General features: G+C 71.6%; 38 protein-coding genes (1 of these 38 only partly in view). 10 read left to right on the top strand and 28 right to left on the bottom strand.

Going from position 1 to position 47,876, the window contains the following annotated elements; genetic code table 11:
• Window positions 1–110 precede the first annotated feature (110 nt).
• From ACH4K1_RS28120 to ACH4K1_RS28105, 4 genes are all read right to left on the bottom strand, one after another.
• Window positions 111–980 (bottom strand): alpha/beta fold hydrolase, encoded by an 870-nt coding sequence (locus ACH4K1_RS28120; protein ID WP_398092377.1) that lies wholly within the window; start codon window positions 978–980, stop codon window positions 111–113.
• Between the two features lie 93 nt (window positions 981–1,073).
• Window positions 1,074–2,318 carry a cytochrome P450 gene (locus ACH4K1_RS28115; RefSeq protein ID WP_398092376.1) on the bottom strand — a complete coding sequence of 415 codons (1,245 nt, stop codon included), beginning with the start codon at window positions 2,316–2,318 and terminating at the stop codon, window positions 1,074–1,076.
• 386 nt (window positions 2,319–2,704) lie between these two features.
• On the bottom strand, window positions 2,705–3,076 hold the full coding sequence (locus ACH4K1_RS28110) for a VOC family protein (protein WP_398092375.1): 372 nt from the start codon (window positions 3,074–3,076) through the stop codon (window positions 2,705–2,707).
• A 113-nt stretch (window positions 3,077–3,189) separates the two neighbouring features.
• A complete protein-coding gene (locus tag ACH4K1_RS28105; protein ID WP_398092374.1) occupies window positions 3,190–4,683 on the bottom strand; it encodes an MFS transporter in 1,494 nt (497 codons plus the stop codon).
• Window positions 4,684–5,224: 541 nt separating this feature from the next.
• Between ACH4K1_RS28105 and ACH4K1_RS28100 the strand changes: the two genes are divergently transcribed.
• Window positions 5,225–5,842 carry a TetR/AcrR family transcriptional regulator gene (locus ACH4K1_RS28100; protein ID WP_398092373.1) on the top strand — a complete coding sequence of 206 codons (618 nt, stop codon included), beginning with the start codon at window positions 5,225–5,227 and terminating at the stop codon, window positions 5,840–5,842.
• Between the two features lie 389 nt (window positions 5,843–6,231).
• The gene (locus ACH4K1_RS28095) at window positions 6,232–7,548 is read left to right on the top strand and encodes an FAD-binding protein (RefSeq protein ID WP_398092372.1); all 1,317 of its coding nucleotides are present in this window, start codon (window positions 6,232–6,234) and stop codon (window positions 7,546–7,548) included.
• A 64-nt stretch (window positions 7,549–7,612) separates the two neighbouring features.
• Here the strand turns inward: ACH4K1_RS28095 and ACH4K1_RS28090 are convergent, their stop codons facing one another.
• Complete coding sequence (locus tag ACH4K1_RS28090) at window positions 7,613–8,776, bottom strand: epoxide hydrolase family protein (RefSeq protein ID WP_398092371.1); 1,164 nt, start codon at window positions 8,774–8,776, stop codon at window positions 7,613–7,615.
• A 226-nt stretch (window positions 8,777–9,002) separates the two neighbouring features.
• On the opposite strand from ACH4K1_RS28090, the gene ACH4K1_RS28085 reads away from it, so the two are divergent.
• Window positions 9,003–10,331 carry an FAD-dependent oxidoreductase gene (locus ACH4K1_RS28085; RefSeq protein ID WP_398092370.1) on the top strand — a complete coding sequence of 443 codons (1,329 nt, stop codon included), beginning with the start codon at window positions 9,003–9,005 and terminating at the stop codon, window positions 10,329–10,331.
• A gap of 281 nt (window positions 10,332–10,612) precedes the next feature.
• Here ACH4K1_RS28085 and ACH4K1_RS28080 read toward each other — a convergent pair whose 3' ends face one another.
• From ACH4K1_RS28080 to ACH4K1_RS28070, 3 genes are all read right to left on the bottom strand, one after another.
• Complete coding sequence (locus ACH4K1_RS28080) at window positions 10,613–11,428, bottom strand: TIGR03084 family metal-binding protein (protein WP_398092369.1); 816 nt, start codon at window positions 11,426–11,428, stop codon at window positions 10,613–10,615.
• 133 nt (window positions 11,429–11,561) lie between these two features.
• Window positions 11,562–13,220 (bottom strand): FAD-dependent oxidoreductase, encoded by a 1,659-nt coding sequence (locus tag ACH4K1_RS28075; RefSeq protein ID WP_398092368.1) that lies wholly within the window; start codon window positions 13,218–13,220, stop codon window positions 11,562–11,564.
• Window positions 13,217–13,816, bottom strand: a complete 600-nt coding sequence (locus tag ACH4K1_RS28070) for a DUF5987 family protein (protein ID WP_398092367.1) — start codon at window positions 13,814–13,816, stop codon at window positions 13,217–13,219. Before ACH4K1_RS28070 ends, ACH4K1_RS28075 begins: the two co-directional genes overlap by 4 nt.
• A gap of 264 nt (window positions 13,817–14,080) precedes the next feature.
• On the opposite strand from ACH4K1_RS28070, the gene ACH4K1_RS28065 reads away from it, so the two are divergent.
• Both ACH4K1_RS28065 and ACH4K1_RS28060 read left to right on the top strand, forming a co-directional pair.
• Window positions 14,081–15,136, top strand: coding sequence for a ParB/RepB/Spo0J family partition protein (locus ACH4K1_RS28065; protein ID WP_398092366.1), 1,056 nt, complete (start codon window positions 14,081–14,083; stop codon window positions 15,134–15,136).
• A gap of 52 nt (window positions 15,137–15,188) precedes the next feature.
• Window positions 15,189–15,983 carry a helix-turn-helix domain-containing protein gene (locus tag ACH4K1_RS28060; protein ID WP_398092365.1) on the top strand — a complete coding sequence of 265 codons (795 nt, stop codon included), beginning with the start codon at window positions 15,189–15,191 and terminating at the stop codon, window positions 15,981–15,983.
• Between the two features lie 59 nt (window positions 15,984–16,042).
• On the opposite strand, the gene ACH4K1_RS28055 is transcribed toward ACH4K1_RS28060, so the two are convergent.
• From ACH4K1_RS28055 to ACH4K1_RS28010, 10 genes are all read right to left on the bottom strand, one after another.
• Window positions 16,043–17,398: a cytochrome P450 gene (locus ACH4K1_RS28055; RefSeq protein ID WP_398092364.1), complete on the bottom strand. Its 1,356-nt coding sequence runs from the start codon at window positions 17,396–17,398 to the stop codon at window positions 16,043–16,045.
• A complete protein-coding gene (locus ACH4K1_RS28050; protein ID WP_398092363.1) occupies window positions 17,395–17,940 on the bottom strand; it encodes a flavin reductase family protein in 546 nt (181 codons plus the stop codon). The genes ACH4K1_RS28055 and ACH4K1_RS28050 overlap by 4 nt, the downstream gene beginning before the upstream one ends.
• Window positions 17,937–18,395 carry an acyl-CoA thioesterase gene (locus ACH4K1_RS28045; RefSeq protein ID WP_398092362.1) on the bottom strand — a complete coding sequence of 153 codons (459 nt, stop codon included), beginning with the start codon at window positions 18,393–18,395 and terminating at the stop codon, window positions 17,937–17,939. The genes ACH4K1_RS28050 and ACH4K1_RS28045 overlap by 4 nt, the downstream gene beginning before the upstream one ends.
• On the bottom strand, window positions 18,385–24,477 hold the full coding sequence (locus ACH4K1_RS28040; protein ID WP_398092361.1) for an SDR family NAD(P)-dependent oxidoreductase: 6,093 nt from the start codon (window positions 24,475–24,477) through the stop codon (window positions 18,385–18,387). Before ACH4K1_RS28040 ends, ACH4K1_RS28045 begins: the two co-directional genes overlap by 11 nt.
• Window positions 24,474–25,556: an enediyne biosynthesis protein gene (locus ACH4K1_RS28035; RefSeq protein ID WP_398092360.1), complete on the bottom strand. Its 1,083-nt coding sequence runs from the start codon at window positions 25,554–25,556 to the stop codon at window positions 24,474–24,476. Before ACH4K1_RS28035 ends, ACH4K1_RS28040 begins: the two co-directional genes overlap by 4 nt.
• A gap of 2 nt (window positions 25,557–25,558) precedes the next feature.
• The gene (locus tag ACH4K1_RS28030) at window positions 25,559–27,409 is read right to left on the bottom strand and encodes a CRTAC1 family protein (protein WP_398092400.1); all 1,851 of its coding nucleotides are present in this window, start codon (window positions 27,407–27,409) and stop codon (window positions 25,559–25,561) included.
• Between the two features lie 56 nt (window positions 27,410–27,465).
• Window positions 27,466–28,452 carry a DUF1702 family protein gene (locus ACH4K1_RS28025; protein ID WP_398092359.1) on the bottom strand — a complete coding sequence of 329 codons (987 nt, stop codon included), beginning with the start codon at window positions 28,450–28,452 and terminating at the stop codon, window positions 27,466–27,468.
• An 83-nt stretch (window positions 28,453–28,535) separates the two neighbouring features.
• Window positions 28,536–29,516 carry a DUF1702 family protein gene (locus tag ACH4K1_RS28020; protein ID WP_398092358.1) on the bottom strand — a complete coding sequence of 327 codons (981 nt, stop codon included), beginning with the start codon at window positions 29,514–29,516 and terminating at the stop codon, window positions 28,536–28,538.
• A 336-nt stretch (window positions 29,517–29,852) separates the two neighbouring features.
• Entirely contained in the window at window positions 29,853–30,296 is a 444-nt protein-coding gene (locus ACH4K1_RS28015) for a winged helix-turn-helix transcriptional regulator (RefSeq protein WP_398092357.1), read from the bottom strand.
• A gap of 521 nt (window positions 30,297–30,817) precedes the next feature.
• Entirely contained in the window at window positions 30,818–31,999 is a 1,182-nt protein-coding gene (locus ACH4K1_RS28010; protein WP_398092356.1) for an IS701 family transposase, read from the bottom strand.
• A gap of 304 nt (window positions 32,000–32,303) precedes the next feature.
• Between ACH4K1_RS28010 and ACH4K1_RS28005 the strand changes: the two genes are divergently transcribed.
• The gene (locus ACH4K1_RS28005) at window positions 32,304–32,927 is read left to right on the top strand and encodes a TetR family transcriptional regulator (protein ID WP_398092355.1); all 624 of its coding nucleotides are present in this window, start codon (window positions 32,304–32,306) and stop codon (window positions 32,925–32,927) included.
• 2,181 nt (window positions 32,928–35,108) lie between these two features.
• Window positions 35,109–36,035, top strand: a complete 927-nt coding sequence (locus tag ACH4K1_RS28000) for a ScbA/BarX family gamma-butyrolactone biosynthesis protein (protein WP_398092354.1) — start codon at window positions 35,109–35,111, stop codon at window positions 36,033–36,035.
• Here ACH4K1_RS28000 and ACH4K1_RS27995 read toward each other — a convergent pair.
• Window positions 36,032–36,961 carry a transposase family protein gene (locus ACH4K1_RS27995; RefSeq protein WP_398092353.1) on the bottom strand — a complete coding sequence of 310 codons (930 nt, stop codon included), beginning with the start codon at window positions 36,959–36,961 and terminating at the stop codon, window positions 36,032–36,034. The genes ACH4K1_RS28000 and ACH4K1_RS27995 overlap by 4 nt on opposite strands.
• A 58-nt stretch (window positions 36,962–37,019) precedes the next feature.
• Between ACH4K1_RS27995 and ACH4K1_RS27990 the strand changes: the two genes are divergently transcribed.
• On the top strand, window positions 37,020–37,346 hold the full coding sequence (locus tag ACH4K1_RS27990) for a hypothetical protein (protein WP_398092352.1): 327 nt from the start codon (window positions 37,020–37,022) through the stop codon (window positions 37,344–37,346).
• Window positions 37,347–37,379: 33 nt separating this feature from the next.
• On the opposite strand, the gene ACH4K1_RS27985 is transcribed toward ACH4K1_RS27990, so the two are convergent.
• The 6 genes from ACH4K1_RS27985 to ACH4K1_RS27960 form a co-directional block, all read right to left on the bottom strand.
• A complete protein-coding gene (locus ACH4K1_RS27985) occupies window positions 37,380–37,589 on the bottom strand; it encodes a hypothetical protein (protein WP_398092399.1) in 210 nt (69 codons plus the stop codon).
• Window positions 37,590–38,109: 520 nt separating this feature from the next.
• Window positions 38,110–39,153, bottom strand: coding sequence for a hydroxyacid dehydrogenase (locus ACH4K1_RS27980; protein ID WP_398092351.1), 1,044 nt, complete (start codon window positions 39,151–39,153; stop codon window positions 38,110–38,112).
• 38 nt (window positions 39,154–39,191) lie between these two features.
• Entirely contained in the window at window positions 39,192–40,043 is an 852-nt protein-coding gene (locus ACH4K1_RS27975; RefSeq protein WP_228994452.1) for a carbohydrate ABC transporter permease, read from the bottom strand.
• Entirely contained in the window at window positions 40,040–40,984 is a 945-nt protein-coding gene (locus ACH4K1_RS27970) for a carbohydrate ABC transporter permease (RefSeq protein ID WP_398092350.1), read from the bottom strand. Before ACH4K1_RS27970 ends, ACH4K1_RS27975 begins: the two co-directional genes overlap by 4 nt.
• Window positions 40,981–42,321, bottom strand: coding sequence for an ABC transporter substrate-binding protein (locus ACH4K1_RS27965; RefSeq protein ID WP_398092349.1), 1,341 nt, complete (start codon window positions 42,319–42,321; stop codon window positions 40,981–40,983). The genes ACH4K1_RS27970 and ACH4K1_RS27965 overlap by 4 nt, the downstream gene beginning before the upstream one ends.
• Window positions 42,322–42,749: 428 nt before the next feature.
• Window positions 42,750–43,826, bottom strand: a complete 1,077-nt coding sequence (locus tag ACH4K1_RS27960; RefSeq protein ID WP_398092348.1) for a substrate-binding domain-containing protein — start codon at window positions 43,824–43,826, stop codon at window positions 42,750–42,752.
• A 277-nt stretch (window positions 43,827–44,103) separates the two neighbouring features.
• Here ACH4K1_RS27960 and ACH4K1_RS27955 point away from each other — a divergent pair, with 277 nt between their 5' ends.
• Window positions 44,104–45,159 carry a substrate-binding domain-containing protein gene (locus ACH4K1_RS27955; RefSeq protein WP_398092347.1) on the top strand — a complete coding sequence of 352 codons (1,056 nt, stop codon included), beginning with the start codon at window positions 44,104–44,106 and terminating at the stop codon, window positions 45,157–45,159.
• 315 nt (window positions 45,160–45,474) lie between these two features.
• Window positions 45,475–46,980, top strand: coding sequence for a right-handed parallel beta-helix repeat-containing protein (locus ACH4K1_RS27950; RefSeq protein WP_398092346.1), 1,506 nt, complete (start codon window positions 45,475–45,477; stop codon window positions 46,978–46,980).
• 107 nt (window positions 46,981–47,087) lie between these two features.
• Here ACH4K1_RS27950 and ACH4K1_RS27945 read toward each other — a convergent pair whose 3' ends face one another.
• The 3 genes in view from ACH4K1_RS27945 to ACH4K1_RS27935 are tightly spaced (at most 12 nt apart) and all read right to left on the bottom strand, a layout consistent with a single transcriptional unit that may run on beyond the window.
• On the bottom strand, window positions 47,088–47,417 hold the full coding sequence (locus ACH4K1_RS27945) for a hypothetical protein (protein WP_398092345.1): 330 nt from the start codon (window positions 47,415–47,417) through the stop codon (window positions 47,088–47,090).
• 12 nt (window positions 47,418–47,429) lie between these two features.
• Complete coding sequence (locus ACH4K1_RS27940; RefSeq protein ID WP_398092344.1) at window positions 47,430–47,567, bottom strand: hypothetical protein; 138 nt, start codon at window positions 47,565–47,567, stop codon at window positions 47,430–47,432.
• Window positions 47,564–47,876, bottom strand: partial view of a hypothetical protein gene (locus ACH4K1_RS27935; protein ID WP_398092343.1) — the 3' portion only. Its footprint extends 518 nt past the window's final position; 313 of the gene's 831 nt are visible here — the last part of the coding sequence; the start codon falls outside the window, past its right edge; the stop codon is at window positions 47,564–47,566. Before ACH4K1_RS27935 ends, ACH4K1_RS27940 begins: the two co-directional genes overlap by 4 nt.

Genomic DNA, 47,876 nt, shown 5'->3' with positions numbered 1-47,876 from the left:
CCCCCGGCGGGGGGGGGGGGGGGGCCCGCGGGGGGGGCCCCCCCCCCCCCCCCGCCCTTGGGGGGGCCCGGGGGGGGGGGGGGCGGGGGCCGGCCCCCGCCCCGGGGGTGTCACTTTCCGAAGAACTCCACCAGCAGCGGGGCGCCGGTCTGCTGGTTGAACAGGTGCCCTTCGCCTTCGATGCGCAGCAGACGGGCCCGGGGGATCTCCTCGGAGAGCGTCACGCACGCCTCCTGGATCCACGGGGCGCTCTCGGAGCCGCTGAGGACCAGCGTCTCGACGGCGATCTTCGGCAGCAGCTCGTGCGGGATGGAGCCGTACCGATCGTTGATGATCGCGTCGTAGACGCAGGAGGGCGCCATGGACTCGAACGCCTGCCAGGCGGGGTGCTGCTTGAACCGCTCCAGCGTCTCATCGGTCATGAACTTGACGATCTCCTTGCCGAAGAGGACCACCGCCTCCTCCCGGCGGTCCTCGGCCAGGAGCGCCTTCAGCCGCTCGACCTCGTCGCCCTGGAGCGGGGGCGAGGAGTACGGCGGTTCGTAGAGCCCCAGCTTCACCATGGGGACGCCGGCCGCCGCCGCGTGGATGGCGATCATGCCGCCGCTGCAGTTGGCGAAGACGTGAGCGGGCTCCCCGATGGCGTCGAGCACCGCGGCCAGGTCCTCGACCTCGCGGTCGATCGTGTACTGCTCCGGATCGCCGTACTCGCTGCCGCCGCGGCCGCGGCGGTCGTAGTTGAACACCGTGAAGTGCTGGGACAGGCTCTGGGCGAGCGGGGTGAACATGGCCTTGTCGTTGAGCCCGCCCCCGATGATGACGACGGGCGGGCCGCTTCCGGACTTCTCGTAGGCGATCGTGGTGCCGTCGGCCGACACCACGGTCTCCACCGGGAGGTCGCGCGGGCCCGCGTAGTCGTCGCCCAGGGGCAGCTCGCCCCCCACGACCCCGGCTGCGGCCGTTGCTGATGAATCCACCATGGACAGTCTCCTTCTACGGGTTCACGCCGCTGGGCGCGTGCGCGCTCCTTCGCGAACGGCGCGGCGGGCGGGGGCGGTCGGTCGGCGCGGGCCTCACCGGGCCAGGGCCGGCGCCCTGCCCTTCAGGTGGACCGGCAGGGCGGCGTGGCCGTTGACCACGAAGCTTCCCTGTCCCGCGAGTTCGTCGCGGCGGACGGCCAGCTGCATGTCGGGGAAGCGCTCGAACAGGGCGGGGATGCCGATCATCCAGGCGTGCTTCGCCAGCCGCGCGCCCAGGCAGTAGTGGACGCCGTGCCCGAAGGAGAGGTGCGTCTTGTCCGCCCGCAGGGCGTCGAACTCGTCGGGGGCCTCGCTGTGCACGGCCGGATCCCGGCCGATGCCCGCGAAGTCGACCAGGAGCGGGTCGCCCTTGGACATCCGCACGCCGCCGATCTCCACGTCCTGCGTCGCGTAGCGGAAGGGCAGGTGCGCCACGGGGGACTCCACCCGCAGCGTCTCCTCCCACACGTTCTCCCAGGGGATCTCGCCGGAGGTCACCTTCTCGCGCAGGCCGGCGTCGGCGAGCAGGGCCAGGGAGGAGTGGGCGAGGGCGTTCACCAGGGTCTCCGAGCCGGCGCCGAGCAGCAGGTGCAGCGTGCCGATCAGCTCGGAGTCGCTCAGCCGCGAACCCTCGTCCCTGGCCTCGATCAGCGCGCTGGTGAGGTCGTCGCCGGGGTGGTCGCGCTTGTACGCGACGAGGTCGGAGATGGCTTCCTGCCACTGTCCGAGGTTGGCTTCCGCCGCCTCGGAGGAGATCCGGGTGTCGATGTTCTTGTGGCCGCCGGCCAGCACCTCGGCGCGCCTGTCCTCCGGGACGCCGAAGAGGTCGCACATCAGCCGGGTGGGCAGTTCGGCGTGGAACATCTCCTTGATGTCCACGGTCTCGTCGTCGGCCTTGGCGGCCATGGCGTCGAGGAGCTCCTTGACCGTCTTCTCGATGTGCGGCCTCATGGATTCCACGCGGCGCTCGGTGAACGCCTTCAGCAGCAGCTTGCGCAGCCGGGCGTGGTCGGCGCCGTCCTGGGTGGCCATGGTGTCCATGGCCACCCAGGTGATCAGGGGCCAGCCGTTCGATATCTCCCCGTTGATGTAGGCGGGCCAGTTCTTGCGGGGGTTCTTGGAGAAGCGCTCGTCGGTCATGATCTGCTTGGCGAGCGCGTAGTCGTGCACCGACCACGCGAGCACGCCGTCCTGGAGTTCGACCCGTGCGATCGGGCCCTGCTCGCGCAGACGAGCGGTCTCCCCGTGAGTGTCGGCGCCCTCGGGGTCAAGACGGTAAGGGCACACAGCCTCGGTCATGGACACAACCTCCAGCAGAGTCTGTTGTAGCGGAACGGGCGTCAGGCGGCTTTCGGCGGCTGTCGACGCGGGGGGCCGCCGCCGGGCACGCGGCAGGCGCCGGTGCACGCCGGTGAGGGCGGCTCGATCGTTGTTCACGCTAGCCGCGCGGCCTCTGCGGGGCGTCTTCCTGGTTGCGGAGGGGCGGGCGGGTGTCCGCGGCCGTGCGGCCGGCCGTTCAGGAGGCGGTGGGGAGGCGGGGCGGAGGTCCGGCCGGGCGGGGGCCGTCGGCCGGGCCGGGTGCGGCGGGGTGCGCCGGGTGCGCCGGGGCGGGTCTGCGGCGGGGGTGGAAAAACGGCTGGGCCCCGCGCGGTGTCGCTTCGCGCGGGGCCCAGCCATGTGGGGGTTCAGGAGCTCATGACTCCGACGTTGTTGCCGTCGGGGTCGGTGAAGACGGCGATGCGGCCGGCGGGGGTGTCCTGCGGGGGCATCTTCACCGAGCCGCCGAGCTTCTCGGCCTGGGCGAGGGCCGCCTCCACATCAGCGACGGGGAAATAGGGAACGACGCCGACGTACGGGCTTTCGGGGCCGGCCTGACCGATTCCGCCGGAGGGCGGGCCCTCTCCGGAACTCACCATGGCGTAGGTGTCGTCCAGGGCATTGATCGTCCAGCCGAAGATTTCCTGGTAGAAAGCGCGCGTCCGGGAGGAATCGGGGGTGGAGATGTCGAACCAGCCGGGGACGGCGGGAAAAGTGGTCTTTTCGTTGTCGTTTGCCATGTCTACACCGTACACAGCCGGAGATCGGCCGGGCAACCCGAACGTGCCACAGTTGAGGTGAATTCGCGCATTTCCTCTCCTGTTCGCATTTCTGGGACTGGTGGGGGCCGGGGTCAGCGGGTCTGGGCGACGATTTCGGAGGTCGGGTCGCGCAGCGCGGGGTCCACGCGCTCGAAGAGCGCCAGGATGAGGAGGCCGCCGATGACCATCAGCGCCGCTCCCACCCGGAAGGCCAGGACGTAGCCCGAGGTCACCGCGGTCTCCACGGGGACGCCGGCCTGGATCTCGCCGGCGGTGTACCGGATGGCCAGGGGCACCAGGACGGCGAGGCCGAGGGCTCCTCCGATCTGCTGCATGGTGTTCTGGACGCCCGAGGCGAGGCTCGAGTTCTGGTCGGTGACCTGGTGCAGGGCGGCGCTGGTGGCGGCCGGCATGGTGGCGCCGGCGAACACGCCGAACACGACCATGCCCGGCAGGATCCCTCCGACGTAGTGGCTGTCGACGTCGACGGTGCTGGTCAGCAGGAGCCCGACGCCGGCGCCGATGAAGCCCATCGCCACGATCGCCCGCACTCCGATGCGGGGGGTCAGGGCGGTCCCGATGCCGATGCCGATGCCGATGCCGAATCCGAGCGGGAGGTAGGCCAGCCCGGTCTCGAGCGGCGAGTACTTCAGCACGTGCTGCTCGAACAGCGTCAGGAGGAAGGTGTAGGAGATGAACGCGGCCATGAAGAACAGCGAGGTCAGGTTGATGACCGACCTGGTCCGGTTGGCGAAGAAGTCCAGCGGGATGAGGGGGTTGTCCACCCGGCGCTCGATGATGATCATGGTGAGCAGCAGGGCGACGCCGGCGATGAGCGGCAGGACCACGGAGGCCGACTCCCAGGGGTGCTCGGCGGCCTGCAGCAGCCCGTAGACGATGGCCACGAGCCCGGCGGTCGAGGTGAGCGCCCCGGCGATGTCCAGGCCCCGCTCCCTCCCGCGCTCCATCCGGCTCTCGGTGACCATGCGCGGGATGATCAGCAGCACGGCCAGGGCCACGGGGAGGTTGATGTAGAAGATCCAGCGCCAGGACGTCAGGTCGGTCAGCACTCCCGAGACGATGTAGCCCAGGGTTCCGCCGAGCGCGACGAGTCCGCCCCAGATCCCCAGCGCCTTGTTGCGCTCCTTGGGGTCGGTGAAGAGCAGCGCGATCAGGCCGAGCGAGGCCGGGGCCGCGATGGCCTCGGCCGCGCCCTGGGCGAACCGGCCCACGACCATCATCCCGGGGACGACGGCGGCGCCGCACAGGGCCGAGGACGCGGCGAAGATGCCGACGCCGATCAGCAGCAGCCGGCGGCGGCCGAAGACGTCGGCCAGCCGGCCGCCGAGGATGAGCAGCCCTCCGGCCGCCAGCACGTAGCCGTTGACCACCCACGTCAGCCCCGCCTCGGAGAAGCCGAGGCCGTCCTGGACGAGCGGCAGCGCCACGTTCACGACGGTCATGTCCAGAAGGATCATGAACTGCAGGCCGGAGAGGAGGGCCAGCACCCACCAGCGCCGGGGGTCGGCCTCGGCCTTGGGGCCCTCGGCGCCGTCCGCGGCCACATCCGGGTTCACCGTGGTCACGCGCTTGTCTCCCTTGATCGTGGGTGCCGTGCGGGGGCCCGGCGCCGAGGGGCCGAGGAACGCCCGGGGCGCAGGGGCAGCCCCCGCCCCGCCGCCCGCTCTCCCCGCCTGGCCGACCACCTGATATACACTGTGCACATCGAATGTGTTCGCACCATATAGTCTTTTCGGACCGGGGGGAGCCCGAACGGCGAAATACCAGGTGAAGATTTACGGGCGGGGCGGCCGGCCGCACGTCGCACCGCGTCCGGGAACGCGTCCCCCCATGCTTCCGTACCGGGCGGATGTCGCCTTTCTTCCGGATTGCTCGATGAACAGACCTGTTCGGCGTTTGGTGCAGAACCGGCCGAACGCGTACACTGTCCACATCCATATCCATCGTGGCCGACATTCCAGAAGGGCCGCGGAACCGGGTACGACGATCCAGAAGGGGAAGGCGCCCCTGCGGGCAGGTCCGCAGTGCGCCCCGCCGACCGGGCCGGACCGTCCCCGCCGGAGTCGACTGTTCGACCGCACTGCGGCCGGGAGGCAGGGACACAGCATGACCCGTGACGCGCATCCCTACCACCGCCCGGGCCTGAAGGCCGCCCTCATCGAAGCCGGTCTCAGGCGCGCCCGGGAGGGCGGCGCCGAGGCGCTCGGGCTCCGGGAGATCACCCGGTCCGTGGGGGTCACGCCGAACGCCGCCTACCGGCACTTCGCCGACCGGCGCGAGCTTGTGCTCGCCGTCGCCGCCCGAGCCCAGGACCATCTGGCGCAGGCCATGGCCGACCGCATGCGGGACGCCGCGGACCAGGCGGACCCCACGGCCCAGGCGGTGCAGCGGCTGCGCGAAGTCGGCCTCGGCTACATCCACTTCGCGCTGTCCGAACCGGGCTGGTTCGAACTCGCGATCCTGCTCCAGGAAGAGCCCGGCGGCGACGTCGAGGCGCGGGTGCCTCCCCCCTACCAGCTCCTGCTCGACGCCCTCGACGGCATGGTCGAGGCCGGCGCGTTGACCCCCGAAAGACGGGTGGACGCCGAATGGGTCTGCTGGTCGGGGGTCCACGGCTTCGCCGATCTGGCGACCCGCGGCCCGCTGCGGCACCAGGAGCGCGCCGTCGTGGACAGGCTCGCCGCCCACGTCGTGAACACCGTCGTCAGCGAACTGGGGTCCTGAGAACCCCCGCACCCGGCCCGTCCGCACACGCCCCCCGGTGCCGCCCGCCCGGCGCCCGGCTCGCCGCCGGCGCCGGGCGGTCCACCCGGGCCGCCCGGGTCCGGCGCGGCGAAGGGCCCGGCGGCGCGGTGGGCCGAGCGGCGCACGCGGGAGTATGTACCGCTCGTCCCGCGGGCGCGAGCATGGAGCGGGCCCCTGGCGTGTACGGGCAAAGGGGTTTCGCACTCCTGCCCGCGGCGGTGGAGCTCCGGGGCCCCGGGTCGCACACGGACGTGCGCACCAGAGACCACCGGACCGCATGGAGTCGTCGTGGGCAAAGAACCCGCCGTGTTCCCAAAGGCCCCTCCCAGGGCCCCGCACCACCGCTCCCAGCCGCCAGGAGCCCTCTCGTGAGCGGCCTCCCCTCCCCCGCCGGGTCCTTCTCCCCGCCGGGCCTGCCGCCCCTGCGCGGCGTCCTCAGCACCCGCGGCGTCGACCTCGCCGCCGCGGCACGGGACTTCGGCAACCGCGTACGCCTGCGGCCGGTGGCCGTGCTGCGCCCGGCCGTCGCCCAGGACGTCGCGGCGATCGTGCGCTTCGGCCGGGACAACGGGCTGGCGGTGGTCCCCCGGGGCGCGGCCTGCTCGGTGGACGGTCAGGCGCAGGCGTCGGACGGGATCGTGGTCGACCTCTCCTCGCTCGCCGGCGTCGGCGCTCCAGCCCCCGGCTTCGTGCGCGTGGAGGGGGGCGCGCGGTGGGGGGCCGTCCTGGAGGCCACCCTGCCCCGCGGCCGTGTCCCCTTCGTGGTGCCCGACCATCTCGGGCTGTCCGTGGGCGGCACGCTGTCCGTCGGCGGGATCGGCGGTACGAGCCACCGGTACGGCAGCGTCGCCGACAACGTTCTCGAACTCGAGGTCGTCACCGCCGAGGGAGACCTCCTCACCTGTTCGCCCGAGCGGCGGCCCGAACTCTTCGACGCGGTCAGGGGGAGCCTGGGCCGGTACGGGATCATCACCGGCGCCACCCTCGCGCTCACCGGGGCGAAGACCTCGGCGCGCGTCTACCGGCTCGCCTACCGCGAGTGCGCCGCGCTCCTGGCCGATCAGCGGCGGCTGGTGCGCGAGGGGCGGTTCGCCCATGTGGAGGGGCACGCCCGCCACGGGGGGTCCTCGGGCTGGACGTTCGTCCTGGAGGCCATGCAGCCCTTCGACGCCCCGCACGCCCCCGACGACGCCGCGCTGCTCGACGGCCTGGCCCACCACCGGGTCCAGGAGGCCGAAACCGTGTCCTACCGCGATTTCCTGGGGCGGGTCGCCCCGTTGGAGGCCCGGTTGAGAGCGCTCGGCTCGTGGCAGCACCACCCGCATCCGCGGTGCAACGTGCTCCTGCCGGGCCGCGAGGCGGAAGGGTTCGTCGCACGCACTCTGGCCGCTCTCGCCGAGGAGGACATCGGGCCGGGAGGCAGCGTCCTGCTCTACCCCGTCCCCACCGCCCGTCTCGCCGCGCCGAACGTGCCCAAGGCGCGCGACGCCCTGAGCGTGGTCTTCGGGCTCCAGCGCACGGCGCCGGCCGACCGGCCCGAGCTGCTGGACCGCATGGTGCGCGACAACCTCCTCCTGCGGGCGGCGGCCCGCAGGGCGGGGGGCGCCGACTACGCCTACGCGGCCACGCACTGCCGGGCCCCCGGCGTCCCGGAGCTGTCCGGCCCCACGCCGCCGCCGCGCTGAGGAAGGGCGTGCCGATGCCCCGTACGCGGGTACGGGGCATCGGCAGGCGGGCGGGGGGGGCGGGTCAGGAGGCCCGCAGCGCGCGGGCGAAGGCCCGCAGGTCGGAGACGAACAGGCCGGGCTGCTCCAGGGCGGCGAAGTGGCCGCCGCGCTCGAGTTCCGCCCAGTGCACGATGTTGGGGAAGGCGCGTTCGGCGAACCGGCGTACGGGCTTGGCCGAATCGGCCGGGTAGACCGCGACGCCCAGCGGCGTGGGCAGCGGCGGCGCGGCGGGGGGCGGGGTGGGGGCCGTGGGCAGCACGTCGGAGATCTCGTAGTAGAAGTGGGCGCTCGACCCGGCGGTGGCGGTGAGCCAGTAGATCATGACGTTGGTCAGCAGCCGGTCGCGGTCCACGGCGTCCTCGGGCGCCTTGTCCGTCTCCGCCCACTCCATGAACTTCTCCACCACCCAGGCCAGTTGGCCCACGGGCGAGTCGGTCAGGCTGTAGGAAAGGGTCTGCGGGCGCGTCGACTGGATCTTCATGTAGCCGGAGCCGTCCGCGCCGAACTCGGCCAGCGCCTGCAGGCGTGCGAGGTCCTGCTCGCCGAGGCCCGCGAGGTCCGCCGGGTCGCCCGAGGGCGGGGTGATCAGGAAGTTCACATGGGCTCCCACGACGTGCTCGTGGTCCACGCCGGAGAGCGTCAGGCTGGTCCAGGCGCCCAGGTCGCCGCCCTGGACGGCGTACCGGGAATATCCCAGGCGCCGCATCAATTCCGCCCAGGCGAAAGCCACCCGGGGAAGGTTCCAGCCGGGTTCCGGGGTGGGGCCGGAGAAGCCGAATCCGGGCAGGGAGGGAATCACCAGGTGGAATGCGTCGGCCGGATCTCCCCCGTGGGCGCGGGGGTCGGTCAGGGGGCCGATGACGTCGAGGAACTCGGCGACCGAACCCGGCCAGCCGTGGGTGACGATCAGCGGGAGGGCGCCGGGTTCCGGGGAGCGGACGTGCAGGAAGTGCACGTTCGTGCCGTCGATCTCGGTGGTGAACTGGGGGACCGCGTTCAGGCGTTCCTCAGCCGCGCGCCAGTCGTAGCCGTTGCGCCAGTAGTCGGCCAGCTCCTTGAGGTAGTCCAGCGGGACGCCGCGGCTCCAGCCCGTCCCGGGGATCTCGCTCGGCCACCGGGTGGCGTCCAGGCGCCGGTGCAGATCGTCCAGGTCCGTCTGCGGAATCGCTATACGGAACGGCTCCATGAAGAATAGCTCCCTCTGAATTCCCTAGAGCGCCGAAAAGAGCGGTGATCCGCGCGGGCCGGGCGAATTGCGCCCAGCTGCGGTCCGCTTCCCCATCACGTTAGGAAGCCGCTCGTCGCGACGGCAAGAGCAGCCTGCGCAGTGAGCACACAAGAAGAATTACGGGGCCCTGCGCGCCGCTACTTTGCATGTGGCACAGGCCAGTTCCGCATGTTTCGGAGGACCCATGATGAGTGGTTATGTCGGAGATCGCGCCGTGGTCCTGGGCGGCAGTATCGCGGGTTCCCTCGCGGCACGCGTACTCGCCGACGCCTACCGTGAGGTGACCGTGGTCGACCGGGACGACCTGACCGAGCGTGCGGAGCCGCGGCATGCCACCCCTCAGGGGCACCACATCCACGCGCTCCTCGCCCGCGGTCAGCAGATACTCGACGAGCTCTTCCCCGGCTTCACCGACGAACTGATCGCTCTGAAGGTTCCCACCGGTGACTTCGGCACCAGCCTGACCTGGTTCTTCAAGGGGACCGCGATCAAGAGGGCGGAGACGGGGCTGACGTGTGTGGCGGCCGGCCGGCCTCTTTTGGAGAACCGGATCCGCCACCGCATCCGGCGCCTGCCCAACGTGGTCTTCCGGGAGCAGACGGACGTGCTGGGGCTGGTGGCGTCGGCGGACCGCGGCGCGGTGAGCGGGGTGCGGGTGCAGAGCCGTGTGCCCGGCAGCGCCGAGGAGGTGCTCGCCGCGGACCTCGTGGTCGACACGACGGGGCGCGGCACGCGGACGCCGCGGTGGCTGGCGGAGCTCGGCTATCCGGAGGTGGCCGAGGAACGCGTGACGATGGATCTGACCTATACGACCTGTCATTTCCGCGGTCCGCTGCCCTTCGATCCGATCGGTGAGGACATCGCTCTCCTGCCGGTCGCCACCCCGGCCTTCCGGCGGGGGGCGATCTTCGCGCGGATGCCCGACCGCTACTCGCTGTCGCTGACGGGGGTTCTCGGAGACCGGCCTCCCACGGACTACGAGGGGTTCCTCGCCTACGCCGAGTCCCTGCCGATCCCGGAGGTGTACAAGGCGCTGCGGGACGCGGAGCCGCTGGGTCCGCCCGCCTCGTTCCGTTTCCCGGCCAGTATCCGCCGGCGCTACGAGCGCCAGGCGCGCCATCTGGGGGGGCTGGTGGTGATGGGGGACGCGGCCTGCGTCTTCAACCCGGTGTACGGGCAGGGCATGTCGGTGGCCGCGATCCAGTCGCTCGTCCTGCGCGACCACCTGCGTCAGGGGCCGCCGGAGCCGCGGGCCTTCTTCCGTGATCTCGCCCGTGCCATCGACGGGCCCTGGGAGATGTCCGCGGGCGCGGACCTCGGTTTTCCGGAGGTGCGGGGGCGGCGGACGCTCAAGTCCCGGCTCGGCAACGCCTACATCACACGGCTTCAGGCCGCCGCGGCCGTCGACGCGGAGCTGTCCAAGGCGTTCTTGCGCACGGCGGGGCTGGTCGATCCGCCCCAGTCCCTCATGCGGCCGCGAGTGATCTCCCGTGTGCTGCGCGGTGGCCGCTAGCCGCGGCGACGGCGGTGTGTTCGCCCCCTGGGGGGCGGGGTGAGGAGGCGGGCGGGTTCCACGGCCGCCTCCTCACCCGTTTCCGGGGCCGTCCCGGGGCCTGGTCCCCCGGCGGCCGTGTCGGGGCCGTCGGGGCCGTGGGGCTCGGTCCCGGGGTTCCCGTGCCCCTCCCCGGGGGTCGCCAGGGGCCGTTTCGGGGGGGCGGGGCATGAAGCGGCGGGCCGGTTTCCGGGGCCGCCGTGGCGGTCTGCGGGTCCGGCCCGCCGGGGCGGAGCGGTCTCTCAGCGTGCGCTCACACCACGTCCCGGGGCGAACTGGCCCGGTGTCCGGCCTTCGCCGGCGGGGCCGCGGTAGGCCTGGGCGATGTCCAGCCAGGCTTTTGCGTCCTCCCCCTTCGCCGTCAGGTCGAGGTCGTCGCGGTGGCGGCGGCGGGTCACCAGCAGGCAGAGGTCGTGCGCCGGGCCGCTGATGGTCTGGGGGGCGTCTTCGGGCCCGGCGGTCCACACCTCGCCCGAGGGGGCGGTGAGCACGAAGCGGAAGGGGTCGGCCGGGGGGGTGATGCCCCGCGCCTCGTACCCGAAGTCCCGTGTGAGGGAAGCGAAGTGCACCAGATGGCGCAGTCGGCCGGTGGGCTCCCTGCGCACGCCCAGGGCGTCGGCGATGTCCTGTCCGTGGGCGAAGATCTCCATCATCCCGGCGCGGGCGAGCACCGCCGGCGGCAGCGGGCGGACGAGCCAGGGGACCGTGCGGCCGGCGGGGACGGCGGCCAGCGCCTTCAGGGAGGCGTCCCCCCGGGCGCGGAACCGGGCGAGGAGCTCCTGGGGGGTGAGCGCGTGGAACTGGGCGAGTGCGGCGTTGACCGCTCCGTTGAAGTCCTGGGCCGCCGCGGCGGTCATCGCCCGGAAGCGGTCCGGTGCCGCCGCCGCGTTCTCGGCCAGCGTGAAGATGAAGGTCAGGTGGGCCACCTGGTCGGCGATGCTCCAGCCGGGTGCGGGGGTGGGGCGGGACCAGGCATCCTCGTCCAAGCCTTCCACGAGGCGGGTGGTCTCCTCGATGTCGGCGGCGAGGTCCTGGAGTACCTCGTGGGTGTCGCTCATCTGTCTCTCCTGTCCGGCGCCCGCGGGCGCGGCGGTGGCGGTGGGTGGGGCGGTGGGTGGGGCCGGGCGGGCTGTTCCCGGCCGCGGGGCCCGGGGGCGGCTCGGCGTGGTTCGAGCCGGCCCCCGGGTGGCGTCAGGGGACCGCGAGGCGGGGCGGGGGCAGGGGGACCCGCCGGGGGGCGCCGACGGGGCCGGCGGGGGGCGGGGCGCCGTAGCGGACGCGGACGCCCCGCTCCTGTGCGGCCCGCACGATGCCCGGCACGGCCCGTTCGGCGAGGGCGGAGATGGTCAGGGCCGGGTTGACGGTCAGTGCGCCGGGGACGGCGGATCCGTCGGTGACGAAGATCCCGGGGTGGCCGCGCAGTTCGTTGCGGTCGTCGAGGGCGGAGGTGTGGGGGTCGTCGCCCATCCGGCAGGAGGCCAGGGGGTGCACGGTGTAGGCGCCGACCAGGTCGTTGGTCCACGGCATGACCTGGGCCAGTCCGTCCTTCTCGAGGATCTCCTTCACCTCCGCGTCGGAGGCGGCCCAGGCGTCGAGCGTGTTCTTGGTCGGGGCGTAGCGGAGGTTGCCGCGGCCGAGCAGTTGCTGGGAGATGCGGTGGGCGTTGCCGGTGGCCGGCGGGGGCCCGAAGACGCCCTCGTTGTCGTCCTCGATCATCGAGAAGATCGTGAGCCAGGAGGTCCAGTGCCGGAGGATCTCCTTCTTGCGGGCGCCGAACCAGGTGGGGCCGGCGCCGGGGGGCACTTGGGCGAGGATCGTGCCCAGGCCGGGCGGGAAGTAGAGCTGTTCCAGGGAGTAGCGGGAGTACTCGGGCAAGGAGCCGTCCAGGCGGTCCCAGCTCGCGACGGTCGGCCCGCGGCCGATGTGGTTGGCCCCGTAGGCGGGGCCGGGGCCCTTTTCCAGGCCGAGCAGCCGGGCTGCTTTCTCCTCGTCGACCACGGCGGTGTTGAGCCGTTCGCCGTTGCCCGAGAAGTAGCGTCCCACCGCGTGGGGCATGGCGCCGAGCAGCCCTTCGCTGCGTTGCAGGATGACGGGGGTGGCGCCGGCGCCGGCCGCCAGCACGATGATCTTCGCCTCGATCACTCCGCTGCCGGTGCTCGTGCGGTAGTCCTCGGCGTCGATGACGTTGTAGTGCACGCGGTATCCGCCCTCCGCGGTCCGCTCCAGGTGCTGCACCTCGTGCAGGGGGCGGATCTCGGCGCCGTGGGCGAGGGCGGCGGGGAGGTAGTTCACGAGCAGCGACTGCTTGGCCTCGAAGCGGCATCCGGCCATCATCCAGTTGCAGTTGACGCACTTGTCGGTGTCGATGGCCACCGGCAGGGGGTTGGCGGTGCGGCCGGCGTGGGAGCAGGCCGCGGCCCACAGTCCCCCGGCGTAGCTCACGTCCTGCCATTCCTGCCGGGCGACCGACAAGGACTCCTCGACCCGGTCGTACCAGGGGTCCAGGGTGGCGCGGCTGACCGACTTGGGCCACATGCGCCGGCCGATGGAGCCGTGGCGGTCGAAGACGAAGCGCGGGGCGCGCGGCATGGCGGCGAAGTAGACCACGCTGCCTCCGCCGACGCAGTTGCCGCCCAGGACGCTCATCCCGTCTCCGACCACGAAGTCGAAGATCCTGGTGTAGGAGGAGCCGAGCTTGTAGTCGTGCTCGAACTCGCTGTGTTCCAGCCAGGGGCCGCGCTCCAGTACGGTCACCTTCGCGCCGCCGGCGGCCAGGTGGTAGGCGGTGATCGCGCCGCCGAACCCGCTGCCGACGACCAGGACTTCCGTGCGCTCGGCGTTGTCGCTCATGCCGGGCTCCCGCCGGCGGTGGTTGCGGGGTGGAGGGGGGCCAGCTCCCGGCCGTAGCCGAAGTCCTCGAAGCGCCACAGGCCGTCGTCGTCGGGGGCGGTGATGCCCATGGCCCGCAGGCCCGGGTGGCCGGCGGCGATCGCTTCGGCGGTGTGCAGGTGCGCCGCCGAGTCGAAGGCCATGTTGCAGAAGAGGGAGAGCAGGACCCAGAACTCCTTCTCGGGGTGGCCCGGGGCGGTGAGTGTGCGGATCAGGGCCACGCGGTCTTCGTAGGACAGGGCGACGAAGGGGGGGACGGAGGGGTCCGGTGGGAGTCCGGCGTCCTGGGCATAGGCGCGGGCGTGGTCGTTGGCGAGGTCCGCCAGGTTCTCGAGGTCGTCGTGGATGCCGGTGGCGTCCCAGCGCAGGAGCTGCAGGGCGCCGGCGGTGACGGCGCCGCCGCCTTCCGCGGCGCCGGCCACGGCCCTGTCCCCCGGCCAGCGTTTCTCGCCGGGGACGATCGAGTCCGCGTAGGCCTCGAGCGTCAGCGCGGCATCGTCCGTGATTCGGACTCTGCGCTCCGCTGCGCCCTCCGGTTCCGCTTTCTGTTTCTGCACCTGAGCCTCCGTTCCCTGCTATCGGCGTTGCCCTGGCGATGTGGAAAGCAAAATAGACCGGGTCGGTCTTTTCAAACAACCGACGGGAGTGTTCGCCTGAACAGGGGGTTCATCGTACAGTTGCCAAAGTCGCGACTTCGGGGCTTGCCCCCTCGCGATGAAAACAGAAGGCGGATACCTTCTCCCGAAGGAATGTTCCTTTCCCGTGCCAAGGGTCTGGATACGGGAAACACCTCGAGCACGTCCGAACTTACGGGGAGTGAATTGAAAAGCACTGGAGGAACCCCGGAATCACTGACGGATCTCACCGACTGGGTAAAGGTCGACACCTTGCTGCCGGCGGATTCTCCGCGCTTGAATGGTCTCGACGAGCAGCATGTCAGGCAGCTGGCGGCCGTTTATCCGACGCTGCCTCCGATCCTCGTGCACAGCAGGACGATGCGCGTGGTCGACGGGATGCACCGGTTGGCGGCGGCGCGGCGCAACGGGTTGGACGTGGTGGCGGTGCGGTACTTCACGGGGACCGAGCAGGAGTCGTTCCTGCGCTCCGTGTCGGTCAACGTCGCGCACGGTCTGCCGTTGTCGCCGGAGGAACGCAAGACGGCGGCGCACCGCATCCTGGACATGTGTCCGGAACTCTCGGACCGGGCGGTCGGGGAGTGCACGGGGCTGTCGCCCAAGACGGTGGCCTCGGTCCGGTCGCGTTCAACCGGGGATTCCGCCCGGTTGAACATGCGGATGAGGAGTGATGGCAAAGCTCATCCGCTCGACCGTACGGCCGAGCGTCTGCAGGCGGCCCAGTTGATGATCGCCCGGCCCGATCTGCCGTTGCGGGCCGTGGTCAAGGAGACCGGGCTGTCGTTGGGGACGGTGCACGATGTGCGTCAGCGCCTGTTGCGCGGGGATGCGCCGGTGCCGCCCCGCCGGCGGCGGCCGCCGCCGCTCCCGCCCGCGGGCGCCGGTGTCCCCGGGGCCCGGGGCGGTGGGGAGGCGGAGGGTCCGGGCGGGCCGCACCGTGTCTCCGAGGCGGTGCCGGGGCGGTCGCGCACTTCTTTGGAAATGCTGCGCAAGCTCGCGTCGGACCCGGCTCTGCGGCATTCGGAATCCGGCCGGCACTTCTTGCGCTGGCTTCACGACCACTTTGTCGTGGATGATTCCTGGCGTCAGTGGACGGAGGCTGTGCCGCCTCATTCGGCGGCCATACTGGCGGATCTCGCTCTTCACTGCTCACGCACGTGGAAAAGGTTCGCCGAAGATCTCACCAGTCGTCGGCTGGCAGGCGCCCATCTCTCGGAAGAGATGCAAGCCGACTCGAAGTGACGGATTGAACAGAACGTCTGTGGATTGAAATGGCTCACGATAGGGAGACACCGTGACTTCCGCTACCATCGAGCACGCAGTTCACCGCGTCATCAGCAATATGCGGGCCAATCTCGGTCAGGATCTGACGATCGACGACATGGCGCGCACGGCTATGTTCAGCAAGTTCCACTTCACTCGTATCTTCAGGGACGTGACCGGTACGTCGCCCGGCAGGTTCCTCTCGGCGCTGCGGATCCAGGAGGCCAAGCGGCTGCTCGTGCAGACGCAGTTCAGCGTCGCCGACATCAGCAGTCTGGTCGGGTACAGCAGCGTGGGCACCTTCAGTTCGCGTTTCAAGGCGTGTGTGGGCGTCTCCCCCAGCGTCTACCGGGAGTTGGAGGGCTTCGCCTCCGGCATCGACCAGGAGCCGTGGCCCGACTCCCCCGCCTCGCCGGCCGGTGTCTCGGGCATCACGCTGCGGGGCCACGTCACGCTCCCCGCGGGGCGGGCGGCCGGGCCCTGTTATGTGGGGCTGTTCCCCACCCAGGTCCCCCAGGGGCGGCCGGTGAGGTGCTCCGTCCTGGAGGGGCCCGGCGCCTTCGAACTGCGCAACGTTCCCGTGGGTACCTGGTACCTCCTGGTGCACTCGGTGCCCTACGGGCAGGAGCACCTCGTCTCGGGCGCGGCCGACGAGAGGGAGGGGGAGGCGGTGTCGGTGGGGCGCCACGGTCCGCTGACGGTGCAGGCCGATACCGTGCTGCTGCCGGTGGGGGTCGCGCTGCGGCCGCTGGAGGTGTTCGACCCGCCGGTGCTGATGGCGCTGCTCGACCTGCGCACCGGCGCCCTGGAGAGCGCCACGGGCTGATGCGCCGTCCGGCCGCGGCACGTGCCGCGGCCGGGGCGGGGCGGGCGCCGGCCGGGTCCTCACCGTAGGGGGCGGACCGTCATGGGGAGCCCGCCCCGCATGCGCAGCGACATCATCGGCTCGGGCGTCCTGTCGTCCCCGGGCAGGGTGTCCAGGTCGAGGTCCCGGGTCAGCAGGGCGGTGACGAAGACCGCCTCCATCATTCCCAGGCCGCTGCCGACGCAGAAGCGGGGGCCGGCGCCGAAGGGGATGTAGGCGTAGCGGGGGCGGTCGGCGAGGCGTGCCGGGTCGAAGCGGCTCGGGTCGAACTGCTCGGGGCGCTCCCACAGGGCGGGGTGGCGGTGCAGGGTGTAGGGGCAGATGAGGACGTCGGCGCCGGAGGGCACCGCGTACGGTCCCACCTCGTCGGGCTGCAGGGCCACCCGGGGCAGGATCCACACCGGCGGGTACAGGCGCATGGCCTCTTGGACGACCTGGGTGGTGTAGGTCAGTTTGTGCAGGTCGCCGGCGTCGGGGGCCCGGCCGTGGTCGAGCACGGCGCGGGCCTCCTGGCGTACCAGGTCCCTCAGGTGCGGGTGGCGGGCCAGGAGCAGCAGGGTCCACCCCAAGGTGCTGGCGGTGGTCTCGTGGCCGGCCAGGAGCAGGGTGACCAGTTCGTCGCGCAGTTGCTCGTATCCGGCGCGGGGGTCGGTGTGGCGGCGGGCGGCTGCGATCATGAGGGCGAAGGCGTCGTCGTCGGCGGTGGGCGTGTCGTTGAGGCGGGCGCTGCGGTCGGCGACGAGTTCGTCGACGGTGCGTCGCAGTTCGCGGCGGGAGCGGCGGAAGCGGCGCTGGGTGGCCAGCGGGGCCCAGGTGGGCACCGTGTTCTGGGTGACCATGTCGAACATCGCCTGGTCCTGGACCGCTTCGAAGGCGTGGGCTATGCCGCCGTGGGCGTGGAGGCCGGTGTCCAGTACGGTGCGGCCCAGCACGCCGAGGGTGAAGCCCGTCACCTCCTGGAGTACGTCGAGGGGGCCGTGGGCGCCGCGGCGTGCCAGCAGGTCGCGCAGTTTCACCGTCTCTTGGGCCACCGCCTGGGCGTGGGTGGTCACCCGTGCGGGTTTGAACGCCGGCTGCACGGTGCTGCGCTGCCGGCGCCACAGGTCGCCCTCGCTGGTCAGCAGGCCGTCGCCGAGCATTTTCCGGGACTCGGCCAGGCCGATGCCTTTGCGGTAGTTGGCGGCGTTGTCCGCCAGGACGTGTTTGGCGTAGTCGGGCCGGTTGAAGACGAAGAGTTTCTTGGGGCCCAGGGAGACCAGTACGGCGTCGTCCAGGGCGGCCGCGTCCCGCATCATCCCGAGCCGGTCGACGGCGAGTTTGCGCAGCAGGCCGGGCAGCGCCCGCAGCGGGGGGGAGGCCGGGCGGCGGCCGCTCATGCCGCGTCCTTCCGTCGTGTGGGGGGCAGGCGCTGGAAGCGGCCCCGGTGGAAGACCAGGGGTTCCCGGTCGGGGGACGCCTTCAAGGTGAGCACCCTGCCCACGCAGATGGTGTGGTCCCCGCCGTCGTAGGCACGCCAGGTGGCGCACTCGAAGTGGGCGGCGGCGCCGGTGATGAGGGGGGCGTCCACCGTGCGGCCCGGTCCCCAGGCGACGGTGTCGAACTGGGCGGGGCCCCGGGGGCGGGAGCGGTCGGCGAAGTGCCGGGCCACTTCTTCCTGTCCCGCTTCCAGTACCGAGACGCAGAAGGCGTCGGCGTCGGCCAGGAGGCGGTGCATCAGTGTGTCGCGGCCCAGGCACACCAGTACCAGGGCGGGGTCCAGGGAGACGGAGGTGAAGGAGTTGGCCGTCATGCCGTGGGGTGCGGGGCCGCCGACCGTCACCACGGTCACCCCGGTGGCGAAGGTGCCCAGTGCCCCGCGCAGCCGTTCGGGGTCGGTGGCGGGCGCGGGGGCGCGGGGGGTGGGGGTGCGTATTCTCATGCCGCCCGCCCGGGCAGGGTCCGGCTCGGTGCGCCGTAGGGTTCCAGGGCCCGGGCCAGGGCCTGGGGGACGGGTGAGGGCACGGTGTCGGTGTTGGGCCCCCGCATGCAGGCGACCCGTTGGCGGCCCCGGGCGACCAGGGTTTCGCCGCCCTCGCCGACCTTGACGTAGTCGAAGGTGAACTCCAGCTGGGTCTGTCCGAATTCGGACAGCCGCATGCGTATGGCCACGTCGTCGAAGGCGGTGATCTCGGCGAAGAACTCGCAGTCCACCTTGAGGGTGAACAGTTTGAGGTCGTCCTGGAGGTCGGCGAGGACGTCGGGCGCCTTCTGCTTGAGGAACAGCTCCCGGCAGCGTCCCTGCCAGCGCAGGTAGTTCACGTAGTAGACGTTGCCGACCAGATTGGTCTCCTCGAAGCCGACGGTGTGCCGGTATTCGAAGTAGTCATCCGACATGGTCCTGGGACCGCCCTTCCGGCTGGTGCGGGGTGTGCGTCAGGAATGCGAAGACGACGGGTTCGGGGGTGTGGTGCACGGTGGTGGCGAAGGTCGCGATCCGCAGGTCGCCGGCGGTGAAGAGGACCCAGCCGTTCTTCTTCTGCGGCAGCGCGCTGAGCGGTGTGCCGGTCATGGCGCCGGCCTTTTTCAGGCACTCGGCCGCGCTCCAGACCCGGGTGGCGGCGGTGTCGAAGGGTTCGCCGGTCTCCTGGGCGGTGAGGCGGGCGGCGGCGGTGTGCTCACCCAGCAGGCCCTGCCACTGGTCGATCTCGCGGGGGGTGACCGTTTCGACGTCGCAGGCGACTTCGGTGCGGGCCAGGGCGCTCAGGGTGAGGTGGGGGCCGTGGGAGGCCGACAGGTGCCATCCGCCGTCGATTTCCGGGCGCCCGTCGGGCCGGTGGCGCACGATCGCGGCGGCGCCCAGGGTCCGGGAGGCGGCGAGGGCGGTGAACGCCCGGCGTTGGGCGAGCGATCCGGTGGGGCTGTCGCCGTGGGGTTCGACCGTGACCGCCAGGGGGGTGGCGAGCACGTCCTCCAGGGTCCGCTCCAGGTAGGGGCCCAGCAGGGGCGGGGCCCAGGGGCCGGAGCCGTCGCTCTTGCGCACCGCTTGCAGGGTCAGGCCCTCCCAGCGTTCGACGACGGTGCCCTGGGCGTCGCGTACGGCGATGTCGTAGACGTAGGTGTCGCCGTCGCGGCTGCGTTCGACCGCGCAGTAGCGCAGGTGGCCCGGGGCGTGGGCGTCGGCGCCCAGGGGGTGGATGCGTTCGACCCCCGAGGGCAGGAGGGTGGCGTCGGGTACGCACACCTGGTTGCCGTGCATCAGTGCGTCGCGCATGCCGGGGTCGGCCAGGAGCATCGTGGCGGGCAGGAAGCCGGCGAACCAGCCCTCCGGGCGGTGCAGGGCCACGTCGGCGTCCACCTGTCGTGCCGTCATCCGGTGGAAGCGGCGCAGCCGTTGGAAGCGGGGGCCCTGGAAGAGGATGCCGCCGTAGAGGTCGCCCTGGGGGTCCAGGGGGACGTGGGGGGTGGCGGCGTCGGTCTGCAGGGGCGGTCCGTCGGGGGGTTGGGCGTGGGAGTACACCAGGCGGGCGCGGAAGTGCTCTGCGGCGAAGCCGGTGTCCTGGGTGTGGACGGCGACGGCGACGGTGTCGGTCGCGGTGACCGTCGCGGCGATGCGGATGGTGGTGCTCCCGTCGGGCGGGACGACGATGGGGCGCAGGAAGCGGGCGTCCTCGATGAGGGGGGTCTGCGTTCGGCCGGTGACCGCGGCGGCGACCTGGACCATGGCTTCCATGCCCATGACGGCGGGGAGCAGGAGGTTGCCTTCCAGGAGGTGGTCGGCGAGGTAGGGGTCGGTGCCGGCGTTCAGCTCGACCTCGGTGACCAGTTCCACACCGTGGTAGCGCACCAGGGGGGTGCCGGTGAACCGGAGCAGCGGCAGGGGCGGCAGGTCGCGGCGTACCGTGTCGATGCCTTCGGTGCGGCCGCTGACGACCGTCACCACCGGTGCGGCGGGGTCGCGGATGAGGCGCAGGAGGATGTCCACCCCCTGGTCGGGGGGGAGGGGGACGATGCCCTGGCGGGAGAGGGTCTCCACGACGGAGAGTTTCTCGCCCATCCCCACTCCGGACCACACCGACCATTCCACGCAGCGGGCGCGGATGTGCGGGTGGGTGCGGGCGGTCTCCTGGGTGAGGTCGGCCAGCCATTCGTTGGCGGTGGCGTAGTGCGCCTCGCCGCGCAGGCCGGCGCGGCCGATGATGCTGCCGAAGGTGACCAGCAGTTTCAGCTCCTGGGGGTCCACCGCTTCCAGTACGGTCCGCAGGCCGTCCACCTTGGGGGCGAAGGTGCGGTGGAAGTCCTGCGGTCGCAGGGTGTGCAGGGGGCCGGGGTCGTTGCGTCCGGCGCCGTGCAGCAGGGCGGTGACCGGGCCGAGTGCGGTGCGCAGTTCGGCCAGGGCGGTGCGGACCTGTTCGGGGTGGGTGACGTCGGCCCGGGCGTAGCGCAGGGTGATGCCGTGGTCGGTCATCCGTTGCAGGTTGTCGGCCAGTTCCGGGTCGGTGGCCGGGTCGGAGCGTCCCAGGATCGCGAGGCGTGCCCCGGTGTCCTGGGCGATGGCCAGGGCGCATTCGGCGGAGATGCCCTTGCCGCCGCCGGTGACCAGCAGGACGTCGCCCGCGCCCAGGGGGGTGTCCTGGTGTTCGGGGCTGATAGGCAGGGCCCGCAGGGTGGGGACGCGGCGGACCGCGTCGGCGTCGTAGTGGGCTTCGGAGAACCGGGTCGTGGCGGACACCTCGGCCACCACGTGGTGCACCGTCTCCTCGGTGAGGGGGATGTCGATGAGGGTGGTCACCAGGTGGGGTGCCTCCTGGTGGAGGGTCTTGGCCAGGCCCGCGGCGGCGCGGCCGTGCTGGACCAGGACGAAGCGGCTTCCTTCGGGGGCGGTGAGCGCCCGTTTCGCCGCTGCCAGGGCCAGGTCGATGTCCTGTGCGGGGCAGTGGGGCGGCAGGCAGACCAGGACTCCGGGGCCCGTTCGGGCGTGGTGGAGCGCGGTGCGCAGGGTCTGGGCGATCTCGTAGTCCGGGGGTGCGAACAACTCCCAGGCGCCGGAGGTGGGCGGGCCGGCCGGGGGGCGGGCGACTTCGTCCAGGTCCACGGAGAAGGCGCGTGCCCAGGGGGCCGCTGCGGTGACGGCCGTGGCCGTGGCCGTTTCGGCGCCGGGGGTGGTGTTCGCCAGGTTGTCGAGGGCTTCGGCCAGTTCCGCCAGGGTGGCGGTGGCGAAGTTCATCGGTTCCTGCGCGGGGGCGATACCGAGCTGGGTCATGGCCTGGTTGACGAGCTGGCCCACGGTGATGGAGCTCAGGTGCAGGTCGTCCAGGAGCCGGTTGTCGGGGTCGACCAGGTGGGCGGGGAGTTCGGCGCGTTCGGCGACCAGGGCGCTGAGGACGTCGAGGGCGTGGGCGGCGCCGGTCTCCTGGCGGGGGGCCGCCTCGTGAGGGGCCGCCTCGTGGAGGGCCGCCTCGTGAGGAGCGGCCTCGTGGAAGGCCGCCTCGTGGGGGGCCGCCTGGTGGGGGTGGGGCGGGGTGGGGGTGTTGTTCGCCTCCGGGGGCGCCGGGGTGGCCGAAAGGGTCGGGGGCAGGGGCTGGGGGTCAAAGGGCAAGGGCAGGGGGCGGGGTTCGGAAGGCAGGGGCTGGGGCCGGGGTTCGGAGGCCGGGCGCGCGGCGGGCGGCGCGGCGGAAGGTGCGGCGGAGGGCGCGGTGGGGGTGTCGGCGGAGGGTGGGGTGGTGGGCTGCGGGTGGTGGGGTCGGGGTGGGGCCGGTTCGGGGGCCTGTTCGCAGGGGTTGGCCAGGAAGGAGAGTTCCTGGCCGATGCGCAGCGGGCGGGTCAGCCGGTCGCGGAAGAGGCGGTGGGGGGCGACGGGCGCGCCGATGACGAACGCGGCGCCCACCACCCGCAGGAGCGATTGCAGGGACTCGTCGTCGGTGTCCAGGGAGAGGGCGGGCACGTTCGTCACCGTCCCCGCCAGGTGGGCCAGGACCCGGCCGGGCCCCACCTCGATGAACAGGTCGACGTCCCGGGCCGCGGCGCGGACCGCTTCGGTGAAGCGCACCGGGGCGGTGATCTGCTCCCGCAGCAGGGCCGACAGGTCGGCCCCCGGGGTCAGCTCGGCCCCGGTGACGGTGGAGATCACGCGGCCGGCCGGTTGACGGAAGTCGGCGCTCTTGAGCCAGTTGCCGAACGACTCGGCGGCCGGCGCCACCAGCGGTGAGTGGAAGGCGTGGGAGACCGGCAGGGGTGTGCAGGCCACGCCGGCGCGCCCGGCCCGGCGGCGGACCTCCTCGATCTCGTTGGGCGGGCCCGAGACGACGGTCTGCTGCGGGCCGTTGTAGCCGGCCACGACGACGGAGAGGCCGCTGATGAGGTCCTGTGCCTGCTGGGGCGGGGCGCCGAGGGAGGCCATGGCGCCCGGTGCGCCGTGTTCTGCCATGGCCTTGCCGCGCACGGCCGCCGCTTCGATGAGGGTGTCCTCCTCCAGGGCTCCGGCCCAGCACAGGGCGGAGAGTTCGCCGAGGCTGTGGCCGATGCCCAGGGACGCCTCCAGCCGCAGTTCGTCCAGGACGCGCAGGCCCGCTGCCGAGCCGGTGACGATGCGCGGCTGGGCCGCCTGGGTGTCCACGGTGTGCGGGCCGGTCTGCGGTGCGGTGCGGCTCCATACCGCGGCGGCTTCGGGGAAGCGGCGGCTGAGGGCGCCGCCGCCGGTGCCGTGGCCGGAGCCCTGGCCGGGGAAGAGCAGGCCGATGCGTTTGCGGCCGGCGGCCTTGCCCAGCAGGGTCCGGCCGTCGGCGGCCCGGTGTTCCCTCTCTCCCCGCTCCAGGAGGTCCACGAGGTGGCGCAGCCGGTTCTCGGCGTCCTGCGGGGAGGTCGCCACCACCGCTGCCCGGTAGGGGTGGTGGCGCAGTTCGTGGTGGAGGGTGGCGGCGAGGTCGGTGATCTGCCCGTAGGAGAGGTGGGGGGTGTAGTCGGCGACCTCGGAGAGCCGCTGGGTCAGGTCGCGGGCCGTGGCGCCGTCGAAGAGGAGGAGTTCGCTGTCTTGCGGGGAGTGGGCCAGGGGGGTGAGGGGGCGGGCGGCGGGCGGGCGGCGGCGGCCGGCCGGTTCGTCCAGGACGACGTGGGTGTTGATGCCGCCGAAGCCCATGGCGGTGATGCCGGCGCGGCGGGGTGCGGTGCCGGGCCAGGTCTCGGCCTTGCGCAGCGCCTTGAGGTTGGCCTGGGGGGCGGTGAGCAGGTCGTGGGGGTCCAGGGTGCCGATGGAGGGCGGCACGGTGTGGTGGTCCACCGCCATGGCCGCCTTGATCAGGCCGGCCACGCCTGCGGCCGCCTTGGTGTGGCCGATCATGCCCTTGATGGAGCCGATGGCGGCGGGGGGTGCTTGGGGGTCGGCCGCGGTGCGGGCCTTCATCAGGGCGGTGAGTTCGGTGGCGTCGCCGACGGCTGTTCCCGTGCCGTGGCCTTCGAAGAGGGGGACGGTCTCGATGCCGAATCCCGCCCGGGCGTAGGCGCGGTCCAGGGCCAGGCGGTAGCCGTCGACCTCGGGGCGGGTGATGCCGCCCTGGCCGTCGGAGGAGACGCCCCAGCCCGCGACGGTGGCGTAGATGCGGTGGCCGCGGGCGATCGCTTCCTCTTCGCGCATCAGGACGATCACGCCGCAGCCCTCGCCGGGCCAGAAGCCGTTGGAGTCCTTGTCGTAGAGCTTCATCTCCTTGCGGGCCAGGGCGCCGGTCTTGGCGAAGCCGATGATCTCGAAGGGGTCCAGGGAGAGGTCGACGCCGCCGGCGAGGGCGACGTCCAGGTCGCCGTTGGTCAGGGCTGTGGCGGCGGTGGTGACCGAGAGGAGGGAGGAGGAGCAGGCTCCGTCGACGGTGTATCCGCCGCCGTTGAGGTCGAAGTGGTTGCAGATGCGGCCGGCGATGGTGTTGGAGAGTCCGCCGGCCAGGGTGTCCTCGTCGACGGCCGGGAAGGGCGCCTTGTAGGAGGTTTCGACCTCGTGGAGGAAGGCGGTGAGGCGGGTGTGGTCCCAGCCGGGCTGGTCGGCGAGGGCGGTGGCCATGACCCGTCGTACGTAGGGCCAGCGCAGCCGCATGACGTTGGCGCGGGTGAATTCGCCGGTGAGGGTGTTGCCCATGATGACGCCGGTGCGCTGGTGGGGCAGTCCCTCGCCGGCGGGGAACCCGGCGTCGGCCAGGGCCCGTCCGGCGGTGTCCAGGGCGAGCCAGTGCGTCATGTCGGTGGAGCGGAAGGTGCTGCCGGCGATCCGGTGGGCGACGCGGTCGAATGCGTAGCCTTCGAGCACGGCCGCGTTGCGGGAGTAGAAGGTGTCGGGTGTGGAGGGGTCGGCGTCCCAGTAGTCGTCCAGGCTGATGCGCTGGTGGGGCAGGCGGCGGAAGGCGCGGCGTCCGGCGACGGCGTTGGCCCACAGTTGGTCGGGGGTGGTGGCCTCGGGGTAGCGGCAGGCCATGCCGATGATGGCGATTCTGCTCATGCCGACACCACGATCCTGCGGTCGTTCGCCTCGTTGTCCTGGGGGCGGGCGGGGCAGGAGCAGGCTCCTTCGGCGCAGCCGTTGCCGCAGGCGGGCGGGGTGGCGGCGTCGGCGGGGCGAGGGTGGCCGGGGGGCGGGGGTGTGCCGGCGGCGGCGTCGGCCTGGGCCTCCTCGGCGCGTCGGCGGGAGACGATGTCGCTGACCCAGAGGAAGGCGCCGCGGATGCCGCAGACCAGGGCGGTGGCGAAGAAGATGCCGTAGGCGACGCTCAGCGCGGTCAGCAGGCCGTAGACGGCGGCGACGCCGGCGCCGAAGGCGATCTGGCCCCAGCGGGAGGAGGGGGTGGTGCCGGGGTCGGTGATCATGTAGTTCGTGAACAGGACGAACGCCACGCCGGTCATCATCGCCAGGGCGGCGGGGATCGAGGTGTCGAACAGCAGTCCGCGGATGAGGGCTTGCAGGGCGAATCCGCCGACCCAGGCGAGGATGAGCCACATGCGTTCGGTGAGTTTGGCGTTGAGGAGGGTGCCCAGGGCGATGATGACGGCGGGGACGAGCCAGTCGATGCCGCCGTCCACGTATTCGGTGAATTGGTAGGGCGGGGCGATCGAGGCCCAGGGGAACAGCAGCAGGATGACGGCGATGCCGAGGTTGGAGGGGTTCATGAAGTGGCGCATGCGGCCGCGGACGGGGGCCCGCAGCACCCACTTGGCACCCACGGCGACCACGACGCCGAACACCATGACCCAGACCTGGTCGTTGACGTAGGTGAGCATGTTCACCGCGAGGGCGGTGATGTGGGCGGGGTAGAGGAATTCGATCAGTCCTCGCGCACCGCCGCCGCGGAAGCGGGGGGCGCGTTTGTCGGCGCGGGCGCCGAGGGCCTCCAGGGCGATCTCGACGGTGTAGGCCGTCGCCAGCGCGAACAGGGGCCACAGCCAGGGCTGTTCGAAGCCCAGGACGGTGTAACCGACGATGTTGAGTACGGAGATGGAGATCGCGAAGCGGCGGAGCGCGGTGACGATCTTGGGGTTGTGGCGCGGTCCCGCGGTGGGGGCCGGGGGGTGGGTTGCGGGCATGGTCACTTCTCCTTGGCCTGGCTGGCGAGCTCGAAGCTGTGCCTGCCGGGGGCCAGCCTCACTTCCTGCTCGTGGACCTCGCCCTGGCGGTCGCGCCAGGTGAGCGTTGCGGGGACCTCCGCGGGAACGTCCTGGCCCAGGCCGATGTGGAGGTCGGTGGTGCGTTTGCCGGAGTGGCCGCCTCCTCCGTCGACGCGGGCGATGCGCTTGCTCCCGTCGGGCAGTTCGACGCGGACCTCGGCGCCGATGACCGGGGCGCCGTCGGGGTGGGTGAGGTCGAGTTCCAGCCAGGAGCCGGGGTCGGGGGCGGTGTTGCGGTAGAAGACGGGTTCGTCCCACTGGCGGGCGACGGCGAGGTCGAGGCGGCCGTCGCCGTCGACGTCGCCGGTGGCGATGCCGCGGGTGGGCACCGGGTCGCCCAGGCCCAGGACGGTGGAGAGGTTGGTGTAGCGGCCGGTGTCGTGGTCCTTGGCGAAGAACCGCATGCGCTGGCTGCCGGCGAGGTCGTCGCCGTGGCGGACGTTGGGCCACCAGGTGGGGTTGGCGACCAGGGCGTCGTTGGCGGTGGCGAGTTCCTGCAGCTGGGGCCAGCGGTTGTTCTTGCCCTTGACGAAGCCGAGGGCCTGGGTGATCTCCAGGTCGCCGTTGTTGTCGAAGTCGCCCATCTTCACATCCCACCCCCAGCCGGACCAGGCCAGGCCGAGGCCGGTGGACTCGTCGCGGTAGGGGGCCTGGCCGCGGTGGAAGCGCGAGCGCAGGTCGGCCTTGTCCCGGGCCTGGTTGACGAAGGCGAAGTTCGACTCCTGGATGCCGAAGGAGGTGGTGATGTTGCTGACGAACATGTCGTACAGGCCGTCGTGGTCGAGGTCGCCGAAGTCGACGCCCATCCCCTTGAAGGAGCTGCGTCCCAGCTCTTTGGACTTGGGGGTGGTGGCGGTGTGGACGGTCTTGACCTCGCGGAAGGTGATCCGGCCCGGGCGTGAGGTGTTGTGGAGCAGGGCCGAAGTCCCGAAGTCGTGGGCGAGGTAGACCTCCGGGAGGTGGTCACCGTCGAGGTCGGCGGCGGACGCGCCCAGGGACCATCCCTGGTTGAGGTCTTGGGGCAGGGCGTCGTCCGTCTTGCGGAAGCCGGAGGGGGTCCAGCGGAAGAAGTGGCCACCGCCGCCGTTCTGGGCGTGGGAGAGCGAGTCGTTCATGGTGACGTCGCCGTCCTTGGAGGGGTCCAGGACGGGGCTGTCGGGGAAGTAGTTCCCGATGTAGATGTCGTCGTGGCCGTCGCCGTCGAAGTCGGCGACGGCGGCGGTGTTGCTGTTCCACAGCGGGCCCGTGTAGGCGGGGCCGGTGGTGCCGGGCAGGAGTTCGGTGGGGGTGAAGGAGGAGGCGGTGAGAGGGGCGCCGCCCTTGCCGCGGTTGTGGAAGATGACGGGGGTGCGGCCCCAGTAGTAGACGAGGAGGTCGATGGCGCCGTCCTCGTTGAAGTCGCCGGGCAGGCAGCCCATGGGGGCCATGGTGGCGCTGGTGGGCAGGGGGGCGGGGTCGAGGGCGAAGGGCGGGTAGGCCTTGCCGCGGGTGGGGGCGGGGGTCACCACCGCCTGGTCGGTGCGGGGGTCGGTCAGGCACAGGTCGTCGGAGAGGCCGTTGCCGTCCATGTCGTTCACAGCGATGCCGGCGCCGACCGAGGAGATCCACGCCTCGATGTGCTGGTAAGCCTTGTTGACTTTCCTGACCTTCTGGGTGGGCAATCCTCCGGGCAGGGCTATGGCCATCGGCTCGAAAGCGAAATCGGCTGCTGTTTCCCGGACGTCGGCGGCGGAGGGTTCGGGAAGGCGAACAGCGTAGAAGATGCTCGCCATGAGGGTGAGCGCGACGATGCCCGGGGAATTCCTGCGTAGCCAGTTCTTCGCCATGGTCACTGATCGGCACCTTTCCGGAGAGTCGATGCGGAGGCGAGGTGGGCGGAGATGTCTCTGCGCCAGTTCTCGTAGGCCGGAAGCGCGTTGGGGGAGGCGGCGGCGGGTTTGAGGGCGTTGCAGATCCGGGAGGCCTCCTGGACGGAGATCCCGCATACGGCGCGGGTGGCCCGGTGGGTGTGCTCGCTCACCAGTGCGGCCCGGGTGCGGGCCTCGGCGGCGAACGCCGCCCCCTGGGCCAGGGCCCAGCGGTGTTCGCCGGCCTGCCGGGCGAACAGGGTGAGCTCTTCCTCGGTGGCGCCCCCGGCGTAGGTGCAGGCCAGTCCCGCGCCGGCCCACAGGTCGGCGTGGCGGGGCGGGGCGTAGGAGGCGATCAGTTGGGCGACCGTGGCGGGGTCGGTGCCGCCGACGAACCACAGGGCCCGGCCTATGCCCTGGTCGATGGCGTGGGCGGTGTAGTGGTTGTGGCCGCCGTTCCAGCGCAGGGGCGGGGGCGGGGAGGGGTCGCGGACGTAGGCGGGGGTCTTGAAGTAGGCCTGGTGGAACCCGAACCCGTCCAGGGCCAGCCACCGCAGGAGGGGGTCGGTGGTGCGGATGTCGGGCCACAGGGGGCGCGGCAGGCGGGCCATGGCCCAGCCGATCCCGACGTGGATCATGTAGTCGTGGTGGCGGCCGCGGCCGGCGAGCAGGCCCGCGAGGCGGCCGCTGTGCCCGGGCAGCGCGTCGTGGACGACGGCGCCCATCGCGGCCCCTTCGTAGGCGAAGCCCCGCAGGTCGTGCGGCACCGTTTCCAGCAGGTCCTCGGCTTCGGGCGCCGAGGACGCCTGGAGGGCGAACGCGTACCCCTGGAGGAAGGTTTCGCCGATTTCCTCGAGACGCTTTCGGGATTCCGGGTTCTTCACATGGAATCCGCGCACCTTCATGGTGGTCTCGGAAATGGGAGGTGTGAGTAGCCGGCGCCGAAGCGCACCGAATGCAGTAGACACCGCGATAGACCGCCCCTCGTGACCGAACAATTCCGCGACGAATGTATCCGTGGTTCCGAAACGGCCGTCCACTCCGAGCGTGCTCAGAGGGGGACGGCGGGCAGTTGCTCGCGCACCCGGCGCCGCCAGATCTCGTAGGCCGGCAGGGCCCCTGCCTGGTGGGCGGGGACGGCGCAGGCGTCGGCGAGTTCGGCGGCGGCGGGGACGTCCAGGGCGCTCAGGGCGTGGAGGGCGGCCCGGGTGTGGTCGGGGACGTGTCCGCCGTGGTGGCGCGCCTTGGCGGCGAAGACCGCGCCCTGGGCCAGGTGCGCGGCGTGCGGGCCGGCGTGGTGGCGCAGGGCCGCCAGCGGGCCGGGGGCGCCGCCGGCGAAGGTGGCGGCCAGGCCCACGCCGCTCCACAGGTCGGGGTGGCGGTGGGAGGCGAACGCGTTGAGGGCGGCGGCGACATGGTCGGTACGGGCGCCGTGGATGAACCACAGGGCGCGCCCCAGCCCCTGGTCGGCGGCGCGCGGGAAGTAGTCGGCGTTCCCCTGCCAGGGGTAGGGGCGGGGGCGTCGTTGTTGCTCGACGCGGCGCGCGGTGTCGAAGTAGGCCTGGTCGAATCCGTAGCCGTCCACGGCCAGCCAGTTCATGGCGGGGTAGTGGTCGGGGGCGGTGAGCGGGGGCAGGATGCGCTTCCACAGGGGGCGGGGCAGGCGGGCCATGGCGAAACCGATACCGATGTAGTTCAGGAAGATGTGGGCCCTGCCGCCCTGGCCGTGCAGGAGGTCGCGGGTGCGGTGGCCCCGGGGGTTCATCGCGTCCCGGATCGCGCAGGCCATCGTGGCGCCCTCGTAGGCGAAGCCGCGTACGTCCGCGTCGACCAGGGACAGGCGGCGTTCGGTGTCGGTCAGGGAGCGGTCGCCGATGGCCCATTCGAAGCCGCAGACCACGGCCTGCGGGACGCTTTCCAGGGTTCGGGTCTCCTGGGTGGGGGGGATGTCGAATCCCCGGCCGGCGAAACTCACCTCGCTCAGGGAGGGCGCCATGACCGTTCTGCGAAACGCTCCCATGATGGACGTCACGATCCCTCTCCTCCTCCGGCCGCCCGGACGGGGCGGAGGGGATCATCGTGGGGCGGAGCGCGGGGGCGGGGCATCTTTGGTCGTGCGCTGCCCCCGGCGATCACCCCGAACGCCGCACCGCCACCTCCTCCTGCACCGCCCCCCGGCGGGCGCGCCGCAAGCACCGCGCCGTCACTTCCCCCACCACCCCCCGGGGGTCACCGCAGGCGCCGCATGGACACCACCTGCACCACCCCCCGGCGGGCGCGCCGCAAGCACCGCATGGTCACCTCCTGCACCACCCGCCGGTGGTCGCCGCAAGCACCGCGCCGTCACTTCCCCCCCACCTCCCGGGGGTCACCGCAGGCGCCGCATGGTCACTTCCTCGTCGCCGACTTCGTGGCCGCAGTGCGAGCAGCGCAGTTCGATGTGGGCCTCTCCCCCGCATCCGGTGTGCTCGGCCCTGCGCGGGGGGCCCAGGCGGGCGGGCAGGTTCCGGTCGCCCCACTGCGTGAGCGCGATGACCGAGCGGGTGAGGTCGCGTCCGGCGGGGGTGAGGACGTACTCGTGGCGAAGGGGCCTGCACTGGTAGGGGACGCGCTCCATGAGTCCGGCCTCGACCAGGCGTGCCAGCCGGTTGGTCAGGACGTTGCGGGCGATGTCCAGGCTGGCGAGGAAGCCGTCGAAGCGGCGGACGCCGAGCAGCGCCGAACGCACGATGAGCAGGGTCCAGCGTTCACCGACGACTTCGAGGGTCCGGGCCAGACTGCAGTCCTGCCCCTCGTATGTGTGCTTCAGCATGATCTCACCGTGGGTGTCGTCTCCGGCCGTGCGGGAGGGGCGGGGGGCGGCAGGCCGGGAACGGCAGGGCCGGGGGCCGTGGAGCCCGGTGGGCCGGGGGCCCGGAAGGAGGCCGGGAGGCCCGGGGGTGGTCGGGAGGCGGGGGGCCTGGGGGCGGGAGGTCTGGGAGGTGGGACCCGGTCCGGGAGGAGGCCGGGAGGCTGGAGGCGGGGACCGGAAAGGGACCCGGGGGGGGTGAGGGCGGGGACCGGAAGGGGGCCGGAAGGGGGTGGGGGCGGTGGGAGCGGGGCCTGAGGGCGCTGGGGGAGGTCGGGAGGCTGGAGGTCTGAGGGGGATCGGGAGGTCGGAGAGGGGCGGGAGATGGCCGGGAGTCTGGGAGGTAGCCGGGGGTCCGGGAGGGGATCGGGAGGTCGGAGAGGGCGGGAGGTGGCCGGGGGCCCTGGAGGGGGCCGGGGGTCCTGGAGGGGGCCGGAGGCCCGGGGTGGGGGTTGGGGGCCCTGGTGGGGGTTGGGACGGGGGGATCAGGCGGCTTTGGTCAGGTCGGTGGCCGCGAGGTGCCCGACCCGGTGGTAGGCGTAGGCCGCGGAGACCAGGGTCATGTGGTGGTGCCAGCCGGGGTAGGAGCGGCCTTCGAAGTCGAGCAGGCCGAAATCGCTCTCCATGCGGCGCACCGCTTCCTGGCTGCGGGACAGCAGCCGGGTCAGCGCCGCCAGTTCGGCCGCCCGGGCGTGCGTGAGGCTGGTGAGCCACATCTGCGCCGGCCGTCTGCTGTTCTCCGCGGCCAGGGTGAACAGGCAGTAGGTGCGCGGGGGGAAGGAGGGGTGGGTGTCGGGCAGGTAGACGCGGGCGGAGGTGACCGTGAGGCGCTGGCGGCAGGCGTCGGTGGCATCGAGCGTCTCGGTGCGGGTGAGACCGGAATCGAACTCGAACAGGCTCCGGGCGGCCAGCGCCAGGCCGCGGTCCCCGGCGTCGGTGGGGTTTTGCAGGTGCAGGTGGCGGCCCAGGACCACTTTGAAGCCGGCCGGCACGGCGATGACGAAGTCGCGGTTGCGTACCGCAAGGCCGCGCACGAGGGTGTGGGCGCCGGGCGCCGTGGCCAGGTCGGCGACGACCGGGACGGGGGCGGTGCGGCTGTTGTCCATGAGGAAGTCGGTCAGGGCCAGGGCGTGGTCCTCGACCGGCTGGGAGCCCACGTCGTCGGGGATGCGGACGCGCAGGCGCCGGCGGGGGTCGTTGGCCCAGGCGCCGGGCAGCAGCAGACGCCAGTGGACCGGGAGAGCCTCCTCGGCGGTGGCGAGGAAGGCCCCCACCCCGACCTGGCAGGTGGCGGAGCGGCCGGTGGCCGGATCGAAGCGCCGGTGCACACCGCAGGAGTGCTCACCGCGTTTGCGTATCACCGCGAAGTCCAGGAGCCAGGCCCGCGGGGCCAGCCGGGTCTCGGCCCAATGGGCCATCTCCCGCCGTACCGGCATCCAGTCCCAGGGGCTGGCGTTGACGAACTGGTGCAGCGCCTGGGGAGCGGTCGGGGAGGTGGAGACCGAAGCGGCCAGCCGCCGCACGGTCTTCTTGCCCCGGGTCCGCATCAGGGCCTCGATATGGGCCCGGGCCCACTTGCGCTGGTCGGCACGCGGCAGGTCCTCGAAGAGTTGGTCCACGAAGGCCGGTAGCGGGTACCGGGCCTCGGCCGAGGCGCTCGTCACCATGGCGTGTCCCCTCCCAGTGATGGCTGACGGAATACCTCCGCACGACCATAGCGAACGTCCTCCTTTTTTCTGACAGCGCTTCAGCGGGGCCGCCACTTCGCCAAGTCGTCGCGAGAAGGACAGGAAGAAGGGCCCGGCGGCACGACACCTGATACGTCTTGGGCAAGTCCCCCTTGGCTGGCGCCGATGAGGGGTTCAGCATCGTCCTGCTGACGCCATGGAAGGCGAAACGAGCAACTCGCCCGGGTGCTCGGCAGCCGTGCACCCCCATGCGTCCGTCCACGCGCAGGTATCCGGAGGCAGCATGGTGAGACAGAAACGAGCTGTACGCACCCGTGCGGCTGTGGTGCGCACCACAGCCGCGGAGATCGATCTCAAAGGCTATGACGGCACCTCCCTCTCCTCGGTCAGCAAGACGGCGGGGATGTCGATGGGAGCGCTGACCTACCACTTCCCCTCCAAGAACGACCTGGCGGACGCCGTCTGGCAGGCGGGGCAGTCCCTGCTGGCCGAAGCGGTGGACCGGGTGGCCGCGAACCCCGCTCCCCCGCTGCTGCGGGTGATCGAGCTCAGCCTGGTCATCGCGGACCTCATGGAGAACGAGACCACGGTACGGGCCGCGGTCCGCCTCTCCTGGGAAGCACGTTCCCCCTACCCCTGGACCGACTGCTGGCTACCGGAAGTACGCAGGCTCCTGGACGAAGCGCACCGCATGGGCCAGCTCGATCAGGACTCACCCGTCGAAGACCTCGCCGTGCTGGTCCAGCACCTGGTCGACGGCACCGCCGCCTGCCTCCGCGCCCGGCCCGGCACCCAGCGAGAACGCCTCAGTGCCGGCGCGCAACTCGAACGGCTGTGGGCCCTGGCCCTGAGCGGGGTAGCCGAAACAAGCACCCACGGCATAACCCTGCCCCTACCAAAACCCTGAACCCCCCACCCCCCAGCCCCCCCCCCACACCCTGAACCACCCACCCGCCCCCCACCCTTGAAACCCCCGACGCCCCCGACACCCGCGGGGCTCTGCCCCCACACCGCCCCGGCAACGCCGGCCCGGGCTGCGCACGACCCCGCACCCCACAGCGTCCCCTGCACACTCCTCACCGCCCCACCCCGCTTCACCGAACACCCCACCCCTCCTTCCGGAACCCCACCCCTCCAAGACACCCCGGGCCGCCCCCTACACCGCCCGCCCCCCGCCCCCTCCCTGGAGCTCCACCAGCCCCGCCGGACGCGCCGGCGCCCCGCCGGGCTTCCCCACCCTCCCCGGGCCCCCACCCCGCGGGGCGCCCCCGGGCACCGGGTACGCCCCCCGCCCTCCCCAGAGTTCCCCCCTCCCCTCCAAGGCGTCCGGATTCCGGCCCGGTCGAAGTGGCCCGCCTCGCCCGGCACTCCACCAAACCCCCGCCCCCCCTGGAATCCCACCGAACCCCTATGCACCCAACGGGACTTCACCAGCCCCCGCGAGGCCCCCGCCCCTCGGACTCACCGAACTGCCCTTCCCGCAAAGGGGGTTCACCCCGCACCGCAAGACACCTGACTCCCCGCCACCTCGAACTCCCCTGTTTCGCCGGGGGGGAGGGTTCACCAGACACCCGGGAAACAGGACCCCAACCCCGCCCCCCCTCTGTCACCCCTGGAACTTCCCCGTGCCTCGCCGGGAAACAGAACCCCGACCCCACCACACCGCCCTGCCCTGCCCTGCCCCCGGGCCTTCACCCACCCCAACGGGGCGCCCGGCCCCTAGACCGCCGAACTCCCCTACCCCCACCGGCACTTCACCCCGCACCGCAAAGCACCCACCCCCCCGACCCGCTGCCCCCCCCCCACCCGGGACTTCACGACACCCCGCCGGGAAACAAGGCCCCGACCCCACCACACCGCCCGACCCCCCAAAAACCCACAGAGCCCGAGGAACACCCCCAAGAATTTCCACCAGGCCCTGCGACGCCCCCGCCCCCGCCGAACCCCCTTGCCTTTCCCAGGACTTCACCACCTCCCACGGGCCCCCGGAACCCCGCCGAACACCCGGGCCCCCGGGACTCCACCCGCCCCACAAGGCACCCGCCTCCCGGACCCTCCGAACACCCGGGCCTCCCCCCGGGGCCCCACCCGCACCGCAAGGCACCCAGCCCCCGCCCCCCGTGCCCGCCCCCCGACCCCCGCCCCCCGGCCCCCGGCGCTCGGCCCCCGGCTCCCGGCCCCCGGTGCTCGGCCCCCGGCTCCCGGCCCCCGGTGCTCGGCTCCCGGCTCCCGGCTCCCGGCTCCCGGCTCCCGGCTCCCGGCTCCACCGAACTCCCCCGATCCCCTCCGGGACTTCGCGATGTCCCACTGGGTTCCCGGACCCCGGCCCTGCCGAACGCCCTTACTTTCAACGGGACTTCACCAGACCCTGCAGGGCGCCCGACCCCGCCAGACTCCCTGCGCCCACTGCCCTCCCCACAATCCCGCCGAACCTCCTGCGCGCCCCCGGCGAGACCCGGCCCGGAGAGAACGAAGCCGGAAGGACGAACCCACGAAAACGGGAGCCGGGGAAGGCGGAAGCCGGGAGGCCCGGGCCCCCGGGGGGTGCCCTGGGGAAAGCCGGCCCCGAAGAGAGCAGAGCCGGGGGCCGGGGAGGGCGGAGCCGGGAAGGTCGGGCCCCCCGGGGGACGCCCTCGGGAAGGCCGGGGCCGGAGAGACCGGAGCCGGGAAGCCCGGGCCCCCGGGGGCCCTCGGGAAGGCCGGGGAGGGGGGCGGGACTTGCGCGCGAGAGGAGGGTGGGGAGTCGGGCCTCGCGGTCGGCGTCTTCGGCGGGCGGGCGGCCCCGTTGCGCCGCCCGCCCGCCCGCCGGAGCCGGCCGCCCCCCGGCGAGGGAACAAACACCACCCCCGGTCACGCCGACACGCCGACACGGTGCAGGACCGCACCCGCCCGCGCCCACCCGCCCCCACAGCCCCGCGAGGAGCCCACCCCGCCCCGCCCCGCAACCCCTTCCCGCTTCGGTTCGGCCACCGTCCGGCTACGGAATCATCACCTCGACAAAAAAAACGAACACACTTATTTTACTGAGCGAGCCCTTCGGCCAAAGATCCGGAGGGCATACGTACGCACGCCCCAGGGGGGTAGAGGCATGCTCGGTACGGACGACCGTCTCACCACGGTAAAACCCACACCGACCACGACTGTCGCCAACCAGTACGCACACCGGCCCCCACCCACGGACATCCACCTCACCGGCTGGAAGAAAACCGGCCCCGACTCCCACCTGGTCAGCGCCCGATGGCCACGCCGCCACAGCTTCTACCACTCCCCCCACGGCGTCCACGACCCCCTCCTGCTCTGCGAAAGCCTGCGCCGATGCGGCCTGCTCCTGACCCGCACCACACTCAAAACCCCACCCGGCCACCACCCCACCTGGACCAGCCTGCGCTACTCCGCCAACCCCGCAGCCCTCCGCATCACCACCACCCCCACCACCATCGAAATGCACGCCCAACACACCGAAATCCACTACCAAGGCACCCTCCCCACCACCACAACCCTCCGCGTCGAAGTCATCCTCGACGCCGCCCTCCTCGCCGTCGCCACCCTCACCTTCGACCGCCCCACCCCACCCACCCACCACCACCACCCAACCCCCCCACCCCACCCCCCCACCCCACCCATCCCCCCCACCACCGCAGGACGCACCAGAAAACAAGACGTCGTCCTCTCCCCCACCGACGACCCCCACCGCTGGCGCCTACGCCCCACCCCCCACCACCCCACCCTCCTCCCCCACCCCACCCCCCACGCCCCCCACATGCTCCTCCTCGAAGCCATCCGCCAAGCCAGCCACGCCACCCACCCCACCCACCCCACCCACACCCCCACCACCATGCACGCCACCTTCCACCGCCCCACCCACCTCCACCACCCCTGCTGGATCGAAACAGAAACCCACCCCACCCCCACCCCCAACAAAACAAACAAAACAACCAAAACCACCCACATCAACGCCCTCCAACACGGCCACCTCACCCTCACCGCCACCACCCACCTCACCCCACCCACCTAAGGAGTTGGTGCGTGATAGCGGGTGAAGCGTGTTTGGTCGGAGACGAGGCCGACGATGGCGCGGTAGGTGTCGGGCAGGCGGTCGCGGCGGTGGGTCCAGCGCGTCGGTTGCTTCCAGCGTTTATGGTCGGCGAGGGCGTGTTCGACGGTGATGCGGTCGGATGAGTGGCCGTGACGGTCGCGTTCCCCTTGTTCGACCCTGCCGGGCAGTGCTCCCGGGCGGGGTTTTCTGGGTGGCGTGTTCGCTTGTCCTCGGTGGTCGCGGCTCAGGCCGAGGTAGCCGTCGTCCAGGAGGACCTCGACGTCGGGGAAGTGTTGGAAGCAGATGGCGATGCCTTCGTTGCGGGCGGCCGTCGCGTCGTGCATGCGTCCAGGTCGCAGGGCATCGGTCCATAACGTGCGGCCCTGCCAGTCGGCGATCACGGTGGCCTTCATCGTGTTCTGCTTCTTCTTGCCCGACACGAACGCCCGGCGACCACCGCGGTTGGCCTGCGGCCGGCGGACCTGGATCTCAGTGGCGTCCAGCCGCAGCTCGACGCCTTCGGCCTGGGCATAGGCGAACACGTCCGGCAACGCCCGCAGGCCGGGACGGTCGGGAACCGCGCACCCCCGCTCGGCCAGGAGCGGACGTATCTCCCCGATCGCGCGGGTGATGGTGGAGCGATCGACGCCGAACAACAGCCCCAGCACCGAGTGCGGCAGGTCGTGCCGCAGATGTATCAGCGTGGCCACCAACCGGTCGACGAACACCAGCTGGTGACGGGCGCCAGTACCCGCAGCCCGCTTCCTGATCCCGCCTCGTGCAGCATGACGACGACCTTCGACACCGGCCTGCCACGACACGGCCAACACCTCTACCAAGCAACCCAGATGACGCCGCGAGACTCCGGTTAACAGCCGATGCGCCAGAACCGCCCGACTGACCATGATCGCCCCAACCGGACCACGCCACCTGCCAGCAACGACGCCTCACCCGCCCTCGCCCTTGCCCAAGCCCGTCGCCGATCTCGTTCGGGACTACCTCCGGTCGCTCCCGGCCCGCACACCCACGGTGAACCTCTCCGCCCGCTGGCTCTTCCCCGGCCGCCGCCCGGGCCAGCCGATGAACCCGACCAGCTTTCTCGGCCCCCTCCGTGACCTCGGTGTCCCGGCTCCACGAGCCCGCACCTCCGCCATCCGGCATCTCGTCCTCCAGGCCCCCGCGCCGGCCATCGCCAAGGCCCTCGGCTACCACGCCAAGACCGCCAGTCGGCTCGTCACCGAGGCCGACGGCACCTGGAGCCGATACGCCCCCGGCGAGCACACGCGGTGAGCCGGCACGTTGTATCCCGGTTGGCCACTCTCGTCACTCGGGCAGCGAAAAGCCCAATTCGCGCAGGCGAGGCAGGCAGGCTTCGAGGCACTGCTCCACGGAGGCGGCATCGGTTCGCACAAGGATGTCGTCGCGCAAAGGGGCACCACTGGCCACGAATGTCCAGGGCTTGCGCCGCTCTGCCATCCGTTCGGCATCGGCCTTGAAGAGCACCGTGATGCCCTGTTCAGCCAGTGCTTCCATGATCGCCACAACATCCACCGGTGATCTCCCCCTCAGAATGCCGGAAAACAGATGACCGGGCCCTGGAACACGCCTTGGCGGACAAAGCGACGCTCTGCGGCATCCCTGAGCGCCAGGTGACGGTCTATCGGCACCTGTTCGTCGCAAGGAGGTCCGGGAAGTGCTCAGACTGCCGGGCGAGAGCGATCGACGCCCCGCCCCCGCCCTGAGTCAGGCTTCTCGCGCGGGCGGGCCCCTTCAGCCATCCGCACGCGCACCCAGCTCCAGGCCGCTGCAAGACGGAGCACATCCTCGTAGACGATGGCGAGACCATTCGCCCCCACAGCCAGGCCCCTCCACCGCTCGAGAGGGCCGGCGCACCGCTCGACGGTTTTGCGCTGCTCGTCCCCTCCCCCACGGCCTGGGGCCGGGTGGGGGTGCGGTGACAGGTGCCGTCCCGCTCAGGCCCACTCCGGCACCGCCTTCAGGCCACCGCGATCCGCCCCACCGCCCGCAGGCGAAAAGGCGCGCGGTGTGCCCCTCACGCCGTGCGGGGGATGTCCTCCTCCACCACCGGATGCGCGAAGGGCTCTCCCGCGGACCAGCGGGCGAGTTCGTCCACGGCAGCCGCGGCCAGCCGGTGCAACTCGCCCCCCAAAGAACCGGCGACATGCGGAGTCAGCACGACGTTCTGCAAGTCATAGAGCGGCGAATCCGCAGGCAAAACCTCCGGAACCGTGACGTCGATAACCGCGTTGAGCCGCCCGGAGACCAACTCGGCGGTCAGAGCGTCCTGATCGATGAGAGAACCCCGCGAAGTATTGATCAACGTACTGCCGTCCCGCATCAGAGCAAGTCTCCGGCCGTCGATGAGATGACGAGTACCCGGAAGCTCAGGGGCATGCACGGTCACGATGTCGCAGGTCGCGCACAGTTCGTCGAGCGTGACGGAGCGGGCTCCGAGGCGCACGGCCTCGGCCGGTTCCACGTAAGGGTCGTGGAGCAGCAGGTCCAGGTCATAGGGACGGAGCAACTCCAGAACACGGCGGCCGATAAGGGAGGCCCCCACCACCCCGACCGCACGCCGATAATTACCCGCCTGCGGATAGGCGACCTGCCAGTCATACGCCGCACGACGGGCCCGATAATCCTCACGAATGCCCAACAAATCCTTATTCGCCAGCAGAACAAACGCCACGGTGTACTCAGCCACCGGCAACGCGTTCGCCCAGGCGGCAGACGCGACCTGGACGCCCCTCTTCCAACAGGCGTCGGTGATGTGGTGCTTCACCGACCCCGCCGCGTGCACGACCGCCCGCAGGCGCGGCGCCGCGGCCAGAACGGTCTCGTCGATCGGTGGGCAGCCCCAGCCCGAGACGATCACCTCCACGTCCGCCAGCGCGGCCCGGGCCCGTGGGGTGGTGAAGTCGTCGAGAACCAGTCCGGGGTCGATATCGGTGAGGGCGACGAGCCGGGCCGTGGTGGGGGCGTCGAAGAGGCGTGCTACCAGGTCCTGGTGCATGGCGAGGACGGCGCGGGGGCGGGAGCCGGTCCTGTCGTCGGCGGACGGCCGGGGGTCGGACATGGGCTTCTCCTCGTAGGAGTCGGCGTGGACGGGGGCGCTCACTTGACGCTTCCCGCGGTGAGACCGGCCTTCCAGTGCCGCTGGAGGAGGACGAAGGCGAGGATCAGCGGGACGACGGCGAGCAGCGCCCCGGTGACGACCAGCGGGTAGTACTCGGGGAATGACCTGGTCTGCACGTTCCAGGTGAACAGGCCCAGGCTGACCGGGAAGAGCTTGTTGTCGGAGAGCATCACCAGCGGCAGGAAGAAGTTGTTCCAGATGGCGGTGAACTGGAACAGGAAGACGGTGACGAACCCGGGCATGACCATGGGCAGACCGATCGACCAGAAAGTGCGCAGCTCCCCCGTTCCGTCCACGCGTGCGGCCTCCAGCACCTCGCCGGGCACGTAGCCGGCGCAGAACACGCGGGAGAGATAGACCCCGAACGGATTGACCAGTGAGGGCAGGAAGACGGCCCAGAAGCTGTTGACGAGGCCCACTTCGGAGGCGAGCAGGTACATCGGCAGCGCCAGCGCCGTGGTGGGGACCATGACCCCGACCAGGACCAGCCCGAACACCTTCTCCTTGCCGGGGAAGGCGTAGACGTGGAACACGTATCCGGCGGCGACGCAGATCAGGGCGCACAGTGCCGCGCCCAGCCCCGCGTACAGCAGCGAGTTGGCGTACCAGCGGAAGTAGATGCCGTCGCCGGTGGAGGCCAGGTCGGCGAGGTTCTTGCCCAGGTGGAAATTGTCGGGCCCCAGGGTGTTCCCGCCGAGCAGGTCGGCGGTGTTCTTGGCGGCTGCGGTGAGCAACCAGCCCAGGGGCAGCAGGGTGTAGGCGGTGGCCAGGACCAGCACACCGTTGACGACCGCTCTGGACAGACTCCAGTGCCGGGGGGAACTGCTCATGCCGCAGCCTCCTTCCGACGGTCGGACCGGGGCCGGGTCAGCCGGGTGACGGCAAAGGACAGGATCGCGGCGGCGGCCGCGAGCAGGACCGAGGAGGCCGCGGCGAGACCGTAGTCGCTGCGTTCGAAGGCGGCGGTGTAGGCGTACATGTTGGGCGTCCATGCGGAGGTGACACCAGGGGCGGTGCCGTGGAGGATCATCGGCTCGGTGAAGAGTTGCAGCGACCCGATGACGGTGAACAGCCCGACCATCGCGAGGGAGGCGCGGATCAGCGGGATCTTGATACTGAACGCGGTGCGCACCGGGCCGGCGCCGTCGACGACCGCGGCTTCCAGCACCTCACGGGGGATGGCCTGGAGTGCGGCGTAGAAGATGACCACGTTGTAGCCGGTCCACTGCCACAGAGCCATGTTGACCACGGCCGGCAAGGGGCTGCCGAGCGGGTCGGGCCGGGACCCGAGGGCTTCCAGCACGTCGAGCACCGGGCTGATGCCGGGGGTGTACAGGTACATCCAGATCAGCGCGGCGATGATGCCGGGCACCGCGTGCGGGATGAAGAGGGCGAGCTGGAAGAACCGCTTGGCGCGCGCCAGCGTGGAGTCCACCAGCAGGGCCAGCGCCAGCGCGAGGCCGATCATCACCGGGATGTACATCAGGCAGTACAGGGCGATGTTCACGAATCCGTCGAGGAACGCCTCGTCCCTCAGCGCCCGGGCGTAGTTCCCCCATCCGGTGAAAAGGGTTTCCGTGCCGCCGAACCCGAGGCCGCCGCGCTGCTCGGTGTAGAGGCTGAGGTGGACGGCGTAGCCCACCGGCACGAGGGTGCAGGCGGTGAAGAGCAGCAGGAACGGGGCGAGCAGGACCGCGGGAGCGCCGTACCGCCCGCGCCGCCCGGGGGTGGCGGCGCGGAGGGGTTCGGCCCGGGTGGTGCGTGTGGTCACGGGGCGACCTTCAGCCCGCGGTTCTTGAACTCGTCCAGGGTGGCCTGCTGGGCGGTGGTGAGAGCGTCGCCGATGGTGCCGGTCCTGCCGGCGACCTTGCCGAAGGAGTCCTTCAGCGAACCGTTCGTCACGCCCATGGCGGGCCCCCAGGTCCAGCCGGGCTTGATCGACTTCGCGGCCTCCGCGTAGACGCCGTAGATGTCCTGCCCGCCGTAGAACGTGGTGTCGAAGGCCTTCTTCGCGACGGGGAGCAGCGCGGTGGCCGCGGGGTAGGAGGACGAGGTTCCCGAGTCGATGCGGGCCTTCATGCCTTCCGGGGTGGTGGTGGCCCAGGTGGCGAACTCGACGGCGGCCTCGGCCTTCTTGCTGTCCTTGGAGACCGCGAAGGTGGTGCCGCCGAGCATGCCGCTGGAGGGTTCCCCGTTCCAGGTGGGCATCGGCGCCACCGCCCAGTTCCCGTCCATGCCGGGGGCCGATCCGAGGTTCGCCTTCAGGACGCCCGCGCCCCACGACGCCCCCAGGTAGCCGGCCGTCTCCCCCTTCTGGAGCGAGGCCGTCCACTGCTGGCTGAACGACGGTTGGACCTGGACCAGGTCGTCGTCGACCAGCTTCTGCCAGTAGTCGGCGGCCTTGTCGGTCTCCGGGCTCGTGAGGTCCACCTTCCAGGCGTCCTTCTCGGCGGTGAACCAGCGGGCGCCGTTCTGCCAGGCCATCGCCTCGAACGTGGTCGGGTCGTCCGGGAAGAACGTGGCGATCCGCGTCTTGGGCTGTGCGGCCTTGAGCTTCTCGGCGGCCTTGCGGAACTCGTCCCAGGTCCGGGGCACCGTTATGCCCGCCTTCCGGAAAAGGTCCTTACGGTAGAAGAAGGTCTGCGGAGCGACGTCCAGGGGCAGGGCCCAGGTCCTACCGCCGAGCGAGGTGAGTTCGCTCGCCTGCGGCAGGTACTTGCCCTGGAGGCTGTCGTCGACGAGCCCGCTGATGTCCTGGACCGCCCCCTGGCTGACGAAGTCGGGCAGCTGCGGGTACTCGATGTTGAAGACGTCCGGAGCGTTTCCCGCCTTGACGGCGTTGGCGATCTTCGCGTACCCGCCGGCGTTGCCGGCGGGGATCTCCTCGAACGTGATCCGGATGTCCGGGTGGGTCGCGTTGAAGTCGGCGACGACTTCCCGGGTGCCCTTGGCCCAGCCCCAGAAGGTCAGGGTGACCGGCTTGCCGTCGGCGCCCGCGGCGTCGTCCTGCTCGCCTCCGCAGGCGGCAAGCAGGGTTCCGCACAAAGCGGCCGCGGTGATCGCGGCGCCGGCGCGGACTCTGCGGCGGGAGAACATGGATGAACGCATGGCACGACTCCTAAGAGGGAGGGCACGGAGCCCGGACGGCCTTGTTCGAGAAGGTGACCCGGGGGCGATTGCCAGCCATCCTGAGGATGCGGGTGATCGAAGTCAAGATGCATGGATCGAATGATCGATACGATCACGAGAAGCAGCCGAGCCCACCGCTCTGGAAAACCGCCGTGACCTGCCAATAGCGTTGACACGACCGGCCCGGCCCCAGAGATCACGATCATGTCAAGCAGCTCATTTGACCTGATCTTTTTGACGAATGATCAGTCAGCTCCCGGGGGCCCGTTCGGAGAGTCCCGCCCGGCGGGACCGGGGACGAGGACCAGGAACCAGGAACCGCGGGAAGGCGACGACCTCCGACCGGTTCATCGCTCCCGGGGCGCAGGACGCGGAAGCCATGAGATCCGCAGACGCACGGAGGCTCGTCAGCCTCCGCAGGACGTGCGCACGCGAAGGGTGGGCAACAGCGACGTACGGCTCACCGGCAGGTAGCGGCCGCCGGTGAGCCGCCGCAGCAGCAGGGCGAGCGCCGCTTCGCCTACCGCCCGTTTCGGCGGGGCGACCGCGGTCAGCGGCGGAGCGGCCAGCGCCGCGAACACGTCGTCATAAGCGATCAGGGCGATGTCGTCCGGCACGGTGAGGCCGAGCGCCCGGAGCAGAGGCGGGAGCTGGATGGCGTCCTGGTCGTTGTGGACGAGCACCGCCCGGGTGCCGTTCGCCGCCGCCTCGGCGATCCGGCGGGCGAGGCCCGCCGGGTCGGGGCCCGATCCGGCGGGCCTGAGCGTGTCGAGCACCGGCGCCGGCTCCATCCCGAGCAGGCGCGTCCCCTGGACATAGCCCGCCCGTACCTCCTCGGCGGTCCACGAATCGCTCCGCGCGGCCAGCAGCACGCTGTCGTGGCCGAGACGGGCGAAGTGCCGCAGCGCCCTGAACACCCCGGCGCGGTGGTCGGACCCGACGGAATCCAGCTGTGACCCGGGGCCGTCGAAGGTCGGGGAGCGCCGCTCCACGAGCACGGCGGGAACCGGCAGGGAATCCAGCCACGCGCAGTCTTCGCGGCCCAGGCCGGGGAGCAGGCCGGGGGCGAGCAGGAGCCCCTGGGCTCCCGATTCCAACAGCTGCTCGGCCTGGGTCAGGTCGTCGCCCGCCCCGTACGGCGCGATGCCGAGCACCAGGCGGAGCCCGGCCTCCGCGGCAGCGGAACGGACCCCGTCGATGACCTCGTCGAAGTACGAGCCGACGGACGGGACCAGGAGCCCCACGGTCTGTTGCGCGGGGGCCCCACCCCCTCCTGCGGGATTCTCCGGGGAGGCGTGGTCGAGGGAGACGTAGCCGTGGGAGCGCACGACGCGCCCCGCATCGGCCAGGGCGACCACGTCCCGCCGGACCGTGACGGCGGGGATGCCCAACCGCTCGGCCAGCTCCGACAACCGGACATGTCCGCCCAGCTCACCGATTGTCGTCACGATGAGCCTGCGGCGCTCTTCTCCGGAAATACGCATCCCGTCCTCCACCCCTCGCATCACACCCTGCCACCCGCCCATCAACGATCGGACCGTATCATTCGATCGCTGTTTTGATCAGAATGGCCGCATCCGTGGAAGGGCGCGTGGCGAGGCGCATGCCACCGCGCCCTCCGCCGCGCACCCCGGAAGGGCCTGGGACGTGCGGCGGAGGGCGGCCCGTCCGGTCGCCGGCCGGGGGCCGGGCGAATGGTAGATTCCCGAGCGACCGGGGCCGCCATCAGCGCTTCGGTGGGTCACCGGCAGGGGGAATGCCATGTCGATCTCGGCCGACGAACGCCGTGCCCGGATCCTCGCAGAGGTGCAGAGGCTCGGCTCGGTACGCCTGGTCTCCCTCGCGCAGCGACTCGGCATCCCGGCCGTCACCGTACGGCGCGACGTGGCCGCCCTCGCCGACGCCGGCGCGGTCCGCAGGACCCACGGATCGGTGTCCGTCGCCACCGGCGGCGACCATCGGCCGCCGGACGGCCCGCTTCTGGGCCTCCTCGTGCCCGCGGCGGCCCAGTACTTCGGGGACGTCATCGCGGGAGCCAGGGAGGCCGCCGGCGCCAGAGGAGCCCACCTGGTCCTCGGCATCTCCTCGTACGAGGCCAGCGCCGACAGGGACCAGGTCGAGCAGTTGCTCAGGTCCGGGGTCGACGGGCTCCTCCTCGCCCCCAACTGGACGCCGTCGGACCGGCCGGACACCCACGCGTGGGTCGGTGAACTCGATCCGCCCACCGTCCTGGTGGAACGGCGCCCCGCCCTGGACAGCCCGGCGGCCGAACTCGACTCGGTCTCCTCCGACCACCGCCACGGCGTCCTCACCGCACTGCGCCACCTCTCCTCGCTCGAACGCCGACGCGTCGCCCTGGTGGCCCGGTGCGACACCTGGACGGCACACCGGGTACGCGAGGGTTACCTCGACGGTTGCGAACTCCTCGGGCTGACCGCGGAACCCGTGATCGACAGTGTCGGCCCGCAGGCGGACCCCGAAACGGTCGCCGATCAGATCGTCCGGGCCCGGGACCGTGGAATCGACGCGGTACTGATCCACAACGACCAGGACGCCATCCAGCTGCTCCCGATCCTGCGAAACCGGGGCCTGCGGGTGCCCGAGGACCTGTCCGTGATCAGTTACGACGACGTCTTCGCGGCCCTGGGCGCTCCGCCGCTGACCGCGGTCGCCCCGCCGAAGAAGGGCGTCGGGGCCGAAGCGGTCGACCTGCTGCTGCGCAGGATGGCGGACCGCGTCTCCCCACCGCCGGTGCGCCACGTGCAGTTGCTGCCCACGCTCACCGTCCGCGCGTCCTGCGGCGGCACGGCCCGCTGAACACCGCCGCAACGCGCCGGGGCCCCGCCCCGCCCGCGTGAAGACGCGGGGCGGGCACCCTGACCGGACGGCCGGGCCCCGGGGGCCGGGTGCCGCCCGCCCCCCCAGTCGAACGGGCCGGGGCGCCCGGCCGTCGCCGCCACCGCCCACCCCTGGACCCCGCGCGTCCGCGGCCTCCGACCAGGAGGGTTCCTGCGCGCCCATCTCCCTTCCCGGGGAGGTCATTTGATCAATGATCGATTGAATGATGTGAATCTCTTGACCTGATCAAGAGTGACCTCTACTTTCAGGCCACCCACCCCAGGAGGTACTCGCATGGAGATCAGGCTCATCCGAAGGAGCACGGTCGGTCGGCTGCTCTTCGCCGCGTCCGTCGCCCTCGCCGGCACGGCTGTCCTGCCCGCCCAGCCGGCTCTGGCCGCCGGCTCCACCACCTTCGTCGACTGCTCGCGGCCCACCGCCGGAGCCGGCACCGAGGCCAGCCCCTTCAACAGCGTCGCCCAGGCCAACGGCAGGACCTACGGGCCGGGCGACACGCTGGCCTTCGCATCCGGGACCACCTGCACGGGGGCGCTCGCCCCGAAAGGCAACGGCACGTCGGACGCGCCCATCACCCTCACCCGCTACGGGACGGGCGCGCTGCCCCTCCTGAACGGCGACGGCGCCTCGGACACCGTCTCGCTCACCAACCAGGACCACTGGAGGATCAGCCACCTCAGGATCACCAACCCGGCCGCCTCTCTCGCCCGGCGCACCGGTCTGCGGGTCTCCGCCAACGACGGCCGGAACCACACCGGATACGATATCGGCAACCTGGTGATCGACCGCGTCGCCGGCCAGACCGACAAGACCGGTTCCGTGACCGAGGACTACGTCCAGTCCGCAGGCATCGTCACCGGGGCCACCGGGGCGAACACCACACTCAACGACGTGCACGTGCACCACAACACCGTCAGCAACACCGGAGGCGGCGGCCTGAAGATCCGTACCGGTTCCCTGGCCCACAAGGGCGGCGGCGTCCTCGTCGAACACAACACCGTCAAGGACGTCGGCGGCGACGGCATCATCGTCAGCTACGCGGACTCCCCGATGATCCAGTACAACGACGCGTCCGGTATGGGCAACGGCGTATACCCCTTCTCCGGCGGCAACTTCGCCGGAATCTGGGTACTCGGCGACCACAACCCGACCATCCAGAAGAACGCCGTGTACGACATCACCAAGATGTCCGTCGCCGACAGCCAGGCGTTCGACTGCGACTGGGGCAACACCGGCACCTGCCTCATCCAGTACAACTACAGCCGTGACAACATCGGCGGCTTCTTCCTCGACTGCGACGGCTGCGGCACCATCGGCGGCGCCCAGCAGATCATCCGGTACAACATCTCCGAGAACGACTGCCGGATGAGCAGCAACAGCGCCGGTCGGTCGGCGCTGCACCTGTACAACAACGTCTTCTACTGCGTGGACAAGAAGTTCGCCGTCACGCTCCCCACCCGGAGCGTGGTGGAGAACAACATCTTCGTCGGCACGTCCGACTCGCGGCTGCCCACGGGGTCCGGGATCGCATGGAAGTGGAACGTCTTCCAGGGCGTCCCCAGGCCCACGGCCAACGGCATCGTCGGCGACCCCCGGTTCGTCGCTCCCGGCACCGGCGGCAGCTCCATCCACGAGGTGGACGGCTACCGGCTGAGGTCCACGTCGCCCGCGCTCGGCAACGGCGCGGTCATCGCCGGCAACGGCGGCCGTGACTACTGGGCCAACCCGGTCTCCGCGACCGCCAAGCCCAACCGCGGCGCCTACCAGGGCCCGGGGCTCTGACCGCGCCCGGGCCCGCCATCGCCGCGAACACGATGGCGGGCCCGGGATGTCACCGGAGCGGGGGCGGGGCGGGCCCCGAAGGACGGGGCGTCACTCCCCCGCCCCGCTCACGTTCCGGGGATCCAGCCGGACGACATCCAGGTTGCTGCGGCGGCTCCGCCGAGAACGCAGACCGCCTTGTCCGCCCACCGGGGCGCCCCGAGCCGCGCCGTGGCGTGGGCCGCCTCGACGGTGATCAGCAAGCCGCTGATGAGGACGAGCGGGGCGTCGGCCCAGGTCACCTCCGGCCGGCCGATGGCCAGCCAGCCCGCGGTGATGCCGAGAAGGCAGAGAGCGGTGTACAGCGTGTACGGCTCGGGCCGTGGACCGGTGCGGTTCTTCGCGCGGTGGACGAGGATCACCGCGAGCTGCGCGAGCAGGGCGGGGAGGGCGAGCATGGGTGACGGCTCCTAGAACTTGCAGGCGGTCTGGATCGCGGAGATGCCGAGCAGGGCGGTGACCGCCTCGCGGTGCGTGGCCGTCATCTTGCGGCGCTTGGCGTAGGTCCGGATCAGGTTGGCCGTCTTCTTGACGCCGATCCGCTTCACGACCAGCCGTTGGAGCGCGCGACGCGCTTGGTGCTTCCGGCGCAGTCGCCGGGACAGCCGACCTTGAGGTCGGTGCTGACGGACTGGTCCGTGGTGTCGCCGCCCTGCACGAAGGTGTCGAACAGGACGTCGAGCGCGTCGGTGGAGGGGTCGATGACGACCGGGTACCGCGTGCGCTCGTCGTTCAGCCAGACGGCGTCGGGCCGCAGGCTCAGCTGTGCGGTGTTGCCGGACTGGGCCACCTCCATGGCGACCGTCCTGCGGTTGGTGTGATCGAGCGAACGAGGGTCGACCTGGTCGTCCCACATC

The organism is Streptomyces sp. NPDC017448, assembly GCF_044330565.1.
Classification (GTDB): Bacteria; Actinomycetota; Actinomycetes; order Streptomycetales; family Streptomycetaceae; genus Streptomyces.
This window is presented reverse-complemented; position numbering and strand designations above follow the sequence as displayed.

Excerpts from the sequence above, each read along its gene's own strand:
- ACH4K1_RS28120 (WP_398092377.1), bottom strand. The coding sequence starts at position 980 with ATGGTGGATTCATCAGCAACGGCCGCAGCCGGGGTCGTGGGGGGCGAG.
- ACH4K1_RS28110 (WP_398092375.1), bottom strand. The coding sequence starts at position 3,076 with ATGGCAAACGACAACGAAAAGACCACTTTTCCCGCCGTCCCCGGCTGG.
- ACH4K1_RS27995 (WP_398092353.1), bottom strand. The coding sequence starts at position 36,961 with ATGGTCAGTCGGGCGGTTCTGGCGCATCGGCTGTTAACCGGAGTCTCG.
- ACH4K1_RS28055 (WP_398092364.1), bottom strand. The coding sequence starts at position 17,398 with ATGAGCGGCCGCCGCCCGGCCTCCCCCCCGCTGCGGGCGCTGCCCGGC.
- ACH4K1_RS27960 (WP_398092348.1), bottom strand. The coding sequence starts at position 43,826 with ATGCGTATTTCCGGAGAAGAGCGCCGCAGGCTCATCGTGACGACAATC.
- ACH4K1_RS27980 (WP_398092351.1), bottom strand. The coding sequence starts at position 39,153 with ATGTCCGACCCCCGGCCGTCCGCCGACGACAGGACCGGCTCCCGCCCC.
- ACH4K1_RS28000 (WP_398092354.1), top strand. The coding sequence starts at position 35,109 with ATGCTCGGTACGGACGACCGTCTCACCACGGTAAAACCCACACCGACC.
- ACH4K1_RS28100 (WP_398092373.1), top strand. The coding sequence starts at position 5,225 with ATGACCCGTGACGCGCATCCCTACCACCGCCCGGGCCTGAAGGCCGCC.
- ACH4K1_RS28115 (WP_398092376.1), bottom strand. The coding sequence starts at position 2,318 with ATGACCGAGGCTGTGTGCCCTTACCGTCTTGACCCCGAGGGCGCCGAC.
- ACH4K1_RS28030 (WP_398092400.1), bottom strand. The coding sequence starts at position 27,409 with ATGGCGAGCATCTTCTACGCTGTTCGCCTTCCCGAACCCTCCGCCGCC.
- ACH4K1_RS27975 (WP_228994452.1), bottom strand. The coding sequence starts at position 40,043 with ATGAGCAGTTCCCCCCGGCACTGGAGTCTGTCCAGAGCGGTCGTCAAC.
- ACH4K1_RS28085 (WP_398092370.1), top strand. The coding sequence starts at position 9,003 with ATGATGAGTGGTTATGTCGGAGATCGCGCCGTGGTCCTGGGCGGCAGT.
- ACH4K1_RS28075 (WP_398092368.1), bottom strand. The coding sequence starts at position 13,220 with ATGAGCGACAACGCCGAGCGCACGGAAGTCCTGGTCGTCGGCAGCGGG.
- ACH4K1_RS28035 (WP_398092360.1), bottom strand. The coding sequence starts at position 25,556 with ATGCCCGCAACCCACCCCCCGGCCCCCACCGCGGGACCGCGCCACAAC.
- ACH4K1_RS28080 (WP_398092369.1), bottom strand. The coding sequence starts at position 11,428 with ATGAGCGACACCCACGAGGTACTCCAGGACCTCGCCGCCGACATCGAG.
- ACH4K1_RS28010 (WP_398092356.1), bottom strand. The coding sequence starts at position 31,999 with ATGGTGACGAGCGCCTCGGCCGAGGCCCGGTACCCGCTACCGGCCTTC.
- ACH4K1_RS27945 (WP_398092345.1), bottom strand. The coding sequence starts at position 47,417 with ATGCTCGCCCTCCCCGCCCTGCTCGCGCAGCTCGCGGTGATCCTCGTC.
- ACH4K1_RS27965 (WP_398092349.1), bottom strand. The coding sequence starts at position 42,321 with ATGCGTTCATCCATGTTCTCCCGCCGCAGAGTCCGCGCCGGCGCCGCG.
- ACH4K1_RS27955 (WP_398092347.1), top strand. The coding sequence starts at position 44,104 with ATGTCGATCTCGGCCGACGAACGCCGTGCCCGGATCCTCGCAGAGGTG.
- ACH4K1_RS28050 (WP_398092363.1), bottom strand. The coding sequence starts at position 17,940 with ATGAGAATACGCACCCCCACCCCCCGCGCCCCCGCGCCCGCCACCGAC.
- ACH4K1_RS28015 (WP_398092357.1), bottom strand. The coding sequence starts at position 30,296 with ATGCTGAAGCACACATACGAGGGGCAGGACTGCAGTCTGGCCCGGACC.
- ACH4K1_RS28040 (WP_398092361.1), bottom strand. The coding sequence starts at position 24,477 with ATGAGCAGAATCGCCATCATCGGCATGGCCTGCCGCTACCCCGAGGCC.
- ACH4K1_RS27985 (WP_398092399.1), bottom strand. The coding sequence starts at position 37,589 with ATGGAAGCACTGGCTGAACAGGGCATCACGGTGCTCTTCAAGGCCGAT.
- ACH4K1_RS28045 (WP_398092362.1), bottom strand. The coding sequence starts at position 18,395 with ATGTCGGATGACTACTTCGAATACCGGCACACCGTCGGCTTCGAGGAG.
- ACH4K1_RS27950 (WP_398092346.1), top strand. The coding sequence starts at position 45,475 with ATGGAGATCAGGCTCATCCGAAGGAGCACGGTCGGTCGGCTGCTCTTC.
- ACH4K1_RS28090 (WP_398092371.1), bottom strand. The coding sequence starts at position 8,776 with ATGGAGCCGTTCCGTATAGCGATTCCGCAGACGGACCTGGACGATCTG.
- ACH4K1_RS28005 (WP_398092355.1), top strand. The coding sequence starts at position 32,304 with ATGGTGAGACAGAAACGAGCTGTACGCACCCGTGCGGCTGTGGTGCGC.